This window comes from Actinophytocola sp. (assembly GCF_009379765.1).
In the GTDB taxonomy this organism is placed as follows: Bacteria; Actinomycetota; Actinomycetes; order Mycobacteriales; family Pseudonocardiaceae; genus Actinophytocola.
In genome coordinates this window covers 1-42,228 of the sequence record NZ_WHTD01000061.1, presented here as the reverse complement: position 1 = coordinate 42,228, position 42,228 = coordinate 1, and the positions used below count along the sequence as shown (strand labels likewise).

At 70.8% G+C, this 42,228-nt stretch carries 38 protein-coding genes and 2 pseudogenes; 12 read left to right on the top strand and 28 right to left on the bottom strand.

All coding sequences use genetic code 11. The annotated features are described in order from the left end of the window. Window positions 1-445: 445 nt before the first annotated feature. Window positions 446-1,159 carry a 4'-phosphopantetheinyl transferase superfamily protein gene (locus GEV28_RS19755; RefSeq protein WP_291413572.1) on the bottom strand — a complete coding sequence of 238 codons (714 nt, stop codon included), beginning with the start codon at window positions 1,157-1,159 and terminating at the stop codon, window positions 446-448. Window positions 1,160-1,336: 177 nt separating this feature from the next. Between GEV28_RS19755 and GEV28_RS19750 the strand changes: the two genes are divergently transcribed. Continuing rightward, the gene (locus tag GEV28_RS19750; RefSeq protein WP_291413571.1) at window positions 1,337-2,374 is read left to right on the top strand and encodes a DUF3068 domain-containing protein; all 1,038 of its coding nucleotides are present in this window, start codon (window positions 1,337-1,339) and stop codon (window positions 2,372-2,374) included. Here the strand turns inward: GEV28_RS19750 and GEV28_RS19745 are convergent. Beyond that, the gene (locus GEV28_RS19745; protein ID WP_291413570.1) at window positions 2,371-3,078 is read right to left on the bottom strand and encodes a bifunctional 2-polyprenyl-6-hydroxyphenol methylase/3-demethylubiquinol 3-O-methyltransferase UbiG; all 708 of its coding nucleotides are present in this window, start codon (window positions 3,076-3,078) and stop codon (window positions 2,371-2,373) included. The genes GEV28_RS19750 and GEV28_RS19745 overlap by 4 nt on opposite strands. A gap of 126 nt (window positions 3,079-3,204) precedes the next feature. Here GEV28_RS19745 and GEV28_RS19740 point away from each other — a divergent pair, with 126 nt between their 5' ends. Continuing rightward, on the top strand, window positions 3,205-4,326 hold the full coding sequence (locus tag GEV28_RS19740; RefSeq protein ID WP_291413569.1) for a glycosyltransferase family 4 protein: 1,122 nt from the start codon (window positions 3,205-3,207) through the stop codon (window positions 4,324-4,326). 62 nt (window positions 4,327-4,388) lie between these two features. Beyond that, window positions 4,389-5,126 (top strand): class I SAM-dependent methyltransferase, encoded by a 738-nt coding sequence (locus tag GEV28_RS19735; RefSeq protein ID WP_291413568.1) that lies wholly within the window; start codon window positions 4,389-4,391, stop codon window positions 5,124-5,126. Here GEV28_RS19735 and GEV28_RS19730 read toward each other — a convergent pair. From GEV28_RS19730 to GEV28_RS19720, 3 genes are read right to left on the bottom strand one after another with little or no spacing between them, the layout of a single operon-like run. Continuing rightward, a complete protein-coding gene (locus tag GEV28_RS19730; protein WP_291413567.1) occupies window positions 5,107-5,286 on the bottom strand; it encodes a hypothetical protein in 180 nt (59 codons plus the stop codon). The two genes, GEV28_RS19735 and GEV28_RS19730, sit on opposite strands and share 20 nt — an antisense overlap. Window positions 5,287-5,291: 5 nt before the next feature. Then, window positions 5,292-6,965 (bottom strand): hypothetical protein, encoded by a 1,674-nt coding sequence (locus GEV28_RS19725; RefSeq protein WP_291413566.1) that lies wholly within the window; start codon window positions 6,963-6,965, stop codon window positions 5,292-5,294. After that, on the bottom strand, window positions 6,962-7,636 hold the full coding sequence (locus GEV28_RS19720; protein ID WP_291413565.1) for a class I SAM-dependent methyltransferase: 675 nt from the start codon (window positions 7,634-7,636) through the stop codon (window positions 6,962-6,964). The genes GEV28_RS19725 and GEV28_RS19720 overlap by 4 nt, the downstream gene beginning before the upstream one ends. Window positions 7,637-7,776: 140 nt before the next feature. Here GEV28_RS19720 and GEV28_RS19715 point away from each other — a divergent pair, with 140 nt between their 5' ends. Continuing rightward, on the top strand, window positions 7,777-9,198 hold the full coding sequence (locus GEV28_RS19715) for a polysaccharide biosynthesis protein (protein ID WP_291413564.1): 1,422 nt from the start codon (window positions 7,777-7,779) through the stop codon (window positions 9,196-9,198). A 197-nt stretch (window positions 9,199-9,395) separates the two neighbouring features. On the opposite strand, the pseudogene GEV28_RS19710 reads toward GEV28_RS19715, so the two are convergent. Then, window positions 9,396-13,069, bottom strand: a pseudogene (locus GEV28_RS19710) (alpha-(1->3)-arabinofuranosyltransferase). Between the two features lie 118 nt (window positions 13,070-13,187). Between GEV28_RS19710 and GEV28_RS19705 the strand changes: the two are divergent. From GEV28_RS19705 to GEV28_RS42435, 3 genes and pseudogenes are all read left to right on the top strand, one after another. Further along, window positions 13,188-13,886, top strand: a complete 699-nt coding sequence (locus GEV28_RS19705) for a class I SAM-dependent methyltransferase (RefSeq protein WP_291413563.1) — start codon at window positions 13,188-13,190, stop codon at window positions 13,884-13,886. A 214-nt stretch (window positions 13,887-14,100) separates the two neighbouring features. Further along, window positions 14,101-15,273, top strand: coding sequence for an HNH endonuclease signature motif containing protein (locus GEV28_RS19700; RefSeq protein WP_291413562.1), 1,173 nt, complete (start codon window positions 14,101-14,103; stop codon window positions 15,271-15,273). Window positions 15,274-15,574: 301 nt separating this feature from the next. Then, window positions 15,575-15,739: pseudogene (locus GEV28_RS42435) on the top strand (helix-turn-helix domain-containing protein); the annotation flags it as partial. Between the two features lie 284 nt (window positions 15,740-16,023). Here GEV28_RS42435 and GEV28_RS19695 read toward each other — a convergent pair. From GEV28_RS19695 to GEV28_RS19635, 13 genes are all read right to left on the bottom strand, one after another. Then, a complete protein-coding gene (locus GEV28_RS19695; protein WP_291413561.1) occupies window positions 16,024-17,829 on the bottom strand; it encodes a hypothetical protein in 1,806 nt (601 codons plus the stop codon). Window positions 17,830-18,140: 311 nt separating this feature from the next. Further along, entirely contained in the window at window positions 18,141-19,868 is a 1,728-nt protein-coding gene (locus tag GEV28_RS19690) for a substrate-binding and VWA domain-containing protein (protein WP_291413560.1), read from the bottom strand. Between the two features lie 69 nt (window positions 19,869-19,937). Next, window positions 19,938-21,725 (bottom strand): long-chain fatty acid--CoA ligase, encoded by a 1,788-nt coding sequence (locus tag GEV28_RS19685; protein ID WP_291413559.1) that lies wholly within the window; start codon window positions 21,723-21,725, stop codon window positions 19,938-19,940. A gap of 145 nt (window positions 21,726-21,870) precedes the next feature. After that, window positions 21,871-23,058: a trypsin-like serine protease gene (locus tag GEV28_RS19680; RefSeq protein WP_291413558.1), complete on the bottom strand. Its 1,188-nt coding sequence runs from the start codon at window positions 23,056-23,058 to the stop codon at window positions 21,871-21,873. 28 nt (window positions 23,059-23,086) lie between these two features. Continuing rightward, the gene (locus tag GEV28_RS19675) at window positions 23,087-24,697 is read right to left on the bottom strand and encodes a M14 family metallopeptidase (protein WP_291413557.1); all 1,611 of its coding nucleotides are present in this window, start codon (window positions 24,695-24,697) and stop codon (window positions 23,087-23,089) included. 258 nt (window positions 24,698-24,955) lie between these two features. Beyond that, window positions 24,956-26,104 carry an acyl-CoA dehydrogenase family protein gene (locus GEV28_RS19670; RefSeq protein ID WP_291413556.1) on the bottom strand — a complete coding sequence of 383 codons (1,149 nt, stop codon included), beginning with the start codon at window positions 26,102-26,104 and terminating at the stop codon, window positions 24,956-24,958. Next, window positions 26,101-26,979, bottom strand: a complete 879-nt coding sequence (locus GEV28_RS19665; protein WP_291413555.1) for an SDR family oxidoreductase — start codon at window positions 26,977-26,979, stop codon at window positions 26,101-26,103. Before GEV28_RS19665 ends, GEV28_RS19670 begins: the two co-directional genes overlap by 4 nt. Before the next feature lie 11 nt (window positions 26,980-26,990). Beyond that, window positions 26,991-27,848: a MaoC/PaaZ C-terminal domain-containing protein gene (locus GEV28_RS19660; RefSeq protein WP_291413554.1), complete on the bottom strand. Its 858-nt coding sequence runs from the start codon at window positions 27,846-27,848 to the stop codon at window positions 26,991-26,993. Continuing rightward, window positions 27,841-28,272, bottom strand: coding sequence for an SRPBCC family protein (locus tag GEV28_RS19655; RefSeq protein WP_291413553.1), 432 nt, complete (start codon window positions 28,270-28,272; stop codon window positions 27,841-27,843). The genes GEV28_RS19660 and GEV28_RS19655 overlap by 8 nt, the downstream gene beginning before the upstream one ends. Before the next feature lie 11 nt (window positions 28,273-28,283). Further along, the gene (locus GEV28_RS19650) at window positions 28,284-29,474 is read right to left on the bottom strand and encodes a lipid-transfer protein (RefSeq protein WP_291413552.1); all 1,191 of its coding nucleotides are present in this window, start codon (window positions 29,472-29,474) and stop codon (window positions 28,284-28,286) included. A gap of 39 nt (window positions 29,475-29,513) precedes the next feature. Then, entirely contained in the window at window positions 29,514-31,061 is a 1,548-nt protein-coding gene (locus tag GEV28_RS19645; protein WP_291413551.1) for a succinic semialdehyde dehydrogenase, read from the bottom strand. Next, entirely contained in the window at window positions 31,058-31,924 is an 867-nt protein-coding gene (locus GEV28_RS19640) for an SDR family oxidoreductase (protein ID WP_291413550.1), read from the bottom strand. The genes GEV28_RS19645 and GEV28_RS19640 overlap by 4 nt, the downstream gene beginning before the upstream one ends. A 263-nt stretch (window positions 31,925-32,187) precedes the next feature. Further along, entirely contained in the window at window positions 32,188-32,571 is a 384-nt protein-coding gene (locus GEV28_RS19635; protein WP_291413549.1) for a hypothetical protein, read from the bottom strand. Between the two features lie 75 nt (window positions 32,572-32,646). Between GEV28_RS19635 and GEV28_RS19630 the strand changes: the two genes are divergently transcribed. The 3 genes from GEV28_RS19630 (at window position 32,647) to GEV28_RS19620 (ending at window position 34,057) form a co-directional block, all read left to right on the top strand. After that, window positions 32,647-33,003, top strand: coding sequence for a hypothetical protein (locus GEV28_RS19630; protein WP_291413548.1), 357 nt, complete (start codon window positions 32,647-32,649; stop codon window positions 33,001-33,003). 143 nt (window positions 33,004-33,146) lie between these two features. Beyond that, window positions 33,147-33,302, top strand: coding sequence for a hypothetical protein (locus GEV28_RS19625; RefSeq protein ID WP_291413547.1), 156 nt, complete (start codon window positions 33,147-33,149; stop codon window positions 33,300-33,302). A 92-nt stretch (window positions 33,303-33,394) separates the two neighbouring features. After that, the gene (locus GEV28_RS19620; protein ID WP_291413546.1) at window positions 33,395-34,057 is read left to right on the top strand and encodes an endonuclease domain-containing protein; all 663 of its coding nucleotides are present in this window, start codon (window positions 33,395-33,397) and stop codon (window positions 34,055-34,057) included. A 66-nt stretch (window positions 34,058-34,123) separates the two neighbouring features. Here GEV28_RS19620 and GEV28_RS19615 read toward each other — a convergent pair whose 3' ends face one another. Next, window positions 34,124-34,303 (bottom strand): hypothetical protein, encoded by a 180-nt coding sequence (locus tag GEV28_RS19615; RefSeq protein WP_291413545.1) that lies wholly within the window; start codon window positions 34,301-34,303, stop codon window positions 34,124-34,126. A gap of 86 nt (window positions 34,304-34,389) precedes the next feature. Here GEV28_RS19615 and GEV28_RS19610 point away from each other — a divergent pair, with 86 nt between their 5' ends. Next, window positions 34,390-35,364 carry a helix-turn-helix domain-containing protein gene (locus GEV28_RS19610; RefSeq protein WP_291413544.1) on the top strand — a complete coding sequence of 325 codons (975 nt, stop codon included), beginning with the start codon at window positions 34,390-34,392 and terminating at the stop codon, window positions 35,362-35,364. A gap of 148 nt (window positions 35,365-35,512) precedes the next feature. Then, complete coding sequence (locus GEV28_RS19605) at window positions 35,513-35,887, top strand: nuclear transport factor 2 family protein (RefSeq protein ID WP_291413543.1); 375 nt, start codon at window positions 35,513-35,515, stop codon at window positions 35,885-35,887. On the opposite strand, the gene GEV28_RS19600 is transcribed toward GEV28_RS19605, so the two are convergent. The 8 genes from GEV28_RS19600 to GEV28_RS19565 are packed head-to-tail and all read right to left on the bottom strand — an operon-like array spanning window position 35,834 to window position 42,168. Then, complete coding sequence (locus GEV28_RS19600; protein WP_291413542.1) at window positions 35,834-36,769, bottom strand: diacylglycerol kinase family protein; 936 nt, start codon at window positions 36,767-36,769, stop codon at window positions 35,834-35,836. The genes GEV28_RS19605 and GEV28_RS19600 overlap by 54 nt on opposite strands. Before the next feature lie 19 nt (window positions 36,770-36,788). After that, window positions 36,789-37,784 (bottom strand): acyl-CoA desaturase, encoded by a 996-nt coding sequence (locus GEV28_RS19595; protein ID WP_291413541.1) that lies wholly within the window; start codon window positions 37,782-37,784, stop codon window positions 36,789-36,791. Window positions 37,785-37,795: 11 nt separating this feature from the next. After that, window positions 37,796-39,028, bottom strand: a complete 1,233-nt coding sequence (locus tag GEV28_RS19590) for a beta-ketoacyl synthase (RefSeq protein ID WP_291413540.1) — start codon at window positions 39,026-39,028, stop codon at window positions 37,796-37,798. After that, on the bottom strand, window positions 39,021-39,269 hold the full coding sequence (locus tag GEV28_RS19585) for an acyl carrier protein (RefSeq protein ID WP_291413539.1): 249 nt from the start codon (window positions 39,267-39,269) through the stop codon (window positions 39,021-39,023). The genes GEV28_RS19590 and GEV28_RS19585 overlap by 8 nt, the downstream gene beginning before the upstream one ends. Window positions 39,270-39,282: 13 nt before the next feature. Next, window positions 39,283-40,320: a beta-ketoacyl-ACP synthase III gene (locus tag GEV28_RS19580; RefSeq protein WP_291413538.1), complete on the bottom strand. Its 1,038-nt coding sequence runs from the start codon at window positions 40,318-40,320 to the stop codon at window positions 39,283-39,285. Continuing rightward, complete coding sequence (locus GEV28_RS19575; RefSeq protein ID WP_291413537.1) at window positions 40,317-41,264, bottom strand: VlmB-like protein; 948 nt, start codon at window positions 41,262-41,264, stop codon at window positions 40,317-40,319. The genes GEV28_RS19580 and GEV28_RS19575 overlap by 4 nt, the downstream gene beginning before the upstream one ends. Next, window positions 41,261-41,704: a hypothetical protein gene (locus tag GEV28_RS19570; RefSeq protein ID WP_291413536.1), complete on the bottom strand. Its 444-nt coding sequence runs from the start codon at window positions 41,702-41,704 to the stop codon at window positions 41,261-41,263. Before GEV28_RS19570 ends, GEV28_RS19575 begins: the two co-directional genes overlap by 4 nt. Continuing rightward, window positions 41,704-42,168, bottom strand: coding sequence for an SRPBCC family protein (locus GEV28_RS19565; protein WP_291413535.1), 465 nt, complete (start codon window positions 42,166-42,168; stop codon window positions 41,704-41,706). The genes GEV28_RS19570 and GEV28_RS19565 overlap by 1 nt, the downstream gene beginning before the upstream one ends. Window positions 42,169-42,228: the final 60 nt, after the last annotated feature.

Sequence of the window (42,228 nt, the reverse complement as noted above, 5' to 3'; positions counted from 1 at the left end):
TTGCTACGCTTCACCCGCGAAGTGCCTTCCCGTGAGGACCACTACAGACCTAGACAATCCGTAGTTTCCCTTACAGGACAGGCACTTTCGCGCATTTCAGAGCGCGATCTACGTCACCCCGCATGAAAGACCCGGGCTAGCCCGCCTCCCCGGAATTCAAAGTGTTGGTTGCGTCCCAGCGGACGGTGCGGACTAACCCGCCTCCCCGGGATTCGAAGTGTTGGTTGCGTTCCGGCGGAGGGTGCGGACCTCCGGGTGGTTTGTGGCTGGGTGGCTAGGCCGCCTCCCCGGGATTCGAAGTGTTGGTTGCGTTCCGGCGGACGGTGCGGACCTCCGGGTGGTTTGTGGCTGGGTGGCGTCACGGTCCCCTGAGCTTGCGTTGGTCGGCGCGAGGCTTGCCAGCAGAAACGTGGACTCGCCGACTTGGGCACCGGACTTCCGGCCGCTAACCGAGTGCGGCGATCACGGCGTCGGCGTCGTGTTCGGTGACCCAGCCCGCCGGTGGGGCGTCGCCGATGACGGCCACGCTCGCGCGGTAGCCGTCACCCGCGGCCAGGTCCGCCATGTGCACCCGCGTGGGGTCGACCTCGGGCGAGTCGGAGGCCACCACCCGCGGCGGCTCGTCGAACGGTGACAGCGAGAACGTGCTCATCACGATCGACATGCCCTTGCCGGTCGCCTTCACCACCGCCTCCTTGCGGGCCCAGTACCGGAAGAACGCGGACCGGCGCGCGGCCGGGAGCAGGGCGGCGAACTCCGCCCGCTCGTCCGGCGAGAACGCGATCTTCGCCAGGCCGTCGACCTCCGCGTCGCGGATCTCCTCCACGTCGACCCCCACCGGCGGGCCGTCGACCACCGCCAGCGCCACCAGCGAGCCCGAGTGCGAGATCGACACCTCGGGCGCGCCGTCGGCGACGACGCGTGGTTTCCCGTGGGGCTTGCCACAGTCGTAACAGCTGCTGTCCAGCACCACTTTCTCCGGCTCGAGGCCGAGCCGCCGGCCGGCGATCGTGCGGATCAGCGTGCGGCCGGTGAGGAACCGCAGCCGGTCGACCTCCATGCGATAGCGGTCGTACCGCTCGCGCTCGATGTCGTCGAGCATCGCCAGCAGGCGTGGTGTCGCCGCCGCGGGCCGGGCCCACCACACGTCGCATCGCATGGTCAGATCATGACCGGTCTCGGGTCGACACGAGTATGCGACCTTCGAGTTCGACCGTCCGGCGCAAGCACTTGCATCCCTTGGCGCACTACTCCAGATGGGGCTTGCGCACAGGTTACCGTGGAGTAATTTATCCGCCATCTGTGACTGCCGTCGCACCCTCACCGAGGAGGTCCGTTGCGCCGTATCGTCGGCTTCATCCTGTTGGGGCTTGGTGTGTTCGCGGTGGCCCTGGGACTGCTGCTGCGGTTCTACGCGTACCCGCAGCTCGCCAAGATCCCACTGGAACAGGAGTCCACCGCGGTAGCGAAGGGCAACGGGATCACGGCTCTCGTGGTGCGCACGGTCAACGGCGCGCCGCAGCCGGAGATACAGCAGAACCTCAGCCTCACCTCGACCACGTATGTCACCGGTGACCTCACCCAGCCCGAGGTCGTGGCGGACGGCGACGTCGCCGTCTACGTCGAGGCGATCAAGACCGTCGACGACTCGAGCGGCATCGTGATCAACGCGTCGGTGCGCTCGCTGTGCCTCGACCGCTTCAGCAACGAGGCCGTCGTGCCGTGCGAGGGCCAGTACACCGAGCAGCAGCAGGGCGAGCGGGTCACCGAGGACCGCGCCACCATCCAGCAGCCGGGCCTGTCGTTCAAGTTCCCGTTCGGCACCGAGCAGCGCACGTACCCCTACTACGACCTGTCGGTGGGCAAGGCGGTCGACGCCGAGTTCGACGGCGAGGAGACCGTGCAGGGCCTCGACACCTACCGGTTCGTGATGCAGGTGCCGCCGACCAAGATCGGCGACCGCGAGGTGCCCGGCTCGCTGGTCGGCCAGGACGACGAGCCGAGCGTGCAGGCCGAGCTGTACTACCAGGGCACGCGGACGCTGTGGGTCGAGCCGGAGACCGGCATCATCGTCATCGGCCAGCAACAGCTCAAGCAGGAGCTGGTCACCGACGGCGAGGAGCCCGGCGAGGGCACCACGGTCTTCGACGGCACACTGCGCCTGGACGACGCGACGATCAACGACAACGTCACCAAGGCCCAGGACAACATGTCCAAGCTGAGCCTGCTGACCTCGTGGCCGATCGCCATGTGGATCGGCGGTGCCGTGCTGATCGTGCTCGCGGTGGTCCTGCTGATGGCGGGGCCGCAGTCCGGCCGCCGTTCCGGCGCCTCGCCGCCGATGCGCCGGCAGCCGGCCGGCGCACACGGTTAGGTCTTTCGGAGTACGAGCACCAGGTTCCACGAGGCGAATTCGCGCAGAATGGGAACGTGCACTATCCAGGTCGCCCACCAGGGGTGATAGCGGGGAAGCGCGCGCACCATTTCGGCGTGCTCGCAGCCGCGGGCCCACCGCATTGCCGAACCGACGGTGAATGCGAACAGGCTCTCGCCGAAACGATTCTTCGGTTCGTGCCCGTTGCGCCGGACGAATCGGCGGCGCGCATAGTGTCCGCCGAGGAAATGCCAGGGTGCGGTCTCGTGCCCGCCCCATGGTGAGAACCACGGCGTGAACGAGGCGAAAATGGTGCCGCCGGGCTTGGTCACCCGGACCATCTCGGCCAGCATGGCCGGCGGGTCGGCCACGTGCTCGAGCACGTTCGACGAGTAGCAGACGTCGACAGAACCGGTCTGAACAGGCAGTTCAGTGCCGCTGCCGCGAACCATGCCGGCCGCGGGCGCGCCCCGGGCGGACAGCTCGCCGACGTCCGGGTCGATGCCGAGGTAGCGGGCACCGGCTGCCCGGAAACTGTCCGCGAAATAGCCGGGACCACCGCCGACATCGAGGATCAGCCGGCCGTCGAGTGGGGTGAACGTGGAAATCTGACGTACCGAGTCGGTGGCCAGGGTCTGGTAGAAGTGATCCGGGTCGGACTGTTCTTTCAAGAATGCGCGAAAAAGCCGGACGGTTCTGCGCAACGTGGCGTCCCGGACGTATCCTGAATCGGTTCGCGGTTCGCTACCTACCATCGGGGGTATCGCCTTCATCGATATTTTGGTCCACTGTACCGGCCGGTAACCTACCATCTGCGATGCGGAGATCTCATGGGCCGCGAGCACTCGACTCCTCCGGCGGTGTTGTTCGTCAACTGGCGCGACACCGCGCACCCGGAGGGCGGCGGATCGGAACACTACGTCGAGCGGATGGCCGAAGGCCTGGTCAGACGCGGCTACCGGGTGACCATCCAATGCGCGGCGCACGCCGACGCGCCGGCCGACGAGGTGGTCGCCGGGGTGCGCTTCCGCAGGCGGGGCACCAGGTTCACCGTCTACCTGTGGGCGCTCATCGCGGTCGCGCGGATGCACGCGGACGTGATCGTGGACGTGCAGGCCGGGATGCCGTTCTTCTCCCGGCTGGTGGCCCGGTGCCCGGTGCTGGTGCTCGTGCACCACGTGCACCGCGAGCAGTGGCCGGCGGTGCTCGGCCCGGTGCTCGGTCGGATCGGCTGGTGGATCGAGTCGCGGGTGGCGCCGCTGCTGTACCGGAACTGCCGCTACCTCACGGTCTCCGACGAGACCCGGCGCGAGCTGGCCGGCCTCGGCATCGCCACCTCGCGCACCACGGTGGTGCGCAACGGGTTGGACACCCCGCCGCCGGTGCACGCCGAGGCGGACCCGGACCCGGTGCTGGTCGTGGTGGGCCGGGTGGTGCCGCACAAGCGGGTCGAGCATGCGGTGGACGTCGTGGCGCGGCTGGCGCGGCAGTGGCCGAAGCTGCGGCTGGAGGTCGTCGGGCACGGCTGGTGGCTGGACAACCTGCGCCGGCACATCGAGCAGCGGGACGTCGGCGACCGGGTGACGCTGCACGGCTTCGTCGAGGAGCAGGACAAGCACGAGATCCTGGCGCGCTCATGGGTGCACCTGTGCCCGTCGGTCAAGGAGGGCTGGGGCATCGTGATCATGGAGGCGGCCGCGCACGGCGTGCCGTCGGTGGCCTACCGCCGCGCCGGTGGCGTCACCGAGTCCATTGTGGATGGCCGGACCGGCCTGCTGGCCGAGGACTTCGACGACCTCGTGCGCCAGGTCGACCGGCTGCTGGCCTCCCGGTCCTTGCGCTCCTCGCTGGGTTCGGCGGGGCAGGACCGGGCGCTGTCGTTCGCGTGGGAGCGCAGCGTCGGTGAGTTCGAGGCGGTGCTGGTCGAGACCGCGGGACTAGGGCACGTCTGATGGATCACTGGCCGCGCGACCATGATCCACCAAACGCGCCCTGTTCGCGTTTAATGCCGCAGGTGAGCTTCGACGACGTGCGCCGGGACTGGATCCGGCTCGGTGCGCATGATCCGTTGTGGGCGGTGTACGTCGCGGCGGACAAGCGTGGCGGGCGCTGGGATCCCGCGCAGTTCCTGGCGACCGGCCGCGAGGATGTCGCGGCATCGGTCGGCTGGCTGGGCCGGCTGGGGTTCGGGCCGCGCTGGGCGCGGGTGCTGGACTTCGGCTGCGGCGCGGGCCGGCTGTCCCAGGCGCTGGCCGCGCATGCCGACGAGGTGGTCGGGGTCGACGTGTCGCCGCCGATGCTCGAGGTGGCGCGGCGGCTCGACCCGTCCGGCCGGTGCACGTTCGTCCTGAACTCCTCGAGCAACCTCTCGGCGTTCGACGACGCCTCCTTCGACCTGGTGTACTCGGAGTTGGTGCTGCAGCACCTGCCGGCGCCGGTGATCGACGGCTACCTGACGGAGTTCGTCCGGGTGCTGCGGCCGGGCGGGGTGGCGCTGCTGCAGTGCACCACTCGTCCACTGTGGACCGTGAAGGGCACGGTGTGGCGGGTGGCGCCGGGGTGGCTGGTTCACTTGGCGCAGCGGGTGTTCCTACGCTACCCGGCACCGATGCGGATGACCCGGTACGCGCCCGAGCGGCTGCGTTCGGTGGTGGCGGCGGCCGGTGGCGCGGTGGCGGCGAGCGAGCCGGTGGACGACCGGACGACGCACTGGCGGTCGACCCGGTTCGTGGTCAGTTCTCGCCGTAGCTGACCGCGTCGCCGGACCGGCTGCCGAAGTTGTTGGGGGACGCGGGGTCATCGAGGTTGACGCCCTTGTCCGGCGCGGAGGCCGACGCCACGGCCACCGCGACCCCGGTCGCGAGCGCGAGTCCGACGAGAACGGCTGCGATTGCGCCGACCAGCTTTCCCACGGTCACTACTCCCGGGTCCGACGTCTGGACGGCCTCAGGCTACCGGCCGGTAACGCAAGCCACAACAAGCTGAGCGTGACCGTTGCTAGTGCTATCGCATCGGCCGCGATGACCGGCGCGGCAGGCGGCTTCTCGGTGCGGTCCGGTTCGATCGGACCGTCGACGCGGTAGAGGTCGAGCCATTCGCCGTGGTAGACGCGTCGTCCTTGGTCCAGCACCGCTTGCTGGACGCGGCCCGGGGTGCCGTGCTCGACGAGGATCCAGCCGATGCCCTCGTGCCGCAGGTCGCCACCGTCGGTGAGCCTGGCCCGAACGGCCGCCGCCCGAGGGTCCTCGCCGGCCAGCGCCCGGCCGCCGACGACGAGGGTGTCGTCGATGACCGTGGTGCGCGGGAGGGCCCGCGGAGCGGGGTCGAGCTGGGTGCGGTCGCCGTTCCAGCCGAACCGGCGGAACGTCTGGAACGGCAGCGTGACGACGTCGCCGGGGTGCGGGTCGGTCTCGAGGACGTGCCGGACCCGCGCCCAGTCGTCGGGGTACTCGACGGCCTGCAGGCGCCCCCACCCGGCCCAGGCGAGATCGGGCATCATCGCGATGGGGATGATCGCCGCGCCGATCACGATGCCCTTGGCCGCCTTGCCGACCCCGAGCGCGAACCCCAGCGCGAAGGGGAGGGCCCACCAGGCGACCCACTTCTGCGAGTCGCGGAGCAGGCCGCCGCCGGGCACGTTCTCGACCACCCAGCCGAGGACCGGGGTGCCGCCGAGCGCCGCGAGGAGCACACCGGCCAGGCCCAGGACGATCAGTCCGGGTCCCCACCGCCGGTGGATCTCCCGGAAGCCGATCAGCGCCACCCCGACCATGCCGATGACGAGGACGGGCACGAGCGGGTTGCCCCGGCTGGCGGGCGTGACCTCGCTGTTCCAGATCCCGCCGAGGCCCAGCAGGCTGACCGTCGCCCCACCCCAGCCCTCCGCGCGCGGCCCGAACGCGGCCGCCGCGTCCGAAGTGGACAGTCCGGCACCGGGATGCGCGATGGCGGGAACCCACCACGGCGCGTTGAGCACGACGGCCATCGCGGCGGTCACGGGCAGCCGCCGCGGTCCGCCGCAGACCAAGGCGACGGCGGCCGCGGTGAGGCCGCCGGTGGGCGTGAGCACCGCTGGCGCGCTGACGAGGACGAGCACCGCCACCCGCCGCGCGGTGGCGTCGGTGCGGAGCGCGAGGGCGGCGCGGGCGATCCAGGGCAGGCACGCGTAGGTGAGCAGGTAGACCCAGTGCCCCATGAACAACCGCTCGGCGACGTAGGCGCTCCAGCCGTAGGTGACCGCCGCGAGGACCCGAACCGCCGGCGACGTCGACGGCACCAGCAGCCCGGCCCCGAGCGGGCCCGCGAACAGCGTCGCCAGGAGGATGAGCTGCTGCACGATGTCGCCGGGCACGACGGTGGTCAGGAGCCCGACGACCGCGTCGGCCGGGACCGACCGGGGAAGCGCCGACCCGAGCCCGACCGAGTCGGGCAGAAGATCCTGCCGCGGCGCGAACACCATGTCGTAGCTGAGCACGAACCCGCGCCCGAGCAGCGGCAGGAGCACCGCGAGCGCCATCCCGAGACAGACCCCGGGCAGCACGAGGCGGCGAGCCGTCCCCATGCCGCCTCCCACCTCGGAGTCGAGTGTCATGGCTGGTTGGTGCCGATCGGTTTGCGGGCCAGGACGAAGCCCTGCGGGGTCTGCTCCGGGAAGTCGCCGTACCCGTCGGGCGCACGCACCGTTCGGGCGTGCACGGCATACCCGGCCTCGCTCAACAGCTCGGCGACCCGGTCCGGCCGCCGCCGGTGGAAGTCCAGCGAGATCGAGTGCCCGCCGGCCTCGGTGCGGTGCATGGTCTCGTCACCGACCTGGAACGCGAGCTGGAGGTAACCGCCTGGCGCCAGGACCCGGTTGAACTCCGCGAAGACGCCCGGCAGGAGCTCGTCCGGGATGTGGATGACCGTGTACCAGGCCACGACGCCGCCGAGCGTGCCGTCCGCGATGTCCAGGGCCGTCATCGATCCCTCGTCGAACCGCAGGTCCGGGTACGTCCGCCTGGCCAGCGCGACCATCTTCGGCGACAGGTCGATGCCGAACACCGTGAGCCCGAGGCCGGTCAGATGTGCCGCCACGCGGCCGGGACCGCAGCCGATGTCGGCGACCGGGCCGGCCCCGGTCGCCCGCACGAGCTCGGCGAACCCGCCGAGCAACGCGCGGTCCAGCGGCTTGGCCGCCAGCTCGCCCCGGATCCACACGCCATAGTCGTCGGCCACCGTGTCGTAGGAGCTCCGAGTGCGCCGCACGAAGTCCGGTTCGGTCACGACCGGGCACCGTACCCCGCCGGCGGGACCGCCGTTTCCGCAGGTCGGCGGGGGAATCACAATCCGCCTTTCGCGGGTACCCGGCGGCCGGGCGCCGGGACTACAGTCGCGGGCGTTACTGGCTGGTAACGGAGGCGCGCGTGGCTCGTGGTGGGGTTGTCCAGCGGGTGCGGGTCGCCGCGGTGCTCGTCTCCGTCGGCGTGGCCGGGAGCCAGGCCGCCTCCTACCTGCTCAACGTCGTCGCCGCGCGGCTGCTCGTGCCGGCGAGCTTCGGCGAGCTGGGGTCACTGCTCGCCGTCCTCGTCGTCGGCGCGGTGCCCGCCATGGGGCTGCAGACCGTCGCCGCGCTCAGGGTGGCGCGGCTGCGGCAGCGCGGCCCACTGTCCACACGGGACGCCGGGCAGCTTTTCTCGCTCGGGCTCGCCACCAGTGCGGTCGTCACCACGGTGGTGCTCGGCGCGGCGCCGCTCCTCGTGATCCTGCTGCATCTCGCGTCGGTGTGGCCGGTGGTGTTCGTGGCGGCCTCGCTCATGTCGATCACGCTCATCGGGCTCTGCTACGGGGTGCTCCAGGGAACCCAGCGGTTCACCGCCTTGGCCGTCCTGCTCGCCGTCGAGGCGGTCGGGCGCATCGGCGGCACCGTCGTCGGCCTCGTCCTCACCCGCGGCGCGACCGGCGCGCTCGCCGCCACGGCCATCGGCGCGGCGGTGGTCGCGACGATCGGGTGGGTCGTCTGCCGGCGGCCGCGGCCGGCTGGTGCGGTGACCGCCGACGTTGGTGGGTCTATCGGCGGATCCAGGTTTCCGCTGGCAAAGCGCCGGTCCTCCCGCATACCGGGTTGTACGTGGGTGGATCGGCAACGCCGCCGGCGGGAAGCTGGGCCGTCGAGAGACCCGGCGAACGTCGGTGGTCACCGCACTACGCACCACAAAGGACACGTGGGCGAGGTGCTGCATGCCGTGCAGGCCATGCTGGCCCTCGTCCTGCTCGTCAACCTCGACCTCGTGCTCGCCCGACACCACCTCGACCCCCACCAGGCCGGCGAGTACGCCGTCGGCGCGGTCGTCACCAAGATCGCCTACTGGCTGCCGCAGGCCGTCGCCATCCTTGTGCTGCCCCGGCTCGCCAGCGCGCAGGGGCGTCGCACGGCGATACCGTGGGCGCTCGGCATCTGCGCCGCGCTCGACACCGTCGTGGTGCTCGCGGCGGCGACCATGGGGCCGACCGTCGTCGGGATCATCGGCGGCGCGGACTACCGCGACGCCGCCATCCCGATCTGGCCGTTCGCCGTCGTGGGATCGATGCTCTCGCTCGTCCAGATCCTGCTCTTCTCCCGCATCGCCAGCGCCGACCGGCGCTCAACGGTGCTGCTCTGGCTCGCCGTCGCGGTCGAGATCGGGCTCGTGACGACCTGGTTGCACGACGGGCTGACCCAGGTCGTCACCGCCGCCGTCATCGCCACCGCGCTGCTCGTCCTCGCCGGTGCGGCGGTCGAGCTCCGGTCCCGGCGCCTGGAACCAGTCGACGCACCCGGCCACGACGGCGGCCGCGGCCAGCAGTAACGCCGCCTGCGACACCCACCCGTACGCCCACGCCTGCCCGTGGTCCAGCAACCGCCCGGTCACCGCCACCACGCACGCCACCGCCGCCCCGCCGAACGCCAGCACCCGCGGCGCGGGCGCCCACAGTGCCCGCGCCAGCAGGCACGCGATCAGCAGCACCACCGGCAGCATCCCGCCGAGCACCGCGAGCAGACCGATCAGCACCAGCGGGACCCACCGCCGCCCGCCGGCCGGATGTCGATCGGCCGCCGCCTGCGCACCGGGACCAGCACCGAGCCGACCAGCAGCAACGCCGCCGCCCCACCGATCGCGAGGCCGCGCCGGTACTGCGCGTCCGGCTCGAACGTCAGCGACACCGGGCCACCCGCGCCAGCGGGGACCAGCCAGGCCTGCTGCCAGCCGTCCACCCGGACCCGGGACAGCCGCCGACCGTCCATTGTGGCCACCCAGCCGCCGTTCGCGTTCTCCGGCACGGAGAGCACCGCCGCGGGACCCTCGTCCACCACGACCTCGCGGTCCGTGGCGTCCCACCGGGTCACCGTGGTCGCACGCGACCGCGGTGCGGGCGAGTCCGATGTGGACGACAGCACCCGGAGGTCCTGCACCACGAACGACTCCGACGGCGTCGTCCGGATCTCGTGCTCACCCGGCTCCAGGTCCAGCCCGCCCTCGAGGTCGCGGCAGGTCGAGAACCGCAGCGGGCGGTGCGCGGTCAGGTCGGCCAGGGTGCCCGACACGGAGGTGGTGTAGGTGAAGCCGTCGAGCTCGATCCGCGGCCCGTCGCCGCACGGCACGGTGAACGCCGTGTCGGACGGCAGCGCCGGGAGGTCCACGCCGGCCAGGGCCAGTTCGGTGATCCCGGCGGGCACGCCCGGCCGCGGCTCGGTGCCCAGCACGGAGATCTCGATCGAGGCCGTGGTCAGCCGGAACTTCGCCACCCCGTCGGGCGTCACCGGCACGGTCTGGGTGCCCTGCGGCACGGTGATCCGCACATCCGTCGGCCGCGCCCCGCCCGAGTCGTCCGCTGTGGACAGTCGCAGCCCGGAGAGCTCACGCGGCCCGGACCAGGACAGCTTGAGCGTAGGCCGCAGGTCGGTCCCGGCCGCGATCCACGTCGTCGACCGGTCGCCGTCCACCGCGGCCAGCGGGCCCGCCGCCGGGTCGCCGGCGAGCTGGCTCGAGCCGGACACCTCGAAACCGGGCAGTGCCACCGGGAGGCTGCCACCGACCGCGGGCAGCACGGTGCCCTCGATCCGGTAGTTCGCCTTCGTCGACGTGCTGAACAGCCGGTGCACCCCGGTCGGCTCCTCGCCGACCCGCGCCCGATCGGCGTCGCAGCGTCCGGCCACGCACGCGTACCGCGGCTGCGCGCCGCGGGTGAAGACGAAGTTCGCCTGCTGGTCGGCCGACGGCGCCGCGTCCTCGGGCACCGCCAGCGCCCGGGTCGGCGTCACGCCGGGCACCGCGAGCTCCGAGATCGCCACGTTGCCGGACTGCCGCCCGGCCGCCACCCCCAGGACGGTCACCCGGACCGTGCTCGTCAGCCCCGGCGCGGTGGAGAACCGCTGCGGGCCGCCGCCGCGGGCGACCTCGTGCTCGACGCTGCCGTTGTCCGTGGTGATCCGTACCCGGGTGACCGGCCAGCCGACCCGCAGGCTGTCCACCATCGCCAGGCTGACCTCGTCGACCCGCCGCGGCGTGTCCAGCTCCACCTCGAGCCACTGGCCGTCCGGCCCGGTGAAGCTCGACGAGCGCCACGCGGTCAGCGGGTCGTCGTCGATCGCGGCGAACGGCAGCCCGGACGGGTCGCTCTCGTTGACCGCGTCCGCGTAGCTGATCGACGTCGACGCGGTCACGTCGCGGATGCCGCGGTACGCGGCCACCGTCTGGTGCTCGCGGCCGCGGAAGGGCAGTACGTCGGTCGACGGTCTGCGCTGGCGCGGCGGCTCGTCCGCGGTGAGCGTCTGGCTCAGGTTGTCCCGCACCCGGCCGACGTTGCGCTCGCGGTGCCGCAGGCCGTCGGTCACCAGCCACTCGCGCGAGTCGCGCAGCCCGCCGTCGCCGGCCAGCACGGTCGGGGTGCGCGCGTCGAGCACGCCCGCCTCCAGCAGCGGCAGCAACGACTCCGGCCCGCCGCTCACCGTCGGGATGTCCTCGGTCGACACCACGCTCGCCCGCGGCACCGTGCGCTCGACCTCGTAGATCTCGAGCGACGGCACCCGCCCGACGCCGTCGAGGGTCACCGGCGGGCCGAAGTCGGCGATCCGGTGCAGCCCGTCCGAGCCGGCGAGCCCCGCGCGCAGCGCCGCGGGTGGCGGTGCGTCGGTGCCGTCCTGGTCGATGTCGTTGCGCAGCAACAGGTACCGGTAGCCGGAGCGGGCGAGGAACGCCGCCAGCCCGGGTGACCCACGGGCATCGGCGAGCGCGTCCTCGACCGCGTCCATGATCCGGGTGTTGCCCTCGGAGCCGAGTGGGATCTGGCTGCGCACCGCCCACGGCGAGCGGGCCAGTGCCTGCGCGGGCTCGTCGACCGTGCGGCCCCAGGTGTAGTCGCCGAACCCGGACCCGGGCAGCAGCAGCGTTCGCGCGTTCGGGTCGGCGTCACCGAGCCAGGTCATCGCCTCGCGCCAGTGGTCCGGCACCTCCGCCCAGCCCGGTCCGGGGCGCAGCGTGAGCAGCCACGCGGGTGCCGCCATGATGGCCACGAGCACCGCGGCGACCGCGATCCGGGCCCGGGTCGCGCGCAGCCGCGAGGTGCCCCGGGCCATGCCGGGCAACCGGCCGGTGATCGCGTGGGTGAACGCGAGCATCAGCGGCAGCCGCAGCACCGGCTCGAACTTGTGCACGTTGCGCAGCGGCGCGAGCGGGCCGTCCAGCAGGCCCCGGACGGTGGCGGCGAGCGGGCCGTCGAGCGTCCCGACGTAGCCGACGGTGAGCAGGGTGAGCCCGGTCAGCACGCCGAGCACCAGGAACCGCCGCTCCGGCAGCCGAACGCGGACCAGCCCGAACAGCCCGATCGCCGCGACCAGACCGGTGACCAGCATCAGCACCGGGTTGTCGATCAGCATGAAGCCGGACGGCCACCACGGTGTGCCGGCGACGACGTAGGCGACCCACTGGTTGGTGCCGCGCAGCACCTGGAACAGCGACATCGGCGCGGTCGTGTTGGTCGCCGACTCGATGTAGTCGAGGAACGGGAGGCTGTACTCGCCGAGCAGCAGCAGCGGCAGGATCCACCACAGGCACGCGGCGAACACCGAGCCGCACCACCACGCGCAGAGCTTGACGTGCTCGGCGGTGAACCGGCGGGTCGCGAGCCACAGCACCGGCAGCACGAGCGCCATCAGCACCATCGCGCCGTTGATCCCGCCCATGGCGAGCACGGCCAGCGCGGAGAGCCCCGCCGCGCGCCGCAGCGAGCCGATCCGGTTCGCCTTGACCAGCGGCAGCATCACCCACGGCAGCAGCACCGCGGGCAGCATCTCCGCTGACAGCGAGCCGATCTCGGTGAGCATCCGCGGCGCGAGGGTGTAGGCGAGCGCGCCGGCGAAGCGGGCCGGCTCGCTGCCGATGCGCAGCGCGCGGGTGAGCGCCAGCATGCCGCCGAACGCGAGGCACAGCAGCAGCGCGCACCAGATGCGCTGGGTGAGCCACGGCGGCAGCCCGAGCACTGGCCGCCGGCGAAGAACGGGCCCATCGGGAACAGGTAGCCGTAGGCCTGGTTCTGCAGCTCACCGCCGGTGGCCTCGGGGTTCCACAGGTGCAGCGCGCGGCCGAGGAAGGCGGTCGGGTCGATCGCGAGGTCCAGCTTGGTGTCGAACGTGGTGCGGCCGGGGCGCTGGAGGAACGACAGCAGGGTGAGGCCCAGCATGACCCAGGCCGCCGGGTTGCGCGACAGCTTGGAGACCCTGCGATCGACGGTTAACATCGCACGAATAGTAGGGCTATGGTGACCCGACCAAAGTCGGCTTCCGGTAGGCAGGTTCTCCGTGGACTTCGAGGGTGTCTGGGCCTCGGCGGCCGACATTCCCGGCTGGCTCACCGAAGGCCAGGCCAGGATGCTGTGGGACGCGGTGTCCGGGCTCGCGCCCGGCGCGACGGTCGTCGAGATCGGCAGCCACCAGGGCCGGTCGACGGTGATCCTCGGCCACGCGGCCCGCGCGGTCGGCGCCCGGGTGGTGGCGATCGACGCGTTCGTGGACGGCAGGCTGTTCGGCGGGCGGTCCACCCGGGACCGCTTCGAGGAGAACATCGCGGTGGCGGGCCTCGCCGACGTGGTGGAGCTGGTGGTCGGCTACTCGACGAAGCTGCGCCCGACCTGGAGCCGGCCGGTCGACCTGCTGTACGTGGACGGCAAGCACGACTACTGGACCTATGTGGACGATCTGCGGTGGTCGGCGCACCTGCCGCCCGGCGGCGAGATCCTGGTGCACGACTGCTACTCGTCGATCGGCGTGACGGCCGGGACGGTGCACAAGGTACTGCTGGGCTCGCGGTTCACGTACGTGGACCGGAGCCGCTCGCTGGCCCGCTTCGTGTTGCGGCGCCCGGGTTTCGCGGACCGGCTGCGCGTGGTTGCGCAGCTGCCGTGGTTCGGGTGGAACGTGTTCGTGAAGGTACTGCTGCGGTTGCGCCTGCGCAGGGTGGCCGGGTGGGTCGGTCATCACGGGCCGTACGACCCTTTCTGAGGCCTGTTCCGAAAGTTGATCTCGGTGGGATGTCAGCGTGACGGACGATCACGGGATCGGCCGGTCGTGGGGGTGGGCTGATCACGAAGCCGTCCGCTACGAGGCCGGTCTCAAGCGAACCAGCGAGCGGACACGGTGAGTGCATGCCGAACCGATAGGGTGAAACCCTTGCCAGCAACGGAAACCGTGCTGCGGGTTCGGTAGAATCGACCACATGTACGAGTCGGTTGATCTGCCCGAAGACGCGCCGCCAGAGGCGGTGCCGTTGGCGATGGCCCGCGGGTTCACCCGGGCGGCGTGGCGGGCCCAGGGACACGAACTGGAACAACTCGCCATCTTCGCCGCGGCCAGCGGCAGTGAGTTCGACGCGGTGGAGGTCGCGGCGTTGCTGGTGCTCTCACCTCGCGCGGCCCAGGAGCGTCTCGATCTCGCGGTCACCCTGGCGACTCGGTTGCCCCGGGCGTTGGCGGCGATCAAGGCTGGGCGTCTCGACCCTTACCGGGCGTCGAAGATCGCCGACGCGACCCTGCCGTTGTCGCTGGAGGATGCGGCGGTGGTGGAGCGGGAGATCCTGGACCGGGTCGAGGAGATGCCGGCCGTGAAGCTCTGCCGCGTGTTGCGGCGGATCGTGGCGCGGGTGAACGCCGACGCCCTGCAGGCGCTGCACGAGCAGCGGGTCGCACGGCGGCGGGTGGACATGTATCCGACCGAGGACGGGTGCGCCGCACTCACCGTCCACGGCCCGGCCGCCCGGATCCAAGTCGCCGCCAAGCGGGTCGACGCGATCGCCTACCAGCTTCGGGACACCGGCGGCGCGGACGGGCGGACGATGGACCAGCTCCGCAGTGATGTCGCCCTCGACTTGCTGGCCGGTAAGGACTTCCAGCACGCCAAGATCACCGTTCAGGTCACCCTGCCCGCCCGCGCCGCGCTCGGGGCCGGCAACACCCCGGGGCATCTGGTCGGGTACGGCGACATCGCCGCCCAACAAGCCGTGGATCTCGCTTACCAGGCGGATGCGACGTGGCGGCGGATCCTGACCGAGCCCGCGACCGGCCGGGTGTTGGATGTGGGGCGGCGCCGCTACAGCCCGCCCGCGGCGTTGCGGGATCACATCCAGGCCGCCATGCCGACGTGCACGGGGCCGGGTTGTGTCCGGCCCGCTGTGCGGTGCGATCTGGATCATCGCGAGCCGTTCCCGGTGGGGCCGACCGACAAGCACAACGTGCACCCGGCGTGTCGCCCGCATCACCGCGCGAAGTCCTTCGGCGGCTGGAAGATCATCAAACGCGGCGAGATCCTGGAATGGGTCTCACCCTGCGGGTTCCGCTACCCACACCACCCCGAACCCATCACCCACCCCGAACCCGTACCACCACCATTCTGATGTGACCTGGTCGTGGCGCACCAGAAACGCACCCCGGCGTCGGCGAGCACGGCTGTTGGCTGGACACGCCGGCTACGGCCACTCCCGCTGGGTACCGCGCCGGCGACGGCATGCCCGTCGCGGTAACCGCAACCCCATCTGGCAACTGGACCACGTGACCAGCAAACGATCACTGATCGCTAAGACCACTGACACCAACTTGTGTCTCGTGATTCTGTTTGCTTTACGTTGGGGTGACTGATCTTGGTGTTTGGCTGAGTAGGTGGAGTTGACAGTCGATCAGCGGGCCGAGTTGCGGGTCATGGTGAACAGTTCGGATGTGCCGGCCACTGTCGCGACGCGGGCGCGGATCGGGTTGTGGTGTGTGGAAGGTCGGCAGGTCGCTGCGCTGGCCGGGGTGTCGCGGCCGACGGTGGACCTGTGGTTTTCTCGCTACGACGCCGATGGGATCGGCGGGTTGCTGGACCTGCCGCGTGGGGCGGGTCGTGAGCAGGTTCCGGCGTCGATTCGGCCAGGATTCTGGCGGCTACCGTTGCCAGCCCGCCGGTCGAGACGGGGTTGTCGCACCTTCACCAGCGTGAAGGTCCTGATCACCCAGATCCGCGACTACATCACCCACTGGACAACCCGAAACCGTTTGCCTGGACCACCACCGACGACGAGATCCTCACCAAGGTCCGCACCGTCCAAACCAACATCAAGAAACTCGTCGACAACAACGCAAAGTAAAGACAACAGAATCACGAGACACTATGGTGTGCCGGCCTGGATGTCGGTGACGCAGATCGGGGTCACGTCGAGGTCGCGGGTGACGTCGACGTGGGTGAAGGAGCCGGTCACCACCAAGTGGACCACGTGCAGGCCCGCGTCGAACTCGACCTCTGTCGACGTGTCGCCGAGCCGGACGATGCCGATGCCGGGATCCGCCGTGTAGTAGCCGATCCGGACGATCCGCCGGCCGGACACCGTGTCCTCCATGGGGATGCGGACGGTCTCGTCCTCCACCAGGTAGCCGCAGTCCGGCGCCGGGCCGGGCATCGCGGCGACCGGGTCGGTCAGCGTGAGCACCGGTTGGGGTCTACCGGTGCTGTCCAACCGGTAGAGCTTCTCGGTGGGGCGGTCGAAGCGCGGGTTCTCGGGCAGCAGGCCGATCGCGCGCGAGGCGGACGCGTCGGCGAGGAACCAGCTGATGATCACCGAGTCCGGGGTCGGGCCGTCGAGCAGGACCATCTCCGGGTTGGCGGCCAGCGCGTCGCGGGCGGCGGCGACGTAGTCGCGCGCCTCGCGGAACTGCAGTGCCGGCGCGATCCGCACGAAGGTCGCCATGGCGTTCGTGACCAGGAGCACCGTGAGGACGGTGGCGACCAGCCGCCACCGTGGTGCCGGTGGCGCCGGTGCGGGCTCGGCCGGCTCGGTCAGGCGCCTGGCGGGCAGCAGCGCGAAGGCGGCACACAGCACGGCGACGGGCACGGCGTCGGCGACGTAGCGGGGGTCGGCGCCGACCCCCAGGCCGATCTTGCCGAGCCGGGTGGTCGCGACGAGCCCGAGGGTCACGGTGAGGTACGCGGCGAGGAACAGCCACGGCAGCAGCGCCCGCCGCCGCGACCGGGTCACGCTCACCACGATGACCGCCACCACGACAGCGGCCGAGCCCAGCCGGAGGGCGAGCGATGGCGTGGCAATGGCCGACCCGCCGCCCGCCGTGGTCAGCGGCCCGCCGACCAGGCCGGGCAGCAGATTGTCCACAATGGACTTGTAGGCGAACTCGAGCATGCTGCGGCTGGTGACCGTGTCCGTGCGCGTCTGGCTGTCGGTCAGCACCAGGAACGCCATGCCGAACGCGGCCAGCAGCCCGGCGAACCCGAACCACAGCCGGCGGTACCGGCGCAGTGCCCAGAGGATCGGCCCGGCCTCCGTGCGGGGCGCCAGCAGCGCGGTGACGCCCAGCAGCGCCACCGGGACCAGCGCGGCCTTCTCGTAGAACGCCAGCCCGAAGACCATCCAGAGCATCGACCCCCACCACCCGCCGCGGCCGTCGAGGTACCGCAGGTGCGCGTGCAGGGCGGCGAGGACGGCCAGCAGGAAGGGCAACAGCTGCAGGGCGTAGGCCCACCAGAGCGTGGGGTAGAGGATGAGTGGCGAGCAGGCGAACACCGCGTACAGCGGGACGAGTGCCCACCGCGGCCCGAAGAGTCTCGTGAGGACGCGCCAGTACAGCCAGAGGATGGCGGCCTGCATGACGAGCAACGGCATGACGGCGACGGTGAAGCTGAGCGGTGCGGCCTGGGTGACCACCCAGGCGAGGAGGAAGGCGCCGGGTTGGAGGTGGCCGTTGTACTCCTGGAAGAGGAAGCCGAGGTCCAGCGGGGACGCGTGCGCGGCCCGGTAGGTGATGACGAAGTCGTCTTGGCCGAAGTAGCCGCCGAACCACACCACCGCGTGCACGGCGAACGGCACCGCCGCGACGGCGAACGCCGCCAGCGCGATGTGCCTGCCGGGGCTGCGGGGACTGGGAGGGGGGCTGAGATGGCGCGGAACCGCCTGGTCGACGGACACGGCACTCCTCGCGCTGCAGTGAGTCTTGCCTAGGTATCGGCGCGGCGGGCGATCTGTTACCTGGTTGCCGGTTGCCCACAGGATCGGTTGCCGATGTCCGTTCTTGTCGATGGCCGTCGGTGCGCTGGATCGCGGGGACGGAGGCCCACGGCGACGGGCCGCGGCGGCGTTCACGCTGGTGATCGAGCCGTCCGATGGGCCGCTCGGGCTCGTTCGTGGCCGCACAAGGGTTCCGAACGTTGGACTCGCGGGTCCGGAGCGTTGGACTCGCGGGTCCTGGGCGTTGGACTCGCGGGTTGGAACGGGTGTGGTCAGCCGCCGGTGGTGGGCTGGCAGGTGGGGGGCTGGCAGAGCAGCCTGCTCAGCGCGGCGTAGAAGATGTCGCCGATCTTCGTCGGGTCCGGGGTGGTGAAGGCCTGGCCGCCCGTCGCGCCGGAGATCGCCTGCAGTTCCTCGTCGTCGATGTCGGGACCGATGCCGATGCCGATGATCTGCACCGGCCGCCTCGGATCCTGCAGGGTCGCGAGCTCGCCCAGGAGCTGCTCCCGTGAGATCCCGTTCGAGTCCTCGTTGCGGCCGTCCGTCAACACGATCACGACGTTGATCCGGCCCGGCTCGAAGTTCTGGGTCGCCGACCGGTAGGCCGCGAGGGTGCTGTCGTAGAGCCCGGTCGCGCCGACCTCCGGGGCCTTCACCTGGCGCAGCTTCTCCAACGCGCCGCTGGACTTCAGGTCGCCAACCGGCGTGACCGGCAGCAGCTCCTTGTAGTCCTTGTTCTGCCCGTCCAGGTTGGTGGAGAACAGCCATATGCCCAGCTTGGTCGTCGGCTTCATCAGGCCGATGCCCAGCTCGGCCGCCTGCAGCGTGACGTCCATGCGATTTCGACCGGTGCCGGGCACGGCCTCGTTCATCGAGCCGGACACGTCGAGCAACACCTGGATCCGCGCGCTGAGGTTGACCCCGGCCCACTCGTTGAGCAGCTGGCCGACCTGCGTCGCGTTGGGGCGTTCGGCGGGGGTCATCTTCGTGCCGATCGTGCGGCGGTCGCCGGAGCGCTCGCGCAGCATCTCGCCGTCGGGGGTGCGGAAGCCGGCGTCCGCCAGGTCATCGGCCGCCTGCTGGTCGATCAGGACCTTCAGGAACCGCTCCGCCGCGTCCCGCCTGTCCTGCGGGGTCTCCGGCAGCACGACGAACGGGTAGTCCAGCGCCGGCACCGCGGGCTGCGCGTACGCCGCCACCAGCGGCGCGCCGTCCTTCGCGTTGTTGCGCAGCACCGACAGCTCCGAGGTGGGGAACCCGTCGAGGGGCTCCTCCGCGCTTCCGGTCCCGGGCAGCCGGGCGAACAGGTCGGTCAGCTCGGACGCGGTGTTCGGCGACAGCTTGCGCAGCTCGGCGGTGATCGTCTTGCCGGCGTTCGGTCCCGTGCCCACCAGCTGGTGGATGCCGAACAGCGTGGACACACCCGCCGGCTCGCGTGCCGGGTCGGGCATGCCGATCGTGAGCTCGCCCGCGTCCGGGCCGAGCACCTGACTCCACTGCGGCTGTTCCTGCGGCCAGCCGAGCCGGGTCGCGGTGTCCTCGGTGAGCGCGATGACCACCGGCGAGCTGGCGATCGACGTGCCGTTCACCGGGACGTTCCACGCGCCGTTGTCCTGTGAGTGCTGCAACCAGATCGTCGACTCCGGGATCCACACGTCCGGCCGCTCGGAGCCGTCCGACACCACGAGCGACTCGGCCGTGCCGGCCGACTCGCGACTGGTCACGTTGACCTTGTAGCAGGATCCATCGTCCTGTTCGGACACTCGGTCGCCGACCTGGGTGACCACCGGCGCGATGTCGGGGGCCGCCGTCACGTTGATGACCGTGGTGGTGTCACAGCTCGACGCGCGCAGCCGGTCGCGGAGGAAGTCGAACGTGAACCAGCCGAGCAGCGCCACGACGAGCAACGCGCTCAGCAGGATGATCGGCGACCGGGTGCGGAATCCGCGCGGCTTGGCCGACGAGTGTCGTCCCATCGCGGTCGCCTCCAGTCGGCACATGAACGTCAGGACGGGCCCAGGTGCCGGAAACCCTACCTCGTGATCGGCTGTGGTCGAACGGTTACGAGCTCAGGAATACAGCGCGTCCACTTCCTTGGCGAAATCCTTCATGATCACGTGGCGCTTGAGCTTCAACGACGGCGTCAGGTAGCCGTTCTCCGGGCTGAACTCGGTATCCAGCAGTCGGAACTTGCGTACCGACTCCGCCTTCGACACCGCGAGGTTACCGTCGTCGACGGCCTGCTGGATCTCCGCGAGCAGGTCGGTGTCCTCGGCGAGGTCGGCCACCGTCGCGGCCTCGGACTTCCCGGCGACGGTCTTCCAGTAGGCGAAGTAGTCCGCGTCGACGGTGATGAGCGCCGCCACGTACTTCTGCCCGTCGCCGACCACGAGCGCCTGCCCCACCAGCGGATGCGCGGAGATGCGGTCCTCGATGACCGACGGCGCGACGTTCTTGCCGCCGCTCGTCACCAGGATCTCCTTCTTGCGCCCAGTGATCCGCAGGAACCCGTCCGCGTCGAGGTCGCCGAGATCGCCGGTGACGAACCAGCCTTCGCCGTCGATGGCCTCCCGCGTGGCGGCCTCGTTCTTCCAGTAGCTGGTGAACACGCCGTCACCACGCAGTTCCACCTCGCCGTCGTCGCCGATGCGGACCGCGGTGCCGGGCAACGGCTTGCCGACGGTCCCCGGCCGGTACGCGCCCGGCGCGTTGACGAACGACGCGGCCGTGGACTCGGTGAGCCCGTAACCCTCGAACACGGTGATGCCGACGCCGCCGAAGAAGTGGGTGAGCCGGGTGCCGAGCGCCGCGCCGCCGGAGATCGCGTACTGCACCTGCCCGCCGAGCGCGGCCCGCAGCTTGCTGTAGACGAGCCGGTCGAACAGCGCGTGCTTGACCTTGAGGCCGAGTCCCGCCCTGCCGCCCGCCTCGCTGTAGGCGATCGCGGTGGCCGCGGCGGCGTCGAAGATCTTGCCCTTGCCGCCGGCGTGCGCCTTCTGCCGCGCGCCGTTGTAGACCTTCTCCAGCACGTAGGGCACCGACAGGATGAACGTCGGCCTGAACACGGCCAAGTTGTCGGTGAGCGTCTTGACGTCCGACCAGTGCCCGAGCGTCGCGCGGGCCATCACCGCGCCGACCTCGACCATGCGGCCGAACACGTGCGCGAGCGGCAGGAACAGCAGCGTGCTGGCCTCGAAGCCCTTGAACATCGGCGCGAGGTACTCGACGGCGTTGCCGACCGAGGCGAACAGGTTGCGGTGGGTGAGTACGACGCCCTTGGGCCGGCCGGTGGTGCCCGAGGTGTAGATGAGCGTGGCCAGGTCGTCCGGCTTGACCGCCGACCGCCGGGCGGCCACCTCGTCGTCGGCGATGTCCTTGCCCGCCTCGACGAGCGTCTCGACCGCGCCGCCGTCGATCCGCCAGACCCGCTCGAGGTCGGTGAGCTTGCCGCGGACCGCGTCGACCCTCTTCTCCAGGCCCGCGTTCTCCACGACGACCGCGACCGCGCCCGAGTCGGACATGATCCACTCGATCTGCTCCTCCGAGGAGGTCACGTAGATCGGGACCGAGACCGCGCCGGCCGCCCAGACGGCGAAGTCGAACAGGGTCCACTCGTAGCAGTTGGCGGCCAGGATGCCGATCCGGTTGCCCGGGCCGATGCCCGACGCGACGAGACCCTTGGCGACCGCCACCACCTCGGTGAGGAACTGCGCCGCGGTGACGTCGCGCCACGCGCCGCCGACCTTGCGCCGGAACGAGACGGCGTTCGGCGCCTCGTCCGCGTTGGTGAAGACGACGTCGGCCAGCCCGCCGCCACTCGGCACGGTGGCCAGCGGCGGAACTGCGAGTTCACGCATGTCAACTCCTCGAAAAGCGCGCGCCGGCCCGTACGCGCGGCGACGCTACCTCACGGTAACTTGCCCGTATCTTGCCTGCGAACGGCGCCGAGGGCCACCCCCGAGCGATCTCGGGAGCGGCCCTCGACTATTCGGACCTATCGGGCTAGACGCTGAGCTTCCAGCTGTCGAGCGTCCCGGTGTCGGCGCTGAACACGTCCCGCACCCGCAGGTTCCAGGTGCCGTTGGCGGTCTCGCTGGCCGCGTTCACCGTGTACGTGGTGTTCACGTTGTCCGCCGAGTCGCTGCCGCTGGAGTTCTTCAGCCGGTAGGGCGTTCCGTCCGGCGCGATCAGGTCGATCACCAGGTCACCGCGGTAGGTGTGCGTGATGTGCACCTCGACCTGGGTCGATGACGAGGCCGCGCCGGCGCAGCCGGAGATCGTCACCGGGCTGTTGACCGCCGAACCCGCGTCCGGGATGGAGATGCGGGTGGTGTTCGCCTGCGTCGCGCACGTCGGCTGCGGGTCGCCACCGAGGGAGGCCGCGGCCGCCGCGATCGCCGAGGAGAAGTAGCTGGTCTGGGTGTACACGCCGGGGTTCTCCGGACGCGCACAGCCGTAGCCCCAGCTCACGATGCCGACCTGGACGAATGCGCCGGCGGTGTCGCGGCGGAACATCGGGCCACCGGAGTCACCCTGGCAGGTGTCCACGCCGCCGTCGTCCCAGTTGCCGGCGCAGATCTCCTCCGCGGGCACCAGCTCGGAGTAGGCCTGGCCGCACTGCGCGTCGGTGATGAACGGGACGTCGGCCTTCAGCATGTACCGCTGCTGGCCGCCGCCCTCGACCGCGGCGCCCCAGCCGGCGACGGTGAACGTGCCGCTGTCATACGCGCCCGAGGTCGCCACCGGCAGCGTCGGAATGCCGCTGACCGGCGAGGCGAGCCGGATCAGCGCCCAGTCGTCACCGTCCGGGTTGTTGTAGCCCGGCGCGCGGTAGACGTAGTTCGACTGCCGCGTGATCCGGGCCGGGTCCTGCAGGTCGACGACGCCGAGCGTGGCGGTGATGCTGGTGTTGTTGCCGGTCGCGCCGACGCAGTGGCCCGCGGTCAGCACCACGTTCGGGGTGTACAGAGCCCCGCCGCAGCCCATCGACAGCCGCACCATCCAGGGGAACTCACCCTGGGCGGCCCGCACGCCGCCGACGACCTGGGGCTGCACGTCGTCCGCGGGCGCCGGTGGCGCCGCGACGGACTGGCCGGCGGCCGCGCCGAGCACCGCCGCGGTGCCCACCACGACGAGGGTGGCCTTGCCGGCCAGCCGTCTGAACGTTGACTTCCAGGAGTGCAGGGTCATCTGGTGTCCTTTCAAGTGTGGTGAGCCGTCAGAAGGTGAGTCGCCACGAGTCGATGTAGCCCGTGTCGGCCGCGTAGACGTCGCGCACGCGCAGCTGCCATGTGCCGTTCGCGACCTCGGCGGACGCGTTGACCGGGTAGGTCGTGATCACGTTGTCCGCGGAGTCGCTGCCGCTGGAGTTCTTCAGCCGGTAGGGCGTTCCGTCCGGCGCGATCAGGTCGATCACCAGGTCACCGCGGTAGGAGTGCTTGATGTCCACCGACACCGCGAGGTCCGCCGGCGCGTTGCCGGACACGCCGGTCACCGCGATCGAGCTGGACACCGCCGCGCCCGCGTCCGGGATGTTGACGTCGGTCGTGTTCTCGAAGCTGCCCCCGTCCGGCGGCGGCTCGCTCCCGTCACACGTCACGCCGATCACCCGCGGCGGGCAGTCGGAGTAGTCGAGCAGGTGCAGGACCGCCTCCCGGTTGCGCGAGGTCTCCCGGCCGATCACCTCGTCGGGCGGGTAGAAGCCGCTGATGCCACCGCTCGAGGGGTACATCTCGAAGGTGAACGAGTAGATCCGCTGGTCGCCCCACAGCCAGTCGTCGATCGAGCCGTCGGTGATGTAGAGGTCCGAAGCCTGTTCCGGCGTGTAGTCGTTGGTGGCGGCCATCTGCTGGCCCAGCGTCGAGAACGTGTTGTAGTCCTGCTGGGTCATGCCGGGTGCGGTGTTGTTGTAGGTGTAGCCGTAGGGCCACAGCACCAGCTCGCTGAACGTGTGGAAGTCGATGTTGGTCCTGATCTGCTGCACGCCGCCGACGATCCGGCTGCGCACGAAGCTCATGACCACGCTGACCTCGGGTGCGGACCCGCCGGACGCACCGCGGTAGGTCTCGCTCGACGGTGAGCCGGACGAGCCGCCGCAGCAGCCCCACTGGTAGGGCCAGTTGCGGTTGAGGTCCGTGCCGACCGCGGAGCTGCCAGAGTTCGGCTGCCGGTTCTTGCGCCAGCCCGCGTAGGAGCCCGTGCTGATGTCGTACTCGCCACCGTCGGGGTTCATGTCCGGCACGATCCAGATCTCCCGGCTGTCGACCAGGTTCGTGATCCGGGAGTCGGTGCCGTACTTGTCGGTGAGCTCGTTGAGCAGGTAGAGCGCCATCTCGACGGTGAGGTGCTCGCGGGCGTGCTGGTGGTGGGTGAACAGGACCTCGGGCTCGTTCTCGTCGGTGCCGACGTTGTCCGAGATCTTGAGCGCGACGATGTCGCGGTTCTGGTAGGACCGGCCGATGACCTGCCGGCTCACCAGGGTGGGGTGGGCGGCGAGCGCGGTGTTGATCTCCGCGGTCATCTCGGCGTAGTTGTGGTAGTTCGAGTCGGCCGGTGGGAAGTCCAGCGGCGCCGCGTCCGCCGCGCCGTGGTCGTGCTTCATGGCCGGCTGGGACTCGACCGTGAGGCCCAGCGCCTTGATCTCGCGGACTTCCTCGGCGGTCGCGGTGATGTTGAGCGCGCCGTGCTCGACGGAGTTGATCGCGGCGCCGGTGTCGGCGACCGCGCTGCGCATGTGCACGTCAATGGCATCCGGACTGGCGCCGCTGACGTAGTACTCGGCGGACTCGCGGGGCGCGGAGGACTCCTCCGACGCCGCATTGCCGCTCATGGACAGGACGAGGGTCAAGGCGGCTAGCGCCCCGACCATGATGGACGGGCGTGTGTGTCTCACGCGTTGCCTCCCGCAGGGGACGCCGCTCTCGTCGGCGCTGGAGGTGTGTTCAGTTGTGTGGCGACGGCCGGACCGAAACCCGGTGGGGTGCCCTCACGGTCCGGCTTTCGCCTGGTAGTCGATGTTCACCTGAGACTGTCGACTCCACAAGGGGTCAAAGGGGTGTACCGCGGTCGGTTTGTTACCAATTCACAGTCAGCGGGTCAGCAGGTCCTTGGCGATGTGGGTCACCTGGACCTCGTTGCTGCCGGCGTAGATCATGAGCGACTTGGCGTCCCTGGCCAGCTGTTCGACCCGGTACTCGGCCATGTAGCCGTTGCCGCCGAACAGCTGCACCGCCTCCATCGCGACGTCGGTGGCCGCCTTCGAGGAGTACAGCTTCATCGCGGACGCCTCGGCGAGCGTCGGGGTGCGCCCCTCGCGCAGCAGCTCGACCGTGCGGAAGACGAGGTTCTGCACGTTGAGCCGGGCGACCTCCATCTCCGCGAGCTTGAGCTGGATCAGCTGGAAGTCGCCGATCGGCCTGCCTCGCAGGGTCCGGCTCTTGGCGTAGGAGACACACAGCGCGAGGCACTCCTCGATGATGCCGAGCGACATCGCCGCCACGCCGTACCGCTCGGTGGTGAAGTTCGCCTTCGCGCTCTCCCGGCCGCCGCCGGCCAGCATGCGGTCGGGTTCGAGGCGGACGTCGTCGAAGAACAGCTCGCCGGTCGGCGAGGAGTGGATGCCCATCTTGCGCAACGGCTTCGACCGCGTCAGCCCCGGCATCCCGGCGTCGAGCACGAACGTGGCGACCTCGCCGTCGAGCTTGGCGTACACGACGATCGTGTCGGCGTGCGGCCCGTTGGTGATGAACGTCTTCTGTCCGGAGAGGACGAACGCGTCGCCGTCGCGGCGGGCGGTGGAGCGCATGCCGCCGAACGCGTCCGAGCCGGAGTCGGGCTCGGTGATCGCCCAGGCGCCGACCTTGTCGAAGGTCAGCAGGTCCTTCGCCCAGCGGGTTCGCTGTGCCGGCGTGCCGCGGCTCATGATCGTGCCGGCGGCCAGCCCGACGCTCACACCCATCGCGGTGACCAGCCCCTGGCACACCCGGGACAGCTCCGACACGGCGATCAGCGACAGCGCCGCCCGCTCGCCGCCCGGGCCACCGCCGCCCGCGCGCTCCGGGTCGAACGAGTCGCGGGCCATCGCGTCGAGGCCGAAGGCCGTGAAGAACTTGCGGATCAGGTCGTAAGGCGGCAGGTCGCCGTGCTCGAGCTCCTCGACGTGCGGCCGGATCTCCTTGTCCACGAACGCCCGGATGGTGTCGCGCACCAGCAGGTCGGTCTCCGACCAGTCGATCATGCCCAGACCCCGATCCGCTGCTCGATCTCGGCGATGGTCCACGGCTTGTCGGTCTCCGTGGTGGCGACCGTGTGCCAGCCCTCGAGCAGCGAGATCGCGCCGCCCTGGACCGCGAGCAGCTTGCCCGAGACCGGGCAGGACTCCTGCGCGAGGTAGGCCACGAGCGGGGAGATGTTGGCCGGGCTGAACGCGTCGAACCCGCCTTCCTCGACCGGTTGGGCGAACATCGCGCCCATGCCGGGCGTGGCGAGGGTGAGCCGGGTGCGGGCGACGGGTGCGATCGCGTTGGCCCGCACGCCGTAGCGTTCGAGCTCCTGCGCGGCGACGAGCGTCATCGCGGCGATGCCGGCCTTCGCCGCGCCGTAGTTGGCCTGGCCGGCGTTGGGCAGGAAGGTGCCGGACGCCGACGCCGTGTTAATCACCGCGGCGGCCACCCGCTCGCCTGCCTTGCTGCGGGCCTTCCAGTGCGCGGCCGCGTGCCGCAGCGGCGCGAAGTGGCCCTTGAGGTGCACGGAGATCACCGCGTCCCACTGCGCCTCGGCCATGCTCGCGACGAACGCGTCGCGCAGGATGCCGGCGTTGTTCACGAGCACGTCGAGCCGGCCGAACTCGTCGACCGCCTGCTGGACAAGGGACTCCGCGCCGGCCCAGTCGGCCGCGCTGTCGGTGTTGGCGACCGCCGCGCCGCCCGCGGCGGTGATCTCGTCGACCACCTCCTGCGCGGGCCCGCTGTCCGCGCCGGAGCCGTCGTTCGCGCCGCCGAGGTCGTTGACCACCACCCGCGCGCCCTCCCTGGCGAACAGCAGCGCGTGCTCGCGCCCGATGCCCCGCCCGGCGCCCGTGATGATCGCGACCCGCCCGTCCAACGCTCCCATGACTGTCCTCTCTAGACGATCTCGGCCAGGCCGTTCTTGATGACCACGGTGTCGCCGACGGTCGACTCGTAGGCGTAGCGGCCGTCCCCGGCGTCCCAGATGGACGTCGTGAGGTCCTGACCGGGCAGGACCGGCTTGGCGAAGCGCACGGCCAGACGCCGCAGGCGATCCGTGCGGCCGCCGGCGACCTCGGTGAGCACCGCCCACGAGGTGAACGCCAGCATGCACAGGCCGTGCGCGATGATCCCGGGCAGGCCGGCGAGCTTCGCGATGTCCTCGTCGAGGTGGATCGGCATCGGGTCGCCGGCCGCGGGGGAGTAGCGGAACGTCTGGTCCTCGTCCACGTGCGCCCGGACGTCGGCGACCGGTGCGCCGGCCGTGCCGACGTCGTGCGCCGGGGCCGGGTCACCGACCGTCGCGCCCGCGTCGACGTTGCGGAAGAACGAGGTGACCCACTGCTCGTTGACCAGCTCGTGGTTCGCGTCACGGCTCTCGATGTGCACGGTCACCGTGCTGCCGCTGGGTTTCCCGGCGAACCCGATCGGCCGGGCCCGCGAGGTCAGCACGTCGCCGGCCCGGATCGGGCGGTGGAACAGGAAGTCCTGCTCGCCGTGCACGATCCGGATGGCCGCCTCGACCGGCGCCACCGACAGCACCGCCGGCAGGAGCGCGTTGAACACCGGCACGATCGCGAACACCGGCGGTGCGACCTCGCCGGTCCGGTGCGCGTCGATCGGGTCGTTGGTCGCCTCGGCGTAGGCGATCATCCGCTCCCTGGTGACCTCGAAGTCGTCCTCGTCGGTCCAGACCCCGACCCCGCCCGCGTCGAACCCCGCGTCGCTCTCGGTGTCGATCTCGTTGTCAGCCAACGAGATCAGCCAGCTTCGCGAGGGAGGCGTCCAGCTCCTTCTTGCTCTGCTTCGCCACCGCCGCGCCGATCGCGCCGACCACCAGCTGCCCGGTGAACTCCGCGTCGATCGCCGCCCTCGAGCCCGCCCCGCTCGGTTCGACGGACAGCGTGAACGACACCTGGGCGCCTGCCATGCCGGTGCCGCAGATCCTCACCGCGGTCGGCACCCGGTACTCCTCGACCGTCCACTCGATCTTGTTGGCCATGCCCAGCACGGTGACGATCTCGGTGAGCTTCGCACCGACCGACAGCTCCTCGGGCAGCTCGCCGCGCCAGCCCTGGTGGATGGTCAGCCAGTCCTCGTAGCGCCGCGGGTCGGCCATCAGCGGCCAGACCTCGTCCGGCGGCGCCGGGAAGTCGACGGTCGCGGTCACCTGTGCCATGTGGTTCTCCCTCACCGTTCGGCGCGCTGGTAGGCGGTGACGACGGCCGCGCCGCCGAGGCCGATGTTGTGCTGCAGCGCGGCGTTGACGCCGTCGACCTGGCGCGGGCCCGCGGTGCCGCGCAGCTGCCAGGTGAGCTCGGCACACTGGGCCAGGCCGGTCGCGCCGAGCGGGTGGCCCTTGGAGATCAGCCCGCCGGACGGGTTGACCACCCAGCGCCCGCCGTAGGTGGTGTCGTTCGCGTCGACGAGCTTGCCGCCCTCCCCCTCCGCGCACAGCCCGAGCGCCTCGTAGGTGATGAGCTCGTTGGTGGAGAAGCAGTCGTGCAGCTCGATCACCTGCACGTCGTGCGCGTCGAAGCCGGCCTGGTCGTAGACCTTCCTGGCGGCCGCGCGGGTCATCTCGGCGCCTACCAACGAGATCGCGCTCGGGTCGGCGAAGGTCTCCGGCCCGTCGGTCGTCATGGCCTGGCCGACGATCTCGACCGCCTGGTGCGCGAGTCCGTGCCGCTCGACGAACCGCTCGCTCGCGACGACCGCCGCGCCGGAGCCGTCCGAGGTGGGCGAGCATTGCAGCTTGGTGAGCGGCTCGTAGATCACCTTCGCGCTCTGTATCTCCGCCAGCGAGTAGACGTCCTGGAACTGCGCGTACGGGTTGTTCGCCGAGTGCCGGTGGTTCTTCTCGCCGATCCTGGCGAACTGCTCCGGCGTCGTGCCGTAGTGCGCCATGTGCTCGCGGCCCGCGGCGCCGAACATGTAGGGCGCCGGCGGCATCGCGAACTCGTGCAGCTCGGCGAGCGCGAGCAGGTGCTTCGCGAGGGGCTGCGCGCGGTCGTCGAAGGTGGCGGAGAGCGAGCCGCGCCGCATCTTCTCGAAGCCGAGTGCCAGCGCGCAGTCCACGGCGCCGCCGCGAACCGCTTGCGCGGCGAGGAAGAGCGCGGTCGACCTGGTGGCGCAGTTGTTGTTGACGTTGACCACCGGGATGCCGGTGAGGCCCAGCTCGTAGACCGCGCGCTGGCCCGACGTCGACTCGCCGTAGACGTAGCCGACGTAGGCCTGCTCGACCTCCGCGTACGGGATGCCCGCGTCCTCGAGGGCCTTCGAGCCGGACTCGCGGGCCATGTCCGGGTAGTCCCACTCCCGGGCGCCCGGCTTCTCGAACTTGGTCATCCCGACACCGACGACGAACGTCCTGGCAACCATGCTGGCAACATACCAACACGATTGTATGTTTTTCTAGAGCTACCTGAGCCCGATCCGGCGCATCAGCCGCAGCGACGCGGCCATGACCTTGGTGTACAGGCCATACGGCACCCACCTTGGCGGGTTCAGCACGGTGACGCGTTGGGTCGCAATCGTTTGCGCCTCGGTGTACTTGAGCAGACCCTCGGCGCCGTGCCGGCGGCCGAGGCCGGAGACACCCATGCCGCCCATCGGCGCGTCGGTGCTGCCGTAGGCCGAGGCGTACCCGTCGTTGATGTTGACCGTGCCGGTGCGCAGCCGGGTGCCGACCGCCGCCGCGCGGGTCCGGTCGCGACCGAAGACGCTGGCGTTCAGCCCGTACTCGGTCTGGTTGGCGAGCGCGACGGCCTCCTCGTCGGAGGCGAACGGGTACAGCGACACGACCGGGCCGAACGTCTCCGCCGCGTGGCAGAGCATCTCGGGCGTGACGTCGGTGAGCACGGTCGGCTCGTAGAAGAACGGGCCGAGGTCCGGTCGCGGGCGGCCGCCGGTGAGCACGGTCGCGCCTTTCGCGCGGGCGTCGTCGACGTGCTCGGCCACGGTCTTCAGCGCGCGCTGGGAGGTGAGCGAGCCGATGTCGGCGCCGTAGTCGTAGCCGGCCGACAGGCGCAGCTTGCCGGTCTCGGCGACGAACGCCTCGGCGAAGGAGTCGAAGATCGAGTCGTGCACGTAGATCCGCTCGATCGACAGGCACAGCTGGCCCGCGTTGGCGAAGCAGCCGCGCACGGCGTTCTTCGCCGTCGCGGCGATCTTGACGTCGTCGAGCACGAGCATCGGGTTCTTGCCGCCCAGCTCGAGCGAGCAGCCGACGAGCCGCTTGCCGGCGCGCTCGGCGATCTGGGTGCCGGTGCGGGTGGAGCCGGTGAAGCCGATGTAGTCGCAGGTGTCGACGACCGCGCCGCCGATCGTGGGGCCGTCGCCGAGCACGACCTGCAGGAGGTCTTCGGGGAGGCCGGCCCGGTAGAGGAGCTCGGCGCCGTAGAGCGGGCTGAGCGCGGTCTGGCTGTCCGGCTTGAGCACGACGGCGTTGCCGGCGACGAGGGCCGGGATGAGGTCGCCGAGCGCGAGCGCGAACGGGTAGTTCCACGGCGAGATGATGCCGACGACGCCTTTGGGCCGGCGGTGTTCCGCCGCGCCGATGGCGCCGGGCATGAGGCCGGCGCGCTTCCTCGGCCTGAGCAGCTTCGGCGCGGTGCGCAGGTAGTAGCTGGTGACGAGCGCGGGCTCGCAGAGCTCCTCGAACGCGTCGCGGCGGGACTTGCCGGTCTCGGCCTGGATCAGGTCGGCGACGGTGTCACGGTTCTTGAGCAGGAGGTCGTGGAACCGCTCGAATACGGGCAGCCTGGCGCTCAGGTCGGCCGCGGCCCAGGCCTGCTGAGCGCGGGTCGCGCGCTCGAACGCGGTGGTGACGTCGCCGGTCGTCGACTCGGGCAGGGTGGCCAGCTCGCCGCCGGTGAACACGGCGGTGCTCGTGTACGTGGCGTCGCCCGCGGTGACCCGGGTGCGGAGGCGGTCGAGCAGGTCGTCGGTGAGCGCGCCCGGCCTCATCCGGCGTTCTCCCTGTCGGTGGTGGGGGCGCTGGCGGCGGCGCGGGCCTCGTAGTCCTTGCGGGCGTCGCGCTCGGCGTCGAAGAGGATCTGGTCGCCCTTGAGGGAGCGCACGATCCACTCGGCGACGGACCGGGGCATCAGCCGGGTGATGCGGTTCATCGCGTCGAGCGAGGCTGGGACGTAGACGTCGAACCGGGGCTTCTTGAGCGCCCTCACGATGGCGTTCGCGACGTCGGTGGCCTCGACGGACTTGAAGAAGCGGGCCTCCTTCAGGCCGCTGGCGAGCTCGGTGCGGACGATCGCCGGCATGACGACGGACAGGTCGACGCCGGAGCCGCGCAGCTCCATCCGGACGGCCTCGGACAGGCCGACGACGCCGTGCTTGGTGGCGCAGTAGGTCGCCCCGCCGGGGAAGCCCGCCTTGCCGGCGGCCGAGGCGATGTTGACGATGTGGCCGGACTTGCGCGGTCGCATGCGTTTGACCGCCTCGCGGGTGCCGTGGATGACGGCGTGCAGGTTGATCTCCAGCTGGTGGGTCGTCGAGCGGTCGGACTCGTCCTCGAACCGGCCGAGCGGCATGATCCCGGCGTTGTTGATCAGGATGTCGATGGGGCCGAGCCGGCCCTCGACCTCCTCGAGGAACTTGGTGAACCCCGACCGGTCGGTGACGTCGAGCGGGAACGCGACGGTGTCCCCGCCGAGCTTGTCCGCGGTCGCCTTGGCCACGTCGAGGTCCAGGTCCCCGATGGCGACCTTGGCTCCCTGCGCGACGAGCGCCGCGGCGGTGGCGGCCCCGATCCCGCGCCCACCCCCGGTGATCGCGACGATCTTCCCGGCCAACGAGCGGGGCTGACGAGCCATCACATCTCCCGACGTAGACACATACATTCCAGCAGGAATGTTTAGCAGCATCCCAGCCACCCCCAACAAACCGCAACCCCACCCCCGCGAGTCCAACCCCCAGAACCCGCGAGTCCAACGCCCAGAACCCGCGAGTCCAACGCTCGGGACCCGCGAGTTGTGCACTCCGGTCAGTTATCCACAGTTGGCCGAGTTGGCTTATTGACTGCACTAACCGAGGTCAGACGGGGGTGTCTATGAGGAACGAAACGAGTGGTTTCTCGTCAGGGAGTGGGTGGCGCGCTGGCGGTTGCTGGTGGTTCGAGAGCGAGCCAGACCGGGGTGTTGGTTGCGGTCGTGGCTTGGATGCGCTCGACCTGGGCTTTCTTGTCCTGGATTCGTTGGAGCGTGACTTCCAAGCCGGCGATCTCGCCGACCCACCTGTTGGTGGTGGCTTCGGTGAGCAGTCGGTGGGTGTCGTGTTCGATGGCGACCAGCCGGGGCAGTTGGTGGGGGTCCATGCGCATCATGGGGCAGCGAACGCAGGCGTGTTCGTGCGGGCAGTCGGTGCCGTAGGGCCGGTAGCAGTCGCCCAGGGCGAGCTTGCAATGGCGGAAGTTTCTCTGCACCAAGCAAGCCGACACGCCGATGGCGGTAGCCAGGCGCACCCGAGAGACGTTGCTCGCGACTCCAGCGAGCCGCCCAGAGCCACAAACTGGTCAGCTCAACGCCCTCTTCTGCCGATGAGCGAGTTCGGCCCGTCGAACGGATGGCATCATGGCCGCATGGCTGACAGGTTGTCCGATGCTGACATCGACGAGATCGAGCAACGCGTGAAGAAGGCGCTCGAGGTGGCTCCGGCACCGTGGACCGTGTTCCTGGAAACCCGGCATGCGATCGGCGGTAGCAGCTTCGTCCAGGTCGGCGACGCCGACCTGGAGGTCGATCACGAGATGTACGTTGACGTTCATGTCGGCGACGGTCGGTGGTCCTCTCCCGATCCGCGGCTAGACGCGGTCACCGACCTCCTCGGCCACGCTCCGGAAGACATCCGGCTCCTGCTTCAGGAGATCCGGCGAATCCGGATGCGACAAGCGTGACATCCGCGTATGCCGCAGGTCGGGCGCTGAGCCCAACCATGTGACTGCCCTTGCAGTATCAGTGCGGTTTGCGGTGGCGGCTCGGGGTGGGCTGGCGGGCGTGTGAGTGTGCTTATTGTTGTGGCCGGTCCGTCTTCGCTGGCGTGGACAGTGTGTCGAACCAGGGACTGGGCGGCGGCGGTGCTGCTGCCGGGTCGGCGGCGGGCGAGGTGGTCGGGCGGCGGTGGCGGATGGTGTCGACACCCGCCGTGCGGGCGGCGGTGAGGTCGGTGTCCGTGCGGCCCGCGGAGTGCTCGTAAGTCGGGAGCGCCGGCTGGACCTTCGAACTCGCGCCGCCGCGGCGCTGTTACAGGTCGGCGGGCGGGCGGTTCTCGCCAGCCACACCGCCGCGTTGCTGTTCGGGTGCACCGCTGCCGATGCAGGCGAGGTGCATCTGTTGGTCGGCTATGACCGGCCGGTCCGCAGGGCTGGCGGTCTCGTCGTTCACCAGGGCCTGTTCGAGGAGCAGGATGTCGTCGGGCTGGATGGTCTCCGGGTGCACGCGTTCGACTGTGCGATAGCCGAGCTGCTCTGTCGGGCGTCGCGACGTGCCGCGCTCGCGTGCGCGGACCAAGCGATCGTATTGTCCGAAGAAGGATTCCGGGCGGAGGTGCTGAACCGGATCCTGACCCGACGCGATCCGCGCGGTCGGCGGCGAGGGGAGATCTTGCTTCTCCTGGCCACCGGGCTGGCCGAGTCTCCCGCGGAGAGTTGGCTGCTGCTCGGCTTCTTCGACGACGGTCTGCCGATCCCCCGACAGCAGTGGCCGGTCATGGACCTGGAAGGCCGGGAGCGGTATCGGCTGGATTTCGCTTGGGACGAGGCACGGGTGGCGGTCGAGTACGACGGCCATGCGGCTCACGTGGATCGAGCGGAGGCGGACGCCGCGCGCCAGGCCGACCTCGAGCGGCGTGGGTGGATCGTGCTGAGAGCCGACGCCGACGATCTACGCGAACCGGCCCGGCTGCACGCCGAGATCCGAGAAGCATTGCGTCGACGGAGGTTCGCGGCGTAGCGGCCGGGCCGGTCGGTTGTCCTGAGTGTTGAACTCGCGGGTCCTGAAGGTTGGACTCGCGGGGCATCAGGGGCGAACGGTGGGGTCGCGGAACAGGAGTTCGCAACTGATGCGCTCGGTGTCGCGGTCCACGATGTCCGTGCTGCCGGCCAGGTGGGCGTTGGGTTGGTTGGCCTGCCGGACGCGGTTGCGCTCCAGGCCGTAGATGACGAGTCCGATGACGATGGCGGTGATGAGGAGTTCCATGGCACTAAGTTTGCGCTGGACGTATTCCTGCCAACAGTGGCAGAGCGGACCTTGTGCGGCAATATCCTGCCATCTACTCTGAAGGCATGCTCACTACCGTCGCCGCGGTGCTGATCGACCATGTCGCACCCTTCGAGTTCGGCGTCATCTGCGAGGTCTTCGGTACCGACCGCACCGAGGAAGGCGTGCCACACGTCGACTTCCTCGTCTGCGGCGAGGAGCCCGGCAATCCGCTGCGCACCAGCGTCGGCGCGCTGCTCATCCCCGAGCACGGCCTCTCCGCCGTGGCCGACGCCGAGCTCGTGGCAGTGCCCGCCGCGACCATCCGCGAGGAGTACCCGACCGCGGTGCTCGAGACGCTGCGCGACGCGTCCGCGCGCGGTGCCACGCTGATCTCGGTGTGCAGCGGCGCGTTCATCCTCGGCGCCGCGGGCCTGCTCGACGGCCGGCGGTGCACCACGCACTGGCGGTACGTGGACGAGCTGGCCGAGCGGTTCCCCAAGGCACTGCTCGACCCGGATGTCCTCTTCGTCGACGACGGCGACATCATCACCAGCGCGGGCACCGCGGCCGGCATTGACGCCTGCCTGCACCTCGTGCGCCGCGAGATGGGCTCGGCCGCGGCGACCGCGATCGCACGGCGGATGGTCGTCCCGCCGCAGCGCGACGGCGGGCAGCGCCAGTACGTCGAGCTGCCGATCCCCGAGTGCTCGGCGGACAGCCTCTCGCCGGTGCTGACCTGGATGGTGGACAACATCGCGACGGACCACACGGTCGCCGGCCTCGCCCGCCGCGCGCAGATGTCCGAGCGCACGTTCGCCCGCCGGTTCGTCGCGGAGACGGGCACGACACCGCACCGGTGGCTGTCGATGCAGCGGGTCCTGCACGCGCGCCGGCTGCTGGAGGAGACCCGGCTCACCATCGAGGAGATCGCCGAACAGTGCGGCTTCGGCTCGGCCGCGTTGCTGCGCCACCACTTCAACCGCGTCGTCGGCGTCGCGCCCAAGGACTACCGGCGGACGTTCGGCGGCACCGCGCCGGTCCACTCCGGACAGTCTTGAGCGGATCTCGAGCCAGGGTCAGCAGAATCGGTTGCTGGTTGGTCGTTCCCTGCCCTCTCGCGCCCGGGTTGAGCCCCGCTCGCGAAACCTCGCGCGCGCCGGGCACGGCCGGTACACCTGATGGTGAACCGCGAGGAAGGCCAGTTCGGTGAGCGACCGCCAGCAGCAGATCGATACCTACGTCGACACGTGGAACGAGTCCGACGTCGATCAGCGGCACGTGTTGATCGAGTCCGCGTGGGCGGAGGACGGCACCTACCACGCCCCGGCGGTCGACGCCCACGGCTACGGGGCGATCAGCGACAACATCGCCCGCATACAGCAGAAGTACCCGAACCGTGTCTTCTGCCGGACGAGCGAGGTGTTCCTGCACAAGGACCGCGCCCGCTACACGTGGGCCATGCTCGACCCCGCGGGCTCGGCCACCATCGCCGGCGTCGACTACGCCCTCTTCGCCACCGACGGCAGGCTACGCCGCGTCACCTGTGTCTACGACCGGAAGCCCCGGCCCGGCGAGCTCTGAGGGCGCGGCCAGCACGGCGACGGCACCGGGACGCGCGGTCAGTGTGTAGCTCGTGCGCGGTGACCTGAGGACCTCGCCGTCGTGCTCGAAGCACAGAGGGTGGCCGTCCAGGCGTTCCACCCGGATCCGGGTGCCGCGGGCGTAGACGACGCCGGGGACGTCGAGGTGGGCACCCGTCCGGGTCAGGCGAAGCATCTCCAGCGCGCTGTGCTCGGCGCCGACGACGCACACGTCCAGCAGGCCGTCGTCCAGGCGTGAGTGGGGGAGGAGCTCGTACGCGCCGCCCCGGTACCGGCTCCCACCGACGTTCGCCAGCATGGTGGGTCCACTGTGGACAACCACGCCGTCGACCAGGACCCGGCCCGGGTAGGGCTCGTAGCGCGGCGCCAGGTCCAGCAACGCCGCCGGGTACGACACGGCACGGGTCTTCGCCTCGTGGATGCCCTGGGGCGGGAAGCCCGCGCATGCGCCGGCCAGCACCAGGCGGTCCAGCTCCACGACCCGGGCCAGGTCCGCGCGGATCGGGGTCGCGCCGGACAACGCCACGTCCAGCGCCTCCTCCCACGGCGTCGTGCCCCACAGCGTCCGGTAGAGAGAGTTCGCGGTGCCCGCCGGCACGATCAGCATCGGCACGGTGTGCCGCCACGCCGTCGCCAGTCCCGCGGCGACCTCGCGGGCCGTGCCGTCGCCACCCACCGCGATCACGAGGTCGGCCGACGCCGTCGCCTCGCGCGCGATGCCCACCGCGTCGCCGGGAGCGGAGGTCCAGCGGACCGATGCCGGGCGGCGGCAGCGGCGGGTCAGGCGGGTCAGCCGCCACACCAGCGCCGCGGTCACCCCGCCGGCGGCCGGGTTCGCGATGATCAGGACGCGATCTACCACGGCTGCTCCTCCTGGACGATCACGACCGGGCCTCCGCGCTGACCGCCCCCAGGAACCGGGCCACCTCCCGGTACGACGCCCACGCCGACACCTCCACGTACGGGATCCCGTGCTCAGCACAGAACTCCCGCACGATAGGCCGCGCGCGGCGAAGGTTCGCTCGAGGCATGCTCGGGAACAGGTGGTGCTCGATCTGGTAGTTCAGCCCGCCGTACACGAAGTCGGTGACGCGCCCCGGCCGGATGTTCCGCGCGGTCAGCACCTGCCGGTGCAGCCAGTCCAGCTCGGCGCCCCGGTACACCGGCATCCCCTTGTGGTTCGGCGCGAACACGGCCCCGAGATAGAACCCGAACACTGTCTGCGACACGAGGACGAACGCCATCGCCAACCCGGGCGACAGCACCAGGAACGCCGCGCCCAGCAGCAGCACCCCGTGCAGCACCACCAGGGACAGCTCCAGCCGCAATCGCCGCAACCCGCCGAGCCGGGCGGCCTGGAACCCGGCCGCGTGCACCCGCCACGCCTCCTGGCTCAGCAGCACGAAGAACATCACCGACTGGAACCGGATCACGAACCGGCGGAACGTGGTCCGCCCCTTCACCGCCAGCTCGTCGACGTCGAAGATCACCTGCCGGCGCAGCGTGTCCGGGTCGCGGTCGAGGTTGTTCGGGTCGCTGTGGTGCCGGTCGTGGTGCCCCACCCACCAGCCGAACGCCGCGCCGATCAGCACGTTCATGTGCAGCAGCCCCAACGCGTAGGTCGCCCGTCGGGCGCGGCTGACCTGGCGGTGGCCGACGTCGTGGCCGAGAAAGCCCGACTGCACGAACGACAACCCGAGCGCCACCGCAACGAGGAGCTGCCACCAGGAGTCCCCGACGAGGACGAACACGGTCCAGCACAGGGCCGACAGCGCCAGGTTCGACGCGATCTTGAGCGCGTAGTACGAGCGGCGCGGCGTGAGCAGACCGGCCGCGTCGACGCGGGTCCGCAGGTTCTGGAAGGAGACGGTGAGCATGGCGGGCGTCCTCAGGCGGCGGTCAGGACGAGCACGGCGTTCTGTCCGCCGAACCCGAACGAGTTACTGGTCGCCGCGACCACCGGGACGGGTCGCGGCGCGGACCGCACGACGTCGATGTCGAGCGAGGGGTCGGGGCTGTCCAGGTTCGCCGTCGGCGGCACCCACCCGGTCTCGATGGACAGCACGGTGCACGCGGCCTCGATCGCACCGGCCGCGCCGAGGGAGTGCCCGGTCACGCCCTTCACCGAGGTGACCGCCGGCCGGTCGGCGAACACCCGGCCCAGCACCCGCGCCTCGACCGCGTCGCCCGGCAGCGTCGACGTGCCGTGCGCGTTCACGTGGTCCACATCGGACGGTGCGAGGCCGGCGTCGGCCAGCGCGGAACGGATGGCGGCCTCGACCCCCGCCCCGGACGGGTCGGGCGCGGTCGCGTGGTGTGCGTCGGCCGACGCGCCGTAACCGCTGACCAGCGCCCGAACCCGGGCGCCGCGAGCCCGCGCGTGCTCCGGGCGCTCCAGCACGAGGACCCCGGCACCCTCCGCGGCGACGAACCCGTCCCGATCCCGCTCGAACGGCCGCGACGCGGCGGCCGGATCGTCCACCCGGCCCGACAGCGCGCCCATCCGGGTGAACCCGGCCAGGATCGGCCTCGACAGCCCGGCCTCCGCCCCGCCGGCGAGCACGACATCGCAACGGCCGGACCGCAGCAGGTCCCGCGCGGTCCCGATGGCCGTCGTCGCCGACGCGCACGCGGTCGTGGTGACCAGGTTCGGACCGAGCGCGCCGCAGTCGATCGCCAGGTACCCGGCCACCATGTTGACCCCCATCATCGGGATCAGCAGCGACGACACCTTGCCGGCACCGTCGGCGAGCAGCGTCTCGTGCTGCGCGGTGAACGTCCCGACCCCGCCGAGCGCGTTGCCCATCACCACGCCCACGCGCGCGCCGTCCCACGACACCGGGTCCAGGCCGGCGTCGGCGATCGCCTCGCGGGCAGCCACCAGCGCGAGGTGCACGTACCGGTCCAGCCGCCACGCGGTCCGCCTGCCGAGCAGCGCGTCGGCGTCGAAACCCGGGACACGGCAGGTGAAGTCGACCGGCATGCCCGCGAGCGAGTGGTCGAAGCTCGCGGTCGGGTGGCCGGCGAGGATGGTCCGCCACGACGCCTCGACGCCGACGCCGGCCGGTGTCACCAGGCCCAGCCCGGTCACCGCCGCGTGGAACGGGGTGGGTTCAGGCATCGCCGCGGATGCCCTTCGCCGCCAACATGTCGAGCGCGTCGCGCACCCGCGCCCGCGGCGACACCTCGTCCTCGCCGATCGAGATGCCGAACTCCTTCTCCGCGACCAGCGCGAACTCCACGATCGCCAGCGAGTCGAGGTCCAGCTCGGCGAACGTGGTCTCCGGCCGCACCTCGTCGGCCTCGACCCCGAAGTAGCCCACCAGGATGCCGGAGAGCCGCTGGAGAACCGTTGCAGACATGGTGTTCCCTTCCCTACAAGATCTCGATGGCCGGCCAGCGCAGCACGGTCGAGCCCCAAGTGAGCCCGCCGCCGAACGCGCCGAGCAACACCTGCTGCCCCGCCCGCAGCTCCCCGCTCTCGCACGCGGAGCTCATCGCCAGCGGCACCGACGCCGCCGCGGTGTTGCCGACCTGCTCGATGTTGCGCACGAACTTGCCGGCCGGTTGGCCGAGCATGTCCGCGACACCATTGAGGATTCGCGCGTTCGCCTGGTGGATCACGAACTTGTCGACGTCGCGCAGCCGCAGCCCTGCCTTCCGCAGCACCGACTGCGCGGAGCCGGCCATCTGGAAGATCGCCTTGCGGAACACCGCCTTGCCGGCCATCGTGAAGTACCGCTCGGCGTCGCTCGCGGGCGTGCGCCTGCGGGAGCCGCCGGCCGGCACCATGATCAGGTCGGCGTCCGCGCCGTCGCTGCCGAGGTCGAAGGGGCCGAGTGCGCCCAGCTCGTGCGGCGATCCCGCGCGCAGTACCACCGCGCCCGCGCCGTCGCCGAAGATCGCGGCCGTCGCGCGGCAGTCCGGGTCGGTGATCGTGGAGAACGTGTCCGCGCCGATCACCAGCACCCGCTCGGCCACGCCCGCCGCGATCAGCCCCGCGCCGGACGCCATGCCGTACAGGAACCCGGTGCAGACGGCGTTGACGTCGAACGCCGCCACCCGGTCCAGCCCGATCCGGTGCGCCACGTCCGGCGCGGTCGCCGGGCACGGCCGGTCGGGCGTGGTGGTGGCGAGCACCACCGCGTCGACATGGTCGGTGTCGGCCGACTTCAGCGCCCGCATGCCGGCCTCGACCGCGAGGTCCGATGTGCACATCCCGGGCTCGACGACATGCCGCTGCCGGATGCCGGTGCGGGCCCGGATCCAGTCGTCGGAGGTGTCGAGCCGCCGGGAGATCTCGGCATTGGGCACCACCCGCGGCGGCAGCCAGGTGCCCAGTCCACACAGGACCGCTGCCGACCCGTCGGGTTGCGGCACTCGTGGAAATGGCACCACTTCGGCGAGCGTCATAATGCGTCCTCCAAGCCGATGTACGTGAGCCGGCTGGCCTTCATCTCCGTGGACCACTCGTCGGCCGTGGCCGCCCGCTCCTCGGGGGTCGTGTCGACGAGGCGGCGGCCCGGCCAGATCTCGTAGTCACCTACGACATGCGCGTGCTGCTCCAGGCCGCGCTGGAACAGGACTTCGCGGCGCAGCACCAGGTCGTGCACCGGCAGCACCGTCCACAGGTGCATCCCGCGCCCGATCAGCTCCAGCACCCGGTCCTTCTCGCCGGGGTGCGCCTCCAGGTACTGCTTCGCGACCGCCGCGCCCACGGTCAGGTGCCGGATCTCGTCGATGCCCGCGCCCCGGTCGATCTCCGCGGCGGCCGGGTCGAGCGGCCGCCACTTGCGCTCGGACAGCTCCGCGGCCGGCGCCAGCGCGCCCTCGATGATGATCGTCATCATCACCACGCCACCGAGGAAGTCCGCGTCGTCGCGCATGACCTCGAGGCCGAGCTCCTCCAGCGGGTCGAGCACCGCGTGCACGTCCGCGCCGGCGAACTTCTCGATCGCCTGCCACAGATTCTCCGCCAGCACCCCGAGGGAGAGCAGGTGGTTGCGGAACACCATCGCGTGCCGTGCCTCGTCCAGCACCTGGGTGGCGTAGAACTCCATGGTGTCGGTGTCCGGTGCGATCGCGACCAAATAGGACAGTGCGCGGGTGGCCTTCTCCTCGGCCACCGAGCGGAACGCGTACTCGGCGATCAAGGCGTCGCGCAGCGGGCCGGGAGAGCGCATGAACTCCGGGACGGTGAGCGCCGGGTCGTGGCCGTCGGGCCGGCCGAGCAGTGTCCCTTGTGGAACGGAGCTCAGCCAGTAGCGCAGGTTCGCCTGCTGCGGAGTCAGCTCCACCGACATCGCGCCGTCGACCAACGAGGGCGCCCGGTCCCAGTCGGCTTCCAGGGGGATCACGGTGTCCCCAGTTCTCGGCTGAGGCGCTGGAAGGCGGGGTGCGGCTCGGGCTCGAACGGCACGGAGAACGGCTTCAGCGCGTTGCCGAACAGCGCGCGGTCGCCACACAGGTGGATGGGGATCGCGAGCAGCGCCCACTCCCAGCCGAACAGCAGCACCCACAGGCCCACCACCGCGGCCTGCGTGGCGAAGCTGTGCATCACGTTGTAGAGCACGTAGTACGCCTTCGCGATCCGCCCGCCCTTCGCGCGGTGGTGGGCGATCGCGCCCGGGAGGTACCCCACGAGGTCGATGTAGACGAACAGCAGCACCGCCGGCAGCCAGCGGATCTCGCCGAGGTGCAGCACGACCAACGTCACGCACACACCCAGCGCGATCCCGTACTCCAGCCGCATCAACGCGTGCGTGGCGCGGGTGTCGAACCTGTTCGCCGCGTCCATCAGGCGGCCCGCCCGAGGTCCGAGAGTGCCTCGCCGCCTTCGAGCACGGAGGTCGGACCGAACAGCGAGGCGAGCACGTCGCACACCACCCGCTTGATCACCCGCTCCGCGATCGGGTCCATGATCCCGGCGAGGCTCTCGACGCCGAAGTCGTAGCTGACCTCGAAGCGCACGACGCAGCCGCCGATGCCCGGCACCAGCTGCCACGAGCCGTGGAACGACGCGAAGTCGCCGTCGAGCTGCTCGAACTCGATCCGGAGCCGTTGCGGGTCAACGGTTTCCGTCTCGGTCCAGCGCATCGGACCGCGCCGGAAGTTGACCACCCAGTCGGTCTCCTCACCCCGCACGGCGACGTGCCGCACGTCCGCCGCCAGCCCCGGATACCGCTCGAACTCGGCGATCCGCGCCAGCGCGGCCCGCGCGTCGCGCGCCGCGATGTGCACGGTCAGTGCCACACTCCGCATGGCTTCCCTCCTAGTGTCCCGCGCCGGAAGTCTGTTGCTTATCTCGGCGGATCCGGGTTT

Bases quoted from the DNA above. Each gene is read 5' to 3' on its own strand.
- GEV28_RS19680 (WP_291413558.1), bottom strand. From the start codon at position 23,058: ATGACCCTGCACTCCTGGAAGTCAACGTTCAGACGGCTGGCCGGCAAG.
- GEV28_RS19655 (WP_291413553.1), bottom strand. From the start codon at position 28,272: ATGGCACAGGTGACCGCGACCGTCGACTTCCCGGCGCCGCCGGACGAG.
- GEV28_RS19595 (WP_291413541.1), bottom strand. From the start codon at position 37,784: ATGCTCACCGTCTCCTTCCAGAACCTGCGGACCCGCGTCGACGCGGCC.
- GEV28_RS19615 (WP_291413545.1), bottom strand. From the start codon at position 34,303: ATGGAACTCCTCATCACCGCCATCGTCATCGGACTCGTCATCTACGGC.
- GEV28_RS19640 (WP_291413550.1), bottom strand. From the start codon at position 31,924: ATGGCTCGTCAGCCCCGCTCGTTGGCCGGGAAGATCGTCGCGATCACC.
- GEV28_RS19665 (WP_291413555.1), bottom strand. From the start codon at position 26,979: ATGGGAGCGTTGGACGGGCGGGTCGCGATCATCACGGGCGCCGGGCGG.
- GEV28_RS19565 (WP_291413535.1), bottom strand. From the start codon at position 42,168: ATGCGGAGTGTGGCACTGACCGTGCACATCGCGGCGCGCGACGCGCGG.
- GEV28_RS19675 (WP_291413557.1), bottom strand. From the start codon at position 24,697: ATGAGCGGCAATGCGGCGTCGGAGGAGTCCTCCGCGCCCCGCGAGTCC.
- GEV28_RS19740 (WP_291413569.1), top strand. From the start codon at position 3,205: ATGGGCCGCGAGCACTCGACTCCTCCGGCGGTGTTGTTCGTCAACTGG.
- GEV28_RS19610 (WP_291413544.1), top strand. From the start codon at position 34,390: ATGCTCACTACCGTCGCCGCGGTGCTGATCGACCATGTCGCACCCTTC.
- GEV28_RS19585 (WP_291413539.1), bottom strand. From the start codon at position 39,269: ATGTCTGCAACGGTTCTCCAGCGGCTCTCCGGCATCCTGGTGGGCTAC.
- GEV28_RS19650 (WP_291413552.1), bottom strand. From the start codon at position 29,474: ATGGTTGCCAGGACGTTCGTCGTCGGTGTCGGGATGACCAAGTTCGAG.
- GEV28_RS19630 (WP_291413548.1), top strand. From the start codon at position 32,647: ATGAGCGAGTTCGGCCCGTCGAACGGATGGCATCATGGCCGCATGGCT.
- GEV28_RS19690 (WP_291413560.1), bottom strand. From the start codon at position 19,868: ATGTGCCGACTGGAGGCGACCGCGATGGGACGACACTCGTCGGCCAAG.
- GEV28_RS19755 (WP_291413572.1), bottom strand. From the start codon at position 1,159: ATGCGATGCGACGTGTGGTGGGCCCGGCCCGCGGCGGCGACACCACGC.
- GEV28_RS19570 (WP_291413536.1), bottom strand. From the start codon at position 41,704: ATGGACGCGGCGAACAGGTTCGACACCCGCGCCACGCACGCGTTGATG.
- GEV28_RS19590 (WP_291413540.1), bottom strand. From the start codon at position 39,028: ATGCCTGAACCCACCCCGTTCCACGCGGCGGTGACCGGGCTGGGCCTG.
- GEV28_RS19700 (WP_291413562.1), top strand. From the start codon at position 14,101: ATGTACGAGTCGGTTGATCTGCCCGAAGACGCGCCGCCAGAGGCGGTG.
- GEV28_RS19580 (WP_291413538.1), bottom strand. From the start codon at position 40,320: ATGACGCTCGCCGAAGTGGTGCCATTTCCACGAGTGCCGCAACCCGAC.
- GEV28_RS19725 (WP_291413566.1), bottom strand. From the start codon at position 6,965: ATGACACTCGACTCCGAGGTGGGAGGCGGCATGGGGACGGCTCGCCGC.
- GEV28_RS19645 (WP_291413551.1), bottom strand. From the start codon at position 31,061: ATGAGGCCGGGCGCGCTCACCGACGACCTGCTCGACCGCCTCCGCACC.
- GEV28_RS19685 (WP_291413559.1), bottom strand. From the start codon at position 21,725: ATGCGTGAACTCGCAGTTCCGCCGCTGGCCACCGTGCCGAGTGGCGGC.
- GEV28_RS19670 (WP_291413556.1), bottom strand. From the start codon at position 26,104: ATGATCGACTGGTCGGAGACCGACCTGCTGGTGCGCGACACCATCCGG.